Annotated in this window: 46 protein-coding genes and 2 pseudogenes (1 of these 48 cut by a window edge); 22 read left to right on the top strand and 26 right to left on the bottom strand. The window is 70.7% G+C overall.

Annotation, left to right across the window (positions count from 1 at the left end; translation table 11 throughout):
• The 4 genes in view from ACIREO_RS26865 to ACIREO_RS26850 are tightly spaced (at most 45 nt apart) and all read left to right on the top strand, a layout consistent with a single transcriptional unit that may run on beyond the window.
• Nucleotides 1-623, top strand: partial view of a carbohydrate ABC transporter permease gene (locus ACIREO_RS26865; RefSeq protein WP_404114651.1) — the 3' portion only. It extends 346 nt beyond the left edge of the window; the window shows 623 of its 969 coding nt (coding positions 347-969); its start codon lies off the left edge, out of view; it ends in the stop codon at nt 621-623.
• The gene (locus tag ACIREO_RS26860; protein WP_404114649.1) at nt 620-1,456 is read left to right on the top strand and encodes a carbohydrate ABC transporter permease; all 837 of its coding nucleotides are present in this window, start codon (nt 620-622) and stop codon (nt 1,454-1,456) included. The genes ACIREO_RS26865 and ACIREO_RS26860 overlap by 4 nt, the downstream gene beginning before the upstream one ends.
• A gap of 5 nt (nt 1,457-1,461) precedes the next feature.
• On the top strand, nt 1,462-2,079 hold the full coding sequence (locus tag ACIREO_RS26855) for a hypothetical protein (RefSeq protein WP_404114647.1): 618 nt from the start codon (nt 1,462-1,464) through the stop codon (nt 2,077-2,079).
• A gap of 45 nt (nt 2,080-2,124) precedes the next feature.
• Nucleotides 2,125-3,936, top strand: coding sequence for a glycoside hydrolase family 2 protein (locus tag ACIREO_RS26850; protein WP_404114645.1), 1,812 nt, complete (start codon nt 2,125-2,127; stop codon nt 3,934-3,936).
• 149 nt (nt 3,937-4,085) lie between these two features.
• Here the strand turns inward: ACIREO_RS26850 and ACIREO_RS26845 are convergent, their stop codons facing one another.
• Both ACIREO_RS26845 and ACIREO_RS26840 read right to left on the bottom strand, forming a co-directional pair.
• Entirely contained in the window at nt 4,086-5,354 is a 1,269-nt protein-coding gene (locus ACIREO_RS26845) for a M20 family metallopeptidase (protein ID WP_404115082.1), read from the bottom strand.
• Between the two features lie 258 nt (nt 5,355-5,612).
• Nucleotides 5,613-6,080 (bottom strand): annotated as a pseudogene (locus tag ACIREO_RS26840) (trimeric intracellular cation channel family protein); the annotation flags it as partial.
• Nucleotides 6,081-6,526: 446 nt separating this feature from the next.
• On the opposite strand from ACIREO_RS26840, the gene ACIREO_RS26835 reads away from it, so the two are divergent.
• Nucleotides 6,527-7,087, top strand: coding sequence for a transglycosylase SLT domain-containing protein (locus ACIREO_RS26835; RefSeq protein ID WP_404115080.1), 561 nt, complete (start codon nt 6,527-6,529; stop codon nt 7,085-7,087).
• A gap of 106 nt (nt 7,088-7,193) precedes the next feature.
• On the opposite strand, the gene ACIREO_RS26830 is transcribed toward ACIREO_RS26835, so the two are convergent.
• A complete protein-coding gene (locus tag ACIREO_RS26830) occupies nt 7,194-7,697 on the bottom strand; it encodes an ATP-binding protein (RefSeq protein WP_404114643.1) in 504 nt (167 codons plus the stop codon).
• 156 nt (nt 7,698-7,853) lie between these two features.
• Nucleotides 7,854-8,033 (bottom strand): helix-turn-helix domain-containing protein, encoded by a 180-nt coding sequence (locus ACIREO_RS26825; RefSeq protein WP_404114642.1) that lies wholly within the window; start codon nt 8,031-8,033, stop codon nt 7,854-7,856.
• Between the two features lie 404 nt (nt 8,034-8,437).
• On the opposite strand from ACIREO_RS26825, the gene ACIREO_RS26820 reads away from it, so the two are divergent.
• From ACIREO_RS26820 to ACIREO_RS26810, 3 genes are all read left to right on the top strand, one after another.
• Complete coding sequence (locus tag ACIREO_RS26820; protein ID WP_404114640.1) at nt 8,438-8,908, top strand: HIT family protein; 471 nt, start codon at nt 8,438-8,440, stop codon at nt 8,906-8,908.
• A gap of 54 nt (nt 8,909-8,962) precedes the next feature.
• Nucleotides 8,963-9,619, top strand: a complete 657-nt coding sequence (locus tag ACIREO_RS26815; protein ID WP_404114638.1) for a maleylpyruvate isomerase N-terminal domain-containing protein — start codon at nt 8,963-8,965, stop codon at nt 9,617-9,619.
• A gap of 230 nt (nt 9,620-9,849) precedes the next feature.
• Nucleotides 9,850-10,368 (top strand): hypothetical protein, encoded by a 519-nt coding sequence (locus ACIREO_RS26810; RefSeq protein WP_404114636.1) that lies wholly within the window; start codon nt 9,850-9,852, stop codon nt 10,366-10,368.
• 63 nt (nt 10,369-10,431) lie between these two features.
• Here ACIREO_RS26810 and ACIREO_RS26805 read toward each other — a convergent pair whose 3' ends face one another.
• From ACIREO_RS26805 to malX, 4 genes are all read right to left on the bottom strand, one after another.
• Nucleotides 10,432-13,200: an FUSC family protein gene (locus ACIREO_RS26805; RefSeq protein ID WP_404114634.1), complete on the bottom strand. Its 2,769-nt coding sequence runs from the start codon at nt 13,198-13,200 to the stop codon at nt 10,432-10,434.
• A complete protein-coding gene (locus ACIREO_RS26800; RefSeq protein ID WP_404114632.1) occupies nt 13,197-13,667 on the bottom strand; it encodes a MarR family winged helix-turn-helix transcriptional regulator in 471 nt (156 codons plus the stop codon). Before ACIREO_RS26800 ends, ACIREO_RS26805 begins: the two co-directional genes overlap by 4 nt.
• Before the next feature lie 94 nt (nt 13,668-13,761).
• Complete coding sequence (locus ACIREO_RS26795) at nt 13,762-15,000, bottom strand: MalY/PatB family protein (RefSeq protein WP_404114630.1); 1,239 nt, start codon at nt 14,998-15,000, stop codon at nt 13,762-13,764.
• Between the two features lie 2 nt (nt 15,001-15,002).
• Nucleotides 15,003-16,604 (bottom strand): maltose/glucose-specific PTS transporter subunit IIBC, encoded by a 1,602-nt coding sequence (gene malX / locus ACIREO_RS26790; RefSeq protein ID WP_404114628.1) that lies wholly within the window; start codon nt 16,602-16,604, stop codon nt 15,003-15,005.
• A gap of 404 nt (nt 16,605-17,008) precedes the next feature.
• Here malX and ACIREO_RS26785 point away from each other — a divergent pair, with 404 nt between their 5' ends.
• Nucleotides 17,009-17,086 carry a 50S ribosomal protein bL37 gene (locus tag ACIREO_RS26785; protein ID WP_371604899.1) on the top strand — a complete coding sequence of 26 codons (78 nt, stop codon included), beginning with the start codon at nt 17,009-17,011 and terminating at the stop codon, nt 17,084-17,086.
• Nucleotides 17,087-17,181: 95 nt separating this feature from the next.
• On the opposite strand, the gene ACIREO_RS26780 is transcribed toward ACIREO_RS26785, so the two are convergent.
• Nucleotides 17,182-17,889 (bottom strand): DUF2470 domain-containing protein, encoded by a 708-nt coding sequence (locus ACIREO_RS26780; RefSeq protein ID WP_404114627.1) that lies wholly within the window; start codon nt 17,887-17,889, stop codon nt 17,182-17,184.
• Nucleotides 17,890-18,488: 599 nt separating this feature from the next.
• On the opposite strand from ACIREO_RS26780, the gene ACIREO_RS26775 reads away from it, so the two are divergent.
• Nucleotides 18,489-19,172, top strand: a complete 684-nt coding sequence (locus ACIREO_RS26775; protein ID WP_404114625.1) for a class I SAM-dependent methyltransferase — start codon at nt 18,489-18,491, stop codon at nt 19,170-19,172.
• Nucleotides 19,173-19,329: 157 nt separating this feature from the next.
• Here the strand turns inward: ACIREO_RS26775 and ACIREO_RS26770 are convergent, their stop codons facing one another.
• Entirely contained in the window at nt 19,330-20,091 is a 762-nt protein-coding gene (locus ACIREO_RS26770; RefSeq protein WP_404114623.1) for a DeoR/GlpR family DNA-binding transcription regulator, read from the bottom strand.
• A 202-nt stretch (nt 20,092-20,293) separates the two neighbouring features.
• Between ACIREO_RS26770 and ACIREO_RS26765 the strand changes: the two genes are divergently transcribed.
• The 5 genes from ACIREO_RS26765 (at nt 20,294) to ACIREO_RS26745 (ending at nt 26,341) form a co-directional block, all read left to right on the top strand.
• Nucleotides 20,294-21,757: an arabinose isomerase gene (locus ACIREO_RS26765; protein WP_404114621.1), complete on the top strand. Its 1,464-nt coding sequence runs from the start codon at nt 20,294-20,296 to the stop codon at nt 21,755-21,757.
• A gap of 132 nt (nt 21,758-21,889) precedes the next feature.
• A complete protein-coding gene (locus ACIREO_RS26760; protein WP_404114619.1) occupies nt 21,890-23,341 on the top strand; it encodes an arabinose isomerase in 1,452 nt (483 codons plus the stop codon).
• Nucleotides 23,338-24,780: a sugar porter family MFS transporter gene (locus tag ACIREO_RS26755; RefSeq protein ID WP_404114618.1), complete on the top strand. Its 1,443-nt coding sequence runs from the start codon at nt 23,338-23,340 to the stop codon at nt 24,778-24,780. The genes ACIREO_RS26760 and ACIREO_RS26755 overlap by 4 nt, the downstream gene beginning before the upstream one ends.
• Nucleotides 24,781-24,844: 64 nt before the next feature.
• Nucleotides 24,845-25,933 carry an alcohol dehydrogenase catalytic domain-containing protein gene (locus ACIREO_RS26750; protein ID WP_404114616.1) on the top strand — a complete coding sequence of 363 codons (1,089 nt, stop codon included), beginning with the start codon at nt 24,845-24,847 and terminating at the stop codon, nt 25,931-25,933.
• Nucleotides 25,934-26,206: 273 nt separating this feature from the next.
• The gene (locus tag ACIREO_RS26745) at nt 26,207-26,341 is read left to right on the top strand and encodes a hypothetical protein (protein WP_404114614.1); all 135 of its coding nucleotides are present in this window, start codon (nt 26,207-26,209) and stop codon (nt 26,339-26,341) included.
• Between the two features lie 259 nt (nt 26,342-26,600).
• On the opposite strand, the gene ACIREO_RS26740 is transcribed toward ACIREO_RS26745, so the two are convergent.
• From ACIREO_RS26740 to ACIREO_RS26725, 4 genes are all read right to left on the bottom strand, one after another.
• Nucleotides 26,601-28,550 (bottom strand): glycogen debranching N-terminal domain-containing protein, encoded by a 1,950-nt coding sequence (locus ACIREO_RS26740; RefSeq protein ID WP_404114612.1) that lies wholly within the window; start codon nt 28,548-28,550, stop codon nt 26,601-26,603.
• A complete protein-coding gene (locus ACIREO_RS26735) occupies nt 28,547-29,932 on the bottom strand; it encodes an MGH1-like glycoside hydrolase domain-containing protein (RefSeq protein WP_404114611.1) in 1,386 nt (461 codons plus the stop codon). Before ACIREO_RS26735 ends, ACIREO_RS26740 begins: the two co-directional genes overlap by 4 nt.
• Nucleotides 29,929-30,729 (bottom strand): TIM barrel protein, encoded by an 801-nt coding sequence (locus ACIREO_RS26730; RefSeq protein ID WP_404114609.1) that lies wholly within the window; start codon nt 30,727-30,729, stop codon nt 29,929-29,931. The genes ACIREO_RS26735 and ACIREO_RS26730 overlap by 4 nt, the downstream gene beginning before the upstream one ends.
• A gap of 69 nt (nt 30,730-30,798) precedes the next feature.
• Complete coding sequence (locus ACIREO_RS26725) at nt 30,799-31,845, bottom strand: zinc-binding alcohol dehydrogenase (protein ID WP_404114607.1); 1,047 nt, start codon at nt 31,843-31,845, stop codon at nt 30,799-30,801.
• Nucleotides 31,846-31,980: 135 nt separating this feature from the next.
• On the opposite strand from ACIREO_RS26725, the gene ACIREO_RS26720 reads away from it, so the two are divergent.
• From ACIREO_RS26720 to ACIREO_RS26700, 5 genes are all read left to right on the top strand, one after another.
• On the top strand, nt 31,981-33,384 hold the full coding sequence (locus ACIREO_RS26720) for an ABC transporter substrate-binding protein (protein WP_404114605.1): 1,404 nt from the start codon (nt 31,981-31,983) through the stop codon (nt 33,382-33,384).
• Between the two features lie 33 nt (nt 33,385-33,417).
• Nucleotides 33,418-34,398 carry a carbohydrate ABC transporter permease gene (locus tag ACIREO_RS26715; protein WP_404114603.1) on the top strand — a complete coding sequence of 327 codons (981 nt, stop codon included), beginning with the start codon at nt 33,418-33,420 and terminating at the stop codon, nt 34,396-34,398.
• Nucleotides 34,399-34,478: 80 nt separating this feature from the next.
• Nucleotides 34,479-35,345: a carbohydrate ABC transporter permease gene (locus ACIREO_RS26710; RefSeq protein WP_404115078.1), complete on the top strand. Its 867-nt coding sequence runs from the start codon at nt 34,479-34,481 to the stop codon at nt 35,343-35,345.
• 94 nt (nt 35,346-35,439) lie between these two features.
• Nucleotides 35,440-36,648: an ROK family transcriptional regulator gene (locus tag ACIREO_RS26705; protein ID WP_404114601.1), complete on the top strand. Its 1,209-nt coding sequence runs from the start codon at nt 35,440-35,442 to the stop codon at nt 36,646-36,648.
• A gap of 35 nt (nt 36,649-36,683) precedes the next feature.
• Nucleotides 36,684-37,589 carry a Gfo/Idh/MocA family protein gene (locus ACIREO_RS26700; RefSeq protein WP_404114599.1) on the top strand — a complete coding sequence of 302 codons (906 nt, stop codon included), beginning with the start codon at nt 36,684-36,686 and terminating at the stop codon, nt 37,587-37,589.
• A gap of 25 nt (nt 37,590-37,614) precedes the next feature.
• On the opposite strand, the gene ACIREO_RS26695 is transcribed toward ACIREO_RS26700, so the two are convergent.
• The 5 genes from ACIREO_RS26695 to ACIREO_RS26675 all read right to left on the bottom strand — a co-directional run bounded on the left by ACIREO_RS26695 (nt 37,615) and on the right by ACIREO_RS26675 (nt 43,526).
• Nucleotides 37,615-38,718: a serine hydrolase domain-containing protein gene (locus tag ACIREO_RS26695; RefSeq protein WP_404114597.1), complete on the bottom strand. Its 1,104-nt coding sequence runs from the start codon at nt 38,716-38,718 to the stop codon at nt 37,615-37,617.
• A gap of 150 nt (nt 38,719-38,868) precedes the next feature.
• Nucleotides 38,869-40,692 carry a SpoIIE family protein phosphatase gene (locus ACIREO_RS26690; protein ID WP_404114595.1) on the bottom strand — a complete coding sequence of 608 codons (1,824 nt, stop codon included), beginning with the start codon at nt 40,690-40,692 and terminating at the stop codon, nt 38,869-38,871.
• A gap of 205 nt (nt 40,693-40,897) precedes the next feature.
• Nucleotides 40,898-42,112 carry a thiolase family protein gene (locus ACIREO_RS26685; RefSeq protein WP_404114594.1) on the bottom strand — a complete coding sequence of 405 codons (1,215 nt, stop codon included), beginning with the start codon at nt 42,110-42,112 and terminating at the stop codon, nt 40,898-40,900.
• Entirely contained in the window at nt 42,109-42,756 is a 648-nt protein-coding gene (locus ACIREO_RS26680; RefSeq protein WP_404114592.1) for a CoA transferase subunit B, read from the bottom strand. Before ACIREO_RS26680 ends, ACIREO_RS26685 begins: the two co-directional genes overlap by 4 nt.
• Nucleotides 42,756-43,526: a CoA transferase subunit A gene (locus tag ACIREO_RS26675; RefSeq protein WP_404114590.1), complete on the bottom strand. Its 771-nt coding sequence runs from the start codon at nt 43,524-43,526 to the stop codon at nt 42,756-42,758. Before ACIREO_RS26675 ends, ACIREO_RS26680 begins: the two co-directional genes overlap by 1 nt.
• Nucleotides 43,527-43,651: 125 nt before the next feature.
• Here ACIREO_RS26675 and ACIREO_RS26670 point away from each other — a divergent pair, with 125 nt between their 5' ends.
• The gene (locus ACIREO_RS26670) at nt 43,652-45,322 is read left to right on the top strand and encodes an IclR family transcriptional regulator C-terminal domain-containing protein (RefSeq protein ID WP_404114588.1); all 1,671 of its coding nucleotides are present in this window, start codon (nt 43,652-43,654) and stop codon (nt 45,320-45,322) included.
• A 67-nt stretch (nt 45,323-45,389) separates the two neighbouring features.
• Here ACIREO_RS26670 and ACIREO_RS26665 read toward each other — a convergent pair whose 3' ends face one another.
• The gene (locus ACIREO_RS26665) at nt 45,390-46,532 is read right to left on the bottom strand and encodes an FAD-dependent oxidoreductase (RefSeq protein WP_404114586.1); all 1,143 of its coding nucleotides are present in this window, start codon (nt 46,530-46,532) and stop codon (nt 45,390-45,392) included.
• A 49-nt stretch (nt 46,533-46,581) separates the two neighbouring features.
• Nucleotides 46,582-47,289, bottom strand: coding sequence for a TetR/AcrR family transcriptional regulator (locus tag ACIREO_RS26660; protein WP_404114584.1), 708 nt, complete (start codon nt 47,287-47,289; stop codon nt 46,582-46,584).
• A 206-nt stretch (nt 47,290-47,495) separates the two neighbouring features.
• Between ACIREO_RS26660 and tkt the strand changes: the two genes are divergently transcribed.
• The gene (gene tkt, locus ACIREO_RS26655; protein WP_404114582.1) at nt 47,496-49,676 is read left to right on the top strand and encodes a transketolase; all 2,181 of its coding nucleotides are present in this window, start codon (nt 47,496-47,498) and stop codon (nt 49,674-49,676) included.
• A 10-nt stretch (nt 49,677-49,686) separates the two neighbouring features.
• On the opposite strand, the gene ACIREO_RS26650 is transcribed toward tkt, so the two are convergent.
• From ACIREO_RS26650 to ACIREO_RS26630, 5 genes and pseudogenes are all read right to left on the bottom strand, one after another.
• Entirely contained in the window at nt 49,687-52,545 is a 2,859-nt protein-coding gene (locus tag ACIREO_RS26650) for an NHLP bacteriocin export ABC transporter permease/ATPase subunit (RefSeq protein ID WP_404114580.1), read from the bottom strand.
• Nucleotide 52,546: 1 nt separating this feature from the next.
• Nucleotides 52,547-54,820 carry an NHLP family bacteriocin export ABC transporter peptidase/permease/ATPase subunit gene (locus ACIREO_RS26645; protein WP_404114578.1) on the bottom strand — a complete coding sequence of 758 codons (2,274 nt, stop codon included), beginning with the start codon at nt 54,818-54,820 and terminating at the stop codon, nt 52,547-52,549.
• The gene (locus ACIREO_RS26640; RefSeq protein ID WP_404114576.1) at nt 54,817-55,623 is read right to left on the bottom strand and encodes an HlyD family efflux transporter periplasmic adaptor subunit; all 807 of its coding nucleotides are present in this window, start codon (nt 55,621-55,623) and stop codon (nt 54,817-54,819) included. Before ACIREO_RS26640 ends, ACIREO_RS26645 begins: the two co-directional genes overlap by 4 nt.
• A gap of 83 nt (nt 55,624-55,706) precedes the next feature.
• Nucleotides 55,707-55,934 carry a type A2 lantipeptide gene (locus ACIREO_RS26635; RefSeq protein WP_103515690.1) on the bottom strand — a complete coding sequence of 76 codons (228 nt, stop codon included), beginning with the start codon at nt 55,932-55,934 and terminating at the stop codon, nt 55,707-55,709.
• A gap of 746 nt (nt 55,935-56,680) precedes the next feature.
• A pseudogene (locus tag ACIREO_RS26630) lies at nt 56,681-56,965 on the bottom strand (coagulation factor 5/8 type domain-containing protein); the annotation flags it as partial.

Here is a 56,965-nt window from a genome sequence, read left to right as displayed (position 1 = left end):
TGCTGCTGAAGAACCTCGGCCGGGGCCGTGCCTTCTACCGCTCCGCGTTCTACGCGCCCTCCCTGCTCGGGGCGAGCATGTCCATCGCGCTGGTGTGGAAGGCCCTGTTCAACGACGGCGGCTCGGTCGACGGAGTCCTGAGCTCGATCGGCATCGACGCCGGCGGCTGGGTCGGCAACCCCGACCTGGCGGTCTTCGCCATCGTCCTGCTGACGGTGTGGCAGTTCGGCGCACCCATGGTGATCTTCCTGGCCGGTCTGCAGCAGATCTCGCCGGACCTCTACGAGGCGGCGGCCCTCGACGGCGCCGGCCGCCGGCGGCAGTTCGTCTCCATCACCGTGCCGATGCTGTCCCCGGTCGTCTTCTTCAACCTGGTGCTCGAGACCATCCAGTCCTTCCAGGTCTTCACCCCGGCCTTCGCCATCAGCGGCGGCGACGGCGGCCCCGCCGACTCCACCATGTTCTACACGCTGTACCTCTACGAGCGCGGCTTCACCGCCTCCCACATGGGCTACGCGTCGGCCATGGCCTGGATGCTGCTCATCGCGATCGGCCTGGTCACTCTGATCCTTTTCCGGACCTCCCGGTCCTGGGTCTTCTACGCGGACGAGGAGAGCCGATGAACATCGCCACGAAGCGGTGGCTGCCGCAGACGGCCGCGGCCGTGAGTCTTCTCGTCCTGCTGTACCCGCTGGCCTGGCTGCTCGCCACGTCACTCAAGCCGGCCGACGAGGTGGTGACCAGCCTCGACCTGTGGCCGAGCCACCTGGAGTGGTCGAACTACACGACCGCCCTCGAAGGTGTGTCCGGTGTCTCCGTCAGCAGGCTGCTCAGCAACACCCTGGTGATCTCGGGAGGCGCCGTCCTCGGCAACGTCCTGTCGTGCTCACTGGCCGCCTACGCCTTCGCCCGGATGCGCTTCCGTATGCGCAAGGGAATGTTCGCCTTCATGGTGGCGACGCTGATGCTGCCGCACCACGTCGTGCTGATCCCGCAGTACATCGTCTTCAACCAGCTCGGTCTGGTGGACAGCTACTGGCCGCTGATCCTGCCCAAGTTCCTGGCGACCGACGCGTTCTTCGTCTTCCTCATCGTGCAGTTCATGCGCGGGCTTCCCCGCGAACTGGAGGAGTCCGCCCGCATAGACGGGTGCGGCCCCTTCCGTACGTACTGGTCGATCACTCTGCCGCTGAGCCGGCCCGCGCTGATCACCACGGCCATCTTCACGTTCATCTGGACGTGGAACGACTTCTTCACACAGATGATCTATCTGTTCGCGCCGGAGAAGTTCACCATCACCCTGGCCCTGCGCAGCTTCGTCGACCAGTCCAGCACCTCCGCCTACGGGCCCATGTTCGCCATGTCGGTGATCTCCGTACTCCCGATCGTGCTGTTCTTCTTCGTGTTCCAGCGCTACCTGGTGCAGGGCATGGCCACCTCCGGGCTGAAGGGCTGACCACCATGTCCCACGCACCCACGGTGCCGCGCCGCGACCGCCGGGAGCCCGGCGAGGTCTTCGGATCCGGCTTCAGCCTCTTCGCCGACATGCTGCTCGTCGGCCTGCTCACCAGCGTCGCCTGCCTGCCGGTCGTCACGGCTCCGGCCGCGTTCGCCGCGGCGTCCGGGAGCCTCCACCGGACCGCGCACGACGGCCTGCCGGTCGGCGTCGGCGCGTATGCCCACCGGCTGCGGGCGCACCTGACCCTCCGCGCACTGGCGGCCGGACTGCTGGTGCCGGTCCTCGTCGTGGTGCTGCTGGTCGACTCCGCTCTGGTCCGCAGCGAGCTGCCCGGTGCGGCCGTCATGGCACCCGCCCTGGCCCTGCTCGCCCTCGCGGCCACGGTCGTGGGGCTGCGCGCCACCGCGCTCCAGGCCCCGCACCGGCTGTCCGTACGCGAGGGGCTCCTCCGCTCGGCCGCCGACCCCGGCGGGGCCCTCCTGCTGGCCGCCGCCGTGGTGCTCGCCGTGCTCATCACGTGGTCGATGCCCCTGCTGATCCCGCTGCTGCCCGGACCGCTGGCGTTCGCCGCCACCGTGGTGGACGTCCGCTCCACCACCGCCGCTCCGCACGAAGGCTGAACCGCCTTCCCCCGCGCACGTCCCCGACACCACCGGAGTTCTCGCATGCCCCACACCCACCTGGACGCCGCGGGCCACCCGAGGCCGCAGCTCATCCGCGACCCGAACTGGCGCGATCTGAGCGGCACGTGGGAATTCGCCTACGACGACGCGGACCGCGGCCGGTCCGAACGCTGGATGGCCCCGGACGTGTCCACCCCCTTCACGGGAACCATCACCGTGCCGTACCCGCCCGAGAGCAAGGCCTCGGGCATAGGGGACACCGGCTTCCACCCCGTGCTCTGGTACCGGCGCACCATCGAGGTGACCGTGCCGGACCCGGGCCGCCGTCTGCTTCTGCACTTCGGAGCGGTGGACCACCGTGCCGAAGTCTGGGTGAACGGCCACCTGGTGGGCCGTCACGAAGGCGGGCACACGGGCTTCACCTGCGATCTCACCGACGTCGTCGACCACGACGGGGAACAGGTCCTCGTGGTCAGGGCCGAGGACCAGCCGGCCGACGCGGCCCAGCCGCGCGGCAAGCAGGACTGGCGCCCGGACCCTCACGTCATCTGGTACCACCGCACGTCAGGGATCTGGCAGCCGGTGTGGCTGGAGGAGGTCCCGGACCAGCACGTGACTCTCCTGCACTGGACGCCCGACGTCGCCCACGCCCGCGTACGCTGCCAACTCCACCTCAGCCGGTGGCCGCGGCAGCCCCTGTACGTGACGGTCCGCCTCACCCAGGGCGACCGGGTACTCGCCGAGCAACGCACCCTGGCGGACGGCCAGGAGACCGACTTCGACATCGCCGTCCCCGCGCTGCGCAACGCCCAGGACCTCGATGACCTGCTCTGGAGCCCCGAGCACCCGCACCTCGTGGACGCCACGGTCACCATCGGCGACCCGGCGGGCGATGCCACCGTCGACCACATCACGTCCTACCTCGGCCTGCGCGACATCGGCTGGAGCGACGGAGTCTTCCTCCTCAATCACAAGCCGTACTTCCTGCGCCTGGCACTCCAGCAGGGCTACTGGCCCGACACACACCTTTCGGCGCCTGCCGACGGGCTGCGCCGCGACGCCGAACTCGCCAAGGAGATGGGTCTCGACGGACTGCGCGTCCACCAGAAGATCGAGGACCCCCGCTTTCTCTACTGGGCGGACCGGATCGGCCTGATGCTCTGGGAGGAGATGCCCTCCGCCTTCGCCTTCAGCACCCGGACCGTCCACCGCAAGATCAGCGAATGGACGGAAGCCGTCACCCGAGACCTCAGCCACCCCTCGATCGTGGCCTGGGTGCCCGTCAACGAGTCCTGGTCCGTCCCCAACCCCGCGCTCGTCCCAGCGCAACGTCACTTCATCGACACCCTCTACCACCTCACCAAGACCCTCGACCCCTCGCGCCCCACCGTCTCCAACGACGGCTGGGAGGTCTCGACCAGCGACATCTGGGGCGTCCACGACTACACCCAGCGCGCGGACGTACTCCGCCACCGCTACGGCCACTCCTCGCTCCGCAGCGGCCGCGTCGTCGACCTGTGGCCGGGCGCCAGGCGGCTCACCCTCCCGGGGGTCCAGCACCAGGGACAGCCCGTCGTCCTCAGCGAGTTCGGTGGCGCCACCCTCGCACCGGCCGGCACCGAGTCGTTCGGATACGACACCCTCACCACGCCGCAGGAGCTCGCCGACCGGCTCACCGCCCTCGTCGGCGCAGCCGTCGACTCGGGACTCGCCGGCTTCTGCTACACCCAGCTCACCGACACCGAACAGGAGACCAACGGTCTTCTCACGGCCGACCGGAAGCCGAAGATCCCGCTCTCCGACCTCCGGTCGATCCTGCGTCAACTGCCCTCGGCGTCCCAGCAGACGGTGTAGTTGTGCCCGTGGGCGTCGTGGAACGGGCACAGGCCGACGGCGGTGTCGGTGAAGGCGAGCGAACTGCTGCCGGTCCGTGTGATGGAGGCGGTGCCGAGTGACGGGAGAAAGCTCAGGGAGCTGTCTCCGTAATCGCGCGGGCCCCGTCATCATCCGGCCGCATCCGTGCCGAGCCAAGCGAGAGCGGCGACGGTGAGCGCGGTGATCCCGGTGTCCAGGGTGGGCTGGATGACAGGAGCGAACGCGGGGGAGTGGTTGACCGGGATGTCCTGCGCGACGGTGCCTCGCTCGTCGGCCGCCCGGTAGGTGCCGGGATCGATGCCCCCGATGCCCCAGTAGGCGAAGGGCGCGCCCAGCGTCTCGGGGATGCGGCTGAAGTCCTCGCTGGCCGTCTGGAGGTCGATGGTGTGGGCGTCGTCGCCGAAGTGCGTGCGGAAGGCGCGGTCGAGGCGGTCGGCGACGTCGGCGTCGTTGACGGTCGGGGGGAACGCGTTGAGCCGCTCGATGAGGGGATCCTTGGGTGCGTTCGACGCGGCCGCCTCGGCGTTGACGCAGCGCCGGACCGCGTCGAGGACCTGCTGGCGGGTGGCGTCGTCGTAGGTGCGGAGGTTGAGCTCGATGACGGCGGTGTCCGGGATGACGTTGGGGCTCGCACCCGCCTTGATGCTGCCGACGGTGACCACGGCGGGCGTGGTCGCGGCCAGTTCGCGCGAGACGATGGTCTGCAGGCGCACCACGCACATCGCAGCCATGACGACAGGGTCCACGGCGGCCTGTGGCATGGAGCCGTGCGCCCCGCGCCCGTACAGGGTGATGCGCAGACTGTCCGCAGCCGACAGGAAAGATCCCCGCCGCACTCCGACGTATCCGGCCGGGTAGGGGAGGACGTGCTGCGCGAGAGCGACGTCCGGCCTGGGAACACGATCGGCCAGACCGTCGTCCACCATGGCGTCCGCACCGTCGCCGTTCTCCTCCGAGGGCTGGAAGAGCGCGATGACGGTGCCCTGCCAGGCGTCCCTGCCCGAGGCCATGAGCTGTGCGAAGCCGAGCAGGCAGGTGACGTGCACGTCGTGGCCGCAGGCGTGCATGACCGGGTGCTCCTGCTCGTCGTCCCCGGTCACGGTGACGGTCGACGCGTACGGCAGCCCGGTTGTCTCGCGGACCGGCAGGGCGTCCATGTCCGCGCGCAGCAGTACCACCGGGCCGTCGCCGTTGGCCAGGACCCCGACGACGCCCGTGGTGCCGATGTTCTCCGTGACCTCGTAGCCCCAGCCCCGCAGGAGTTCCGCCGCACGCGAGGCGGTGCGGTGCTCGTCGTTGCCGAGTTCGGGGTGGGCGTGCAGGTCCTTGTAGAAGTCCTCGGCGGCCTGGCGGATGCCGGGGAGGCCGGCCAGGACGTGGTCGAGCGGCGCTGACATGGGATTGTTCCTTCCTCGTGGACGTCGATGGCCGGTAGCCGTTCCCCATGGGGTTCTGTCGCGCACCGCGTTCAAGGCGGTACGTGGTTCCAGCGAGAGCCCTACCGGCAGGTACCAGCCGCGCCGGTGGGCGAGCAGTCTGAAGGCAAGGGCCAGGAGTACACCGCAGACGATGCCGAGGGTGGGCCGGTTCAGGTCCGCGCAGAGCACGTAGACCCCGGCGACCGCGACGGCCACCGTGGCGTACAGGCCGTTGCCTCCGAAGACCTCCGGTACCCGCCGCAGCAGCAGGTCACGCACCGCGCCGCCGCCGACCGCCGTGATGGTGCCGAGAAGGACGGCGGGCAGCCAGCCGAGTCCGGCGGCGAGTGTCTTCTGCGCACCGGCCACGGACCAGAAGCCGATGACAGCGGCGTCCAGGGCGGTGAAAGCCCTGGCCCACTGGTCCTGGTCCAAGGAGAGGACGAAGGCGAGGAGAGCGCCCGCGAACGCGGTGGGCAGGTAGGCGGCGTCGGTGAGCGCCACGGGGGTGCCGTGCTGGAGCAGCGTGTCGCGGATCAGTCCGCCACCCAGCCCGGACACGGTGCCCACGACCAGGTATCCGAAGAGGTCGAGCCCTTCGTGCCTCGCGACGACACCGCCGAGCAGGGCGCAGATGAAGACACCGGCCAGATCCAGCCAGCGGGTCACCGTGTCGATCTGGTCCGGTGACAGCCAGTGGCCCATGTCGTCGTTCCCATCCCTGCGAGCGGCCGGTGGCCTCCGGCGCGCGGCGCGCGCCGCGGGGAAGGGGCCGTACACGAGCCCTTCCCCGAAAATCCGCACCCCCGTGGATCCGGGGACGACATCGCCCGAATGCCTGGCCGTCGCGAGCCGGTCTGTGAGTCGGCCCATAGGTCCCGGATCACATACGAGACGCGGTAGTAGGAGCCGGTTCCCAGGTCGCGGTGTTCGAGCGGACGCACCCCCGGCCCCGGTCTACGTAGGGGCTTAGTAGTGCAGGTCGTTGCCGCTGTCCTGGCGTGCCGCTAACCATGGTTCGAGTCCCGGGGAGCTGACGCTCAGGACCGGTCGAGCGCGGCACGTTCCGTACGAACGGACGAGCCGCGTGCTTCCGCCCTGTTGGCGCCGGCCCCGTGACGTCCCTGACAGCAGCGCAAGGAGAGTGTTTTATCCGTACGTCCGTTCAGTCCCTGGCCCCCGCCGCCCGTACCGCCCGGATCCGCAGGTTCTCGGTTTCCGCGCTGTGTGCAACCGGAGCCGCAGCAGCGGCTCTGACCCTCGCCCCGTCCCCCGCCCACGCTTCCGAGCCCGCCTCACACGGTGTGGCCACGTCGGCCGGGGTCTCCGCGGCCGGAGTCGCCGCACAGGCGGACGCGATCAGCGAGAAGGCCGGCAAGGCGGCTGCCGAGAAGGACAACCTGAACGACTGGATCCGCGAGTCCCTCAAGATCATGGAGGACGAGGGGATCCCGGGCAGCTACGAAGGCCTGCACAGCAACATCATGCGTGAGTCCGGCGGTGACCCCGAAGCATCCAACGACTGGGACGTCAACGCGCAGAACGGCACGCCTTCCAAGGGGCTGCTGCAGGTCATCCAGCCGACCTTCGACGCCTACCACGTCTCGGGCACCCCGAGTGACCTGACCGATCCCGTTGCCAACATCACCGCGGCGGCCAACTACGCGGCCGACAAGTACGGCTCGATCGACAACGTCGACTCCGCCTACTGAGCACCGGTGACACATGGCACGGCCGCAACCCACGTGGGTTGCGGCCGTGCCATGTGTCCTGGGCCGTGAGCGGCGCTCCGTAGGAGAGGCACGAAGATCAGCCGCGTCAGCCGGTCGATGGTCCGGTCAGGGCGGTCGGTCTGACCGGGCCATCGAACAGCCCGTCGCACAGCGAGATCTGCACGTGCACCCTCTTGCCCAAAGGCTCGCGGCGCACCTCGAAGCTCGTGCAGACCGCGAGAACGATCTCCAGGCCGTGATGCCCGGCACGTGCCGGGTCGCCCTGGTGGGCGCTGGGGAGCACGGAACCCGAGTCCCACATCGTGATGCCCAGCGTGCTGCCGTCCACTTCGAGATCCAGCAGGCACGGACCGGGCGCGTACTTGCAGACGTTCGTCGCCAGCTCGCTCACGACCAGCTGCGCTATCTCCAGTGCCCCCTCGGGGACGTCCACACCTCGCCGGCACCGCGCGTCGGACAGAAAGTCCCGGACGAAGCCCCGGGCACGGCAAATCTTTCCCGAGTCCATGTCGTACGCGGCACCAGCCGCCACGACGCCCGGCTCCGGCCCTTCCTGCCCGGACCCGCACCTCGTCTCCAGCCGTCCCATTTCGCTTCCCCCGTCGGTCGGCCGCACCACGCGGCTCGTACACCGCCCGCCTACCCGGCGGTACACATTTCAGACTCGGAGAGGACACGAAAAACAGGCCCGCTACACGCATCCCGCTCGGAATACCGCTTCCGAGCGCCGGCGGGCGGCCCGGTGTCAGTCGGTGAGGCCCAGCGCGCCGGCCGCCTGGATCGCCAGCCGGACCTCGGCCAGGGCGCCCTTCGGGGTCAGGTCACGATGCGAGAGGGCGCCGAAGCGGCGCAGCCGGCAGGCGAGGGTGTTCGGGTGGATGAGGAGCGCCGCCGCGGCCGTCTCCGTGCGGCGGTCGCCCTCCATCCAGGTGCGGGCGGAGACGGGCGGCTCATCCCGGCTGCCACGTCCGGCAGCTCACCGATGGCCCCCGCCAGGTCCGGCGCTCCCAGGACATAGCGGTCCTCGCCCCAGGTGAGCAGCAGGCGGGGTGATCCTCCAAGGAGTGCAGCAGGGCCTCGTCCGTGGTGCGGCGGACCACGAGCAGCACCGCGTCACCCCCGGTCGCATGCCGGGCGAGCCGGCGCCGTGCCGCCTCCGGATCGAGAATCTCCTGCAGCAGCTCGGCCAGGTCTCCGCGCCCCCGCTTCGAGGACTACACCCGGATCAAGCACGTCATGACCTGGCTCTGACGTCCGGGAGGCCCCGGCCGTGCCGCTGACAGCTCTCGCCGGGAGCTGTCAGCGGCACGGTGGTTCTACGATCCCGGCATGACGACTCCCGAGTGCTATGTCTGTGGCAAAGAAGCACAGTTCGCCGAACTCCCACCACGCGAGTGCGTCGCGTCCGACCAGTACTGGCGGGTGGCCCATGCCTTCGACACCGCGGTGCCCGGCTGGCTGGTGCTGCTGCCTCGGCGCCATGTCACGGCCGTCCACGACCTCAGCGACGCCGAGGCCGCGGCCCTGGGCACATGGCAGGTCAGGCTCTCCAGGGCTCTGCGGAGCGTGACCGGCTGCGCGAAGACCTACGTCGTCCAGTTCGCCGAGGCCGAAGGCTTCGCCCACGCGCACTTCCACATCGTGCCGCGCATGGTGGATCTGCCTCCCGGGCAACGAGGGCCGGGCATCTTCGGGTTGCTCGGCGCCCCGGAACCGGATCGGGTGACGGACGAGCAGGCCGACCACATCGCCCGCTCCCTCCGGGCCCGGCTGCGGGAGAGCCTGCCGGCCCCGCGCTGAGGCGGATCCGTATGTGCTTGTGGGCCCTTGCGGCACTGCACTAGCGTTGCCCGCGTGGATCTCTTCTCACGCTCGTGGACGGCGTTGCGCACGGCGGTCGCCGAACTCCAGGACGAGGACTTCTCGCGGCCGTCCGGCTGCGCCGGGTGGCTCGTACGGGACCTGGTGTGCCATCTGGTCATCGACGCCCAGGACGTCCTGATCACCCTCGCGACCCCCGCCGCGACGGAGCCGACCCGGGACGCGGTGACCTACTGGGAGGTCACCGGGGTCCCGCCGGGCGGCGACGACCCGCTCGACGCGCTGACGGTCCGGCTGGCCGCCGCGTACGAGGAGCCCTGGCTGCTGAAGTTCCACCTGGACGATGTGGGGTCCGCGGCCGGCCGGGCCGCCGGCCTAGCCGCCCCCGGTCTCCGGGTCGGCACCCGCGACGAGGTCATGACGGTGGAGGACTACCTCACCACGTACGTCATGGAGTGGACGCTGCACCACCTCGACCTGGTCGCCTACCTCCCCGATGCCCGCGAAGTGCCCGAGGAAGGGCTCGCCCGGTCCCGCCAGTTGCTGGAGGAGATCGCCGGGACCGCGTTCCCCGCCTCGCTCTCCGACAAGGACGCCTTGCTGGTCGGCACCGGACGGCGCCTCCCGACCGACGAGGAGACGGCCGGCCTGGGCCGGCTCGCCGCGAGACTCCCCTTCGTCCTCGGCTGACCGTCCTCGGCTGACCGTCCGGACGGGCTCCTCCGCCGCCCCGGTCGCCGACGGGGCAGCACAGGCGGTGCGCGGTGTGACACGGACGGCAGCAGCCCCGTGGTTCCGGGTTTCCTGCCGCCGGCAGGGCATGCTGATGGCCGGGTCCACGGCGCCGTCCATGGGCTTGCTGCGGTGCCGGACCAGGGACGCGCGACGTCCGCCGTCCCGTGACGTGCGAGGGAAACCGGATGGCGGACGACCGGCGGGCAGCACTGCCGCCCGAGCAGGCTGTGGGCGCGCAGGCGGACCGGCTCAAGGAGCGCATCTACGCGACGATCACGATGATCGCCGTGGTGGTCGGCCTGTCCCTGAGCGAAGCCGGGACCACAGGCGCCCTGGCCACGGTCCTGACGACCGCTCTGGGGCTGTGGCTCGCGGCGTTCGTCGCCGACCAGCAGGCGCACCGCACGGTGCACCGCCACCTCGCCACCGGCCACGACCTGCGCCGCATGCTGTACGTCAGCGCTCCGCTGCTGTCCTGCGCGGTGGGCCCGGCCGTGATGATCGCCCTCGCGGCGCTGGACGTCCTCTCCCTGTCCGCCGCGCTGATGACAGCGGCCGGCGTGGGCATCGCCTCCCTCTTCGCCTGGGGCTGTGCGGGAGGACTGCGTATGGGAGGCGGCGTTCTTCTCGCGGTGCTCGCCGGTGTGGCCGACGCGGTGATCGGTGTCGCCGTCGCGCTGGTGAAGACTGCCGCCGGGCACTGACACGGCGCCAGAGCCCGGCCGTCGGCGTACACGGTACGAGGACGGGCGGCGCCCCGCCTCCCGCTACAGCCGTATGTCGTGCCCGACCTGGCCCGCCTCCCGTGACTCCGGTACGTACAGGAACTCCGCGTGCGGGGCGTGGGAGGCCGCCGACACGATGAGCGTGTGGCTGCCCGGCCGGAGTCCGTCGACCCGATAACGGCCCGACCGCACGGGCCCTGCCGCGACCCGCTTCCCCCGTGCGTCGATCACGGTGACCCAGCCGGCACACCCCTCGGGATGTGCCGCGCACCCGACGGCGCCGGTGACGGTCACTCCGCAGCGCGCCACGGCCGAAGACTTCGCCACGGCAGACGCGGTCCCGGTCACCGGGGCCGTGTCCGTCCGGGGCGCGGCAGTGGCCGTCGCGGTGCGGGCCGCGTCACCGGGGGTGTCCTTGTCCCGGGGCACTGGCGGCAGGGCCCACTGCGCCACGAGCGCCTGGGTCCGGCGTTCCATCGGTGATCCCGTGGTGTCCTCGGCCGAGATGTCGTGCACGGTGAGCCCGCACCGCTCCGCGTACCCGGCGAGCGTCTCGTCGAGCGCGGCCAGCTCCCGCAGCGTCGTGCGGACACGCGAGGCCCGTGGTCCGGGCGGCGCCTTGTCCATGTCCGCCTTCAGCTCCCGTATCAGCGGGCTCACCCGCTGCCAGCCCTCCTCGGGCTCACCGGTGGTCAGCGAGCGGTCCAGGGCGCGCAGCGAACGGCTCAGCGTCGAGGTGATGACGGCAAACCGCTCCGCCGACCGGGGAGCCAGGTCGATGTCGATGTCGGCCGCTGCCGCCAGGGCGCGGGCGTGGCCTGTGGCCGTGGTGAGCAATGCGGTGCGGTTGTCCGCGTCACCTCCCCGCAGGCCGGGCATCCGGACCAGTGGACGTGCCAGGCTCACGACCTGGAAGAGGGAGGAGTCCACCGCGCGAGCGGCTCCGCGCAGCCGGACGGGGGCCTCGGGGTCCTCCCAGCGCAGGGCGAGCTGGGAGACGAGCGTGTCGACGGCGGACACGTAACCGCGCTCCGCCTCCCGCGTGATCCTGCGGCTGGACAGCGGGAAGATCAGTGCGGCACACGCGGTCGCGACGAGTATCCCGAGGCCGTTGTCCAGCAGACGCTCGCCGAGCAGGTGGTCCATGCCACCGTAGGGCGTCGTCAGTCCGTACAGCTGGACCAGTGCGACGACAAGTCCGACGACCCAGAGGGCGTACGCGCGCTGCATCCCCCAGGCGCCCAGGGTGAGCCCCGCCACGATGATCGCGAGCGTCCCGTAGACGTGGCCGTGGCCGAGGAGACGGAGCAGCGCGATGCCGAGCACCGCGCCGACCACGGTGCCGGCCATGCGGTGGCCGAGCTTGCGCAGCCGCTCGTGTGTCGTGTTCGTGCCGAAGAGGGTGATCATCACGCCGACGAGACCCCAGTAGAAGCGTTGCGGGTCGATCGCGTCGGTGATCGGGCAGACGATGGCGGCGGCGATCCCCGCGTGCAGGGGCGCGCGCACGAAGGGGATGGCGCGCCGCCAGCTCTTCTCCGTCCGCGCGGCGAGCACGCGCTGTGTCGCGGCAGCCGATCCGGCGGGCTGGTTGCGCTCCAGGGCCACGGTCGGCTGGAAGGGGACCTGTGCCGGTGAATCCGGGGTGTTCCAGCCCAGCGCAAGCCAGTGGGAGAGCGATCCGGCGAGGGAGTCGAGGAGGTGGGCCACGCGGTAGGCGAGTTCGACCGTCTCCGTCTGTCCGGCACCCGCACCGGGGTGGTCGAGTACAGCGTCGGCCTGCCGGCGGATGCGTTCGGCGGCAGGGCGCAGACCCTGGGCGCTGCCGAGGGGGGTGTCCCGTGCGATGACGAGGCCGACGGCCATCGCCTCGCGCAGGTGCGGCGGTACGTCGAGGCGGGTCAGGTCCTGCACGGCCCGGCCTATCCCGCGCAGGGCCAGTTCCGCGTCGAACAGGTGGCGGTGCAGCAGCTCGGCCATGTCGGGGTCGGCGGCGACCTCCGGCTGGGCGAGCCGGCCGTCGATGGTGACGGTCGTGACGTTGAGGTGGTGCAGCGCACGCGCCATCCGGCGCGCGGCCCGTTCCTGATCGGCGTCCGGGTCCAGCGCTTCGACGGCCGCGTCGGCCACCCGGCGTGCCTCCACCACGAAGGCGCGCTGGGTGCGCAGCAGGTCCTCGCGCGGCATCGGATAGCAGAGCAGCAACCGTGTCAGGAGAACCGCGACGGCGGACACCAGGGCGGCGGCGAAGGCCTTGCCCGTCATGTCCGGGGAGATGTTCGCCATCATGCCGACCATCAGGCCGTTGAAGAGCATCATGCCCGTGAGCAGCGGCAGTTGTCCGAACCGGGCAAGGAAGAAGGTCAGGGCCAGTGCCACGACCATCAGGCTGATTTCCAGCCCCCGGTCGTCGTGCAGCTCGGCGGCCAGCCACAGGATGGCGGCGAAGGGGAACGGCATCCACAGGATGGCGCGGCTGAGCCGCTGCCAGGTGTTCTCCGCGACGGCGAAGGCGCTCATCAGGCCCATCATCCCGCCGACCATCATGCCGATCATGGCCGGTATGTCCAGGGCCCGTGCCATGCCGTAGCCGACCGCGAGAGAGGTCACCATCGCGACGAGGGTGCGCCATCCCGCCTGGAGCTGTCCGAGGCCGGGATCGGCGGCGAGCACCCAGTCCCACCATCGTGGGGGTCCGCCCACCCGGCCCGGTGCGACGGCGCGCGCGGCGACTGCCGCAGGCGCGGAGGCGTTGGTGGGGGGTGCGAGTTCCGGCGTCGTGTCCGACGGCGCGGTACCTGGGCTGATCAACTGGTCTCCGAATCCATCGCTTCGAGCAGGGTGGTGAGGGCATCCCGGGCGGCGCCCACGGCGTGCTCGGAGTCGTCGACGCCCGCGTCGAGACCGCGCAGGAGCGCCGCGGCCATCCGGCGGCGCCCCTGGTCGAGCAGGCCCCGGCCGGCCGGGGTCAGGAAGGCTTCCACGACACGTCGGTCGGCGGCGCGGCGTTCGCGCGTGGCCAGGCCGCGCTCTTCGAGGCTCTGCAGGACCACGGTCACGCGGGGCTGGGCCATGCCCGTGTACGCGGCAAGGGCGGTCACCCGCCGGGGGCCTTCCTCCAGGGCGTCGAGTACCGCCACCTGGCTGCGGCTGAGTTCGAACTCGCCGGCGCGGAAGAGCGTCTGCGAGAGCCGCCCGATGCCTCTGAGCAGGCCCCTGGCAGCGCACTCGATGCGCTGCTCGTCGGTGGGACCTGCCAGGGGCGACGATTGATGCATATGGCAATTATATATATGTCAAGAGGTGGCGCGGAACCATGTGCGGGCAAAATGCCCGCCCTCGCCCGAAGTGCCACCCCGACCCGCCCGGACGTCAGGCCCCACCGTCCCGAAGGTCCGCCACCTGCCCCGCCCGTGTCAGCCGGCGCAGCGCGCGCACCAGCGCCTCGACACCCGCGACCGCCTTGGACCGGGGGCATCCGGCATTGAGCCGGACCCGGCCCGGGGAGCCGTACGCCGCCCCCGGCATGATGGCCACCTTCTCCACCTCGACGAGCTCGCGCTGCAGCGCGTCGTCGTCGACGCCGAGCGGCCGCAGGTCGATCCAGGCGAGATACCCCGCCTGGGGCGGCTCCCAGCCGAGCTGTGGGAACGCGCCGCGTAGACGGTCCGCGACCATCGCGAGATTGCCCTCGAGGTACGTACGCAAGGCGTCCAGCCAGGGCGCCCCCTCCCGGTACGCGGCGATGTGCGCGACCAGTGACAGCACGGCGGGGGAGGACAGGCCGTCGGCCTCCTTGAGCTGCCTCAGGTAGGCGTCGCGCGACGCAGGGTCACCGATGATGCCGTAACTGCCGGTCAGAGCGGGGATGTTGAACGACTTGGACGCCGAGGTGATGACGGCCCACCGGCCCTCGCCGCCGTGCAGGGACCAGGGGCGGTGGACGTGCGGAGGGTGTGCCAGGTCGGAATGGATCTCGTCACTGATGACGGCCACGCCGTACCGCGCGCACAGCCGCGCCATCCGGTCAAGCTCGTCCGCGGACCAGACACGGCCCGTCGGGTTGTGCGGCGAGCACAGCAGCAGCACCGTCGTGTCGGGCAGCGCCAGCAGCCGCTCCAGCTCCGCAAAGTCGTCGAGAGGGCACTCCCGGAGCCGGCGCCCGTGGGCCGCCACGGTCTTGGGGAACGCGTCGTACATGGGGGTGTGGGCGACCACACCGTCACCGGGACGCGACCACAGCCGGAGCAGCTGTGACAGCTGGTAGACGACGGATGGCGCGTAGACGACCGCCCCGGGATCGACGGCCGTCCCGTGCCGCGTCGCGTACCAGTGGACGACCGCGGAGAGGAAGTCGTCCTGCCGCCACCGCGAGTAGCCGAGCACGCCGTGGTCCAGCCGTCCGCGGAGCGCGTCCATGATCGCCGGGGCGGCCTCGAAGTCCATGTCGGAGATCGTGAACGGCAGCAGATCCGGAACGCCGAAGCGGTCCTCGACGTAGTCCCACTGCGTGCACCAGGTGCCGTGCCGGTCCACCGTGACGTCGAAGCCGTACGGATCCTGCGCGGTCCTGCGGGCCGGGGCCGAGGAGCCCGGGGGAGGGGAGACCATGATCAGCCCACCGGGATCATGGTGGCGATGGCGTCCTTCACCGACTGGACCTGCGGCCCGATGATGACCTGCACGGTGTGCCCGTCGAGCTTGATCACACCCACGGCGCCGAGCTTCTTCAGCCGTGCCTCGTCCACCTGCGCGGCGTCCTCCACCGTCATCCGCAGGCGGGTGATGCAGTTGTCCAGGGACCGGATGTTGCCGGCGCCGCCGATCGCGTCGAGGATCGCCACGGCGTCGTACTTCCCCGCGACCAGCTCACGCGCGGGCTCCCCGGCCGCGTCCTGGGCGGCGGACTCGCCGTCCGCGTCGTCCTGCTCCTCGTCGCGCCCAGGGGTCTTGAGGTCGAAGCGGGTGATCGCCCAGCGGAACAGGAAGTAGTACACGGCGAACCACACCGCCGCGATCACCGGCACCAGATACCACTTGGTCGTCGATCCCTGGAGGACGCCGAAGACCAGCCAGTCGATGACGTTGCCGTCGGTGTTCCCGATGAAGACGCCCAGCAGGGCCGCCGTGAGGAAGCCGAGCCCCACCAGGACCGCGTGGATGGCGTACAGCCACGGCGCGACGAAGAGGAACAGGAACTCCAGCGGCTCCGTGATCCCGCCGACCACACAGGCCACCACGCCGGAGATGAGCAGGGCCTTGATCTCCGGACGCATCTTCTTGTTCGCGCAGTGGTACATCGCGAGTGCGGCGCCCGGGAGACCGCCCAGGTAGGACGCCATCTTGCCCTGGGAGAGGAAGTGCGTGGCGTCGGTGACGGCGGCGTTCGGCGTGCCCGCGCAGTCCAGGTGCGCGTAGAACATGTTGAGCGCCCCGGAGACGTTGTCCCCGCAGACGGCTCCCGAGCCGCCGACATCGGTGAACCGGAACATGGCCACGAGGATGTGGTGCAGCCCGATCGGTCGCAGCAGCACCTCGCCCATGCCGAAGAAGAACGGCCCGAAGACACCGGTGTGCCCGATGCCGCGACCCACGGCGGTGATCCAGCCGTTGAAGGCCGGCCACACCAGGGGGATGAGCAGACCGAGCACGCTCAGGACGAGAGCGGAGATGATCGGGACGAAGCGCAGCCCGCCGAAGAAGGCCAGTGCGTCAGGCATCCGCTGTGCACGAAAGCGCTGGTGGAGAAGGCTGACAACGATGCCAACGACCACGGCTCCGAGGAGTCCCGTATCGATGGACTGCACGCCCAGCACGTCGGCTATGCCGTAGTGCTTGATCGCGGCCTCGTCCTCGAAGTCGACGCCCTTGGCGGTGAGGTAGAAGTTCACCGCGAGGTTCATGGCGGCGAAGCCGACGAAACCCGAGAACGCCGCCACACCCTTGTCCTCGCGGGCGAGACCGAGCGGAATCGCCATCGCGAAGAGGACGGGCAGGAAGGTGAAGGCGACCAGGCCCGTGTTGGCCATCCAGGTGAAGACGAGGTGGAAGCCCTCGGCCTTCAGGAACGGCAGGTTGTCGGTGACGGCCTCGCTGGAGAGGGAGGACCCGATGCCCAGCATGATGCCGCAGAACGCGAGCAGGGCGACGGGAAGCATGAACGTCTTGCCGAGTCCCTGGAGGAATTCCCAGAGTGCGGCTTTGGTCTTCTGCATGTGTACGGAACTTTCGAGCCTGGGGGGACGGACCCTGGCGCTCGCCGTGGCGATGCGGGGACCCACGGGTGATCGAGCGGCGGAAGAAACGACGAGGGGCCCGGCCGCCTTCGCGCGACACACCTGAGGATCGCCCGGTGAGCAGCGCCGGATCAGGCCGTTCCACCGCACGGATCACATCACAGCGGGTCGACGACTGTCCATGGAGACCGGCCCCGCCGGCCCACGCCGGCCGGGGAGGAGCCGACACGGAGTGAACCGCTTGTCGCACGCCGTGACGCATGCCACCTCTCCGCATCCGGGCCGGGTGTTTGGCGACGCGTCGGCGGGTAAGGGGCCCTGTGGTCACCGGAGACGACAATCCGGTTGATAGTGTGCGAAAAACTACTGACTCAGGAGGTTCGATGTCCTCGAAGCGACGTCGCAAGAAGAAGGCCCGCCGCAAGAACGGCGCGAACCACGGCAGCCGCCCGCAGACCTGAGGGACGCAGCCGACACGACCGGGGGATGGCATGTGCCGTCCCCTGGTCGTCTTCCTGGCGGTGCCGGCCGCAGTGCGCGGGGCGCGCCTCGGCGGTCAGGTGAGCAGCTGGTTCCGGTGGGACGCGCGACGGGCGGCTGCCAGCAGGGCGTGGATCTGAGGACCTGCCTGGTCGAGCCGGGCCACGGGCTTCGCGAACGGCAGGCGGACATCGCGGTGGGTGCTCGGGTACTCCAGACGCAGGGTCACGCCGTAGCGGTCCATCGCCAGCGGGAGGATTCGCGTCACGCCTTTCTCCGGCTGCGGTTGCACGAGGCGCAGGAGCAGGGGGACGAGTTCGCCGTGGTCGTCCACGAGGTGCGTCAGCATCGCCGCCTCGCTGGTGGCGATCGGATCGGGAGTGGTCTCCTGCAGCGTGTCCAGCGTGACGAACGTGCGGCCCCGGTGATCCTCGAGGACCGCCTGGCCGAACTCCATGCAGCTGCTCGCCGCCGCGTCCGTGCTGTACGGGGCCGCCAGCAGGCCTGTCACCGTGACGCGGGCGCGCATGCGGTCCCGTACGGACGTGGGTGCGATGTCGGTGAACTCCAGCCGGACGGGGACGCGTGGCCCGGGCTGGGGGGAGTCGGCATCGGAGGGTTCGTGCAGGTGGATGTGGCCCATCGCGGCCGTGCCGTCGAGGCGGTGTACCTCGACGGGGTCGAGCCCATCGCTCACCACCGTCATCGAGTGGGCGGCGGTCAGGATGGACAGCACGCGTTCGGCGGGGGTGGGCTGTGTGACGCGGGAGTTGAAAGGACGCATCCAAGTTCTCCAGAGGAGCGGGCGGGGAGACCTCATTACGGCTACTTAGGTATGCCTAACCTAACCCATAGGGTCATGGTCGGGTGCCGCCGCCCCCTGCCCGAGGGTTTTCGAACCGGTGGACGCACCGTCACCGGCCCTTTCCCGGAGGGGAACCGCCGTGGGCCGCTGGGGACCGGCCGGCGACGTACGACGCGAGGAGGATCCGGACACGAACAGCCGACCTGCGAAGCGGTCGCCGTCCGTTGCGGCACCAGCCGCGCCGTCCTCTACCGCCGCCGGCCGACGAAACGGGAACCCGTCCTGACTGCTCTGTGCCGCACAGCGCCGCCCGTACCGGAGAGTCGCGGTGAGATCGACCCGGCGGTTCCACTCCCGACCGGCTGGTCACGCTCCCGGTGGTCCTGGTCCTCCATGAACTCCTCATGGGCACACCCCTCCGAAGCCGGCCTGGAGGAAATCGTGGACCTGCTGTTCCTTCCCCTCGTCACGCTCCGGCGGAACCGGCACGCCTGACGGCGCCGCACGGGTGGGGTGGCGGCCGGCCCTTGTTCCAGGAACAGGGCGCGCACGCAGTCAGGGTTTGGTGGACTTGGTGCATGAAGGTTCTTTCGCCCCGCGCCCTGCGGGCTCTCGAGCGGTTCAATGCCACCTATCCCTGGGATCACAACGCCCATTACCACCGCTGGATCCTTCGGCAGCTGCCGAGACGCTTCGGCTGCGCCCTGGACGTCGGGTCCGGCAGCGGTGACCTCGCGAGGCTGCTGGCCGGACGTGCGGCAGCCGTGACGGCGATCGATTCCGATCCGGTGATCACCGCCCGGGCCCGGGAGCTGACTCCCACGGCGCTTCCGGTGACCTTCGCCGTAGCGGATGTACCGGCCGAGCTCCCTGCCGGCTCCTACGACGTCATCACGTGCGTCGCCGCGATCCACCATCTGCCGTTCACCGAAGCGCTCACCTGTTTCCGCCGCCATCTGGCGCCGGGAGGGACCCTGGTGGTCCTCGGTCTGTCCCGTGCCCGGGCCCCTGTGGACCACATGATCGGTGTCATCGCCGTTCCGGCCAACGCTGCCATGGGCTGGCTGAAGAACAGAGGCCGCCCCTCGAACCCGCCCGCCTCCATGACGGCTCGAACCCGCCCGGCGGACATGGCGTTCGACGACATCGTCGGTGAGGCCGGGAAGATTCTTCCCGGTGCGCGGCTGCGGCGCCGGCTGTTCTGGCGGTATTCGCTCGTATGGAATCAGTCCGACCGGCCTGGAGTGTCTTCGGTCGGCTGAACACCCGGGGGAGTGGCGCCGGTGTGGGGGCAGTTGGCAAATGCGCGGCCAGCTGGAAACCTGTCACCTCGGCATCGCAAAATGTTGACTGAATCACTCAAAATTCAAGGCGATGCGCGCGAGTTTCTCGGCAGGTGACCTGCTCTCCATCCTGTCATCATATGAGCTCGACGAGGCCCCGATAAGGTTCGAGCCGCTCGTCATCCGGGCTCAGGTCGGTCACCAGGATGTCGACCTCGTCCAGTGACAGACACTTTGCCACGGCGCGGCGGCCCAGCTTCGAGGAGTCGACGGCCAGCACGGTCCGTTGGGAGACGGCGGCCACAGCGCGTTTGACCGCTGCCTCGTCTGCCGTGAACTCGGTCGAGCCGATGGAGTCGTCCAGGTAGGTCGCGGACAGGAAGCAGGTGTGCAGGGCGAACTGCTGGAGCGTCATCTCGGCCAGCGGCCCTACCAGGCTGCCCGTGTGCAGATCCGCGGTGCCGCCGGTGGCATAGGCCCTGCATCCAGGGCTCCTGGACAACTCATGGAAGACCTCGAAGCCGGTCGTCACCGCCGTCAGGTCGTGGAGGGGCTGCTCCTTGAGGCGCCGCGCGAGGCTGTGGACGGTCGTCGATCCGTCGAAGCCGATTCCGCCGTTGTCCGGCACGAGAGGCAGGAGTTTCGCGGCGATCACGTCCTTGGCCGCGGTGGAGCGCCCGAGACGATGGCCGAACGTCCAGGCATCGACAGGCACGGCTCCGCCACGGACCCGGCGGATCTCGTTCCGTTGCTCCAGCGCCAGAAGGTCACGCCGGATGGTCATCGTGCTGACGCCGCAGGTGCGGGCCAGGTCGTCGACGCGGCGAACCCCCTCCCGGAGCGCCGTGATGATCGACGCCCTTCGGTGGTCTCCCTCGGCAGTGCTCTCCTCTGACATGGTCTGTTTTTACCACAGTGAACATGGCAGACCAGGAGTGCTCCGATGCTTGCCCGGTCGTCGTTGTCATCCGCTCATGTTCCCGGGGATCGTCCGTCGGGACGTCTCGCTCCCCACGCGATTGATACGTTTCAACCCCTTGTCGAAATGTGTCATCGATGTTTAATCTCTCAGCAATGGAACATCCAGGAAGGGATGCTTGATGACTGACGACGTCTCCTCCGTACTCGAAGGTGCGCTCGCCTCGGTGCGGCGGCGCCCCACGCGTGTCGGACTGGTATCCGGCGGGCTCGGTGCGTACTGGCCGCAGTTCCCCGGCCTCCTCGACCAGCTGCAGGATTCGGCGCTCCACGTGACCCGACGCTTCGAAGAGATGGGCTGCGAGGTGATCGACGCCGGCTTCATCTCGGACCCGCAGGAAGCCTCCAAGGCCGCAGAGGAGCTGCGCAAGGCCGACTGCGACGTCATCGTCACGTTCCTGACGACCTACCTGACCGCTTCGATGGTGCTGCCCATCGCCCAGCGCACCCACGCGCCCGTCCTGGTGATCGACCTCCAGCCGACCGAGGCGATGGACCACCCGAACACCGACACGGGCAAATGGCTGGCCTACTGCGGGCAGTGCCCCTTGCCCGAGGTCGCCAACGTCTTCAGGCGCAGCGGCATCTCGTTCCGTTCGGTCTCGGGGCATCTGCACGACGAGAACGCCTGGACCCGCATCGGCAGGTGGATCTCGGCGGCGGGCGTGCGCGGCGCGATGCGTCATGGCCGGCACGGTCTGATGGGCCACCTCTATCCCGGGATGCTGGACGTCTCCACGGACATGACTCTGGTGTCCAGCCAGTTCGGCGGGCATGTGGAGGTGCTCGAATTCGACGACCTGCGGGTCAGGGTCGCCGCGGTGACCGACGAGCAGGCCGCCGAACGCGTCGCCCTGGCCCGCAGGGTCTTCACCCTCGACGGCTCCGTGAAGGAGGAGGACCTCGACTGGGCGGCCAGGGTCTCCGTGGGCCTCGACCGCCTGGTGGAGGACTTCGATCTCGACAGTCTCGCGTACTACCACCGTGGGCTCGACGGCGAGATCCACGAGCGGCTCGGCGCGGGCATGATCCTCGGTGCCTCTCTGCTGACCGCCCGCGGGATCCCGGTCGCCGGCGAGTACGAACTGCGCACCAGCCTGGCCATGCTGATCGCCGACACGCTCGGCGCGGGCGGGTCGTTCACCGAGCTCCAGGCCCTGAACTTCCGGGACGGAGTGGTCGAGATGGGGCACGACGGACCGGCCCACCTCGCCATCTCGTCCAAGGACCCGCTCCTGCGCGGACTCGGCGTCTACCACGGCAAGCGTGGCTGGGGAGTCAGTGTCGAGTTCGATGTGAAACACGGACCTGTCACCACCTTCGGCATCGGCCAGGAGGCGGACGGTACCTTCAGCTTCATCGTCTCCGAGGGCGAAGTCGTTCCGGGGCCGCTGCTGGAGATCGGCAACACCACCTCGCGTGTCGACTTCGGCTTCGACCCCGGGGAATGGACGGACGCCTGGTCCTCGACCGGGATCGGCCACCACTGGACCGTCTGCACCGGCCACCGTGCCAAGGACTTCAAGGCCGCGGCCGACCTGCTCGGTATCCCCTTCCGTGCGGTCGACGGCCCCAACGATCTCTGAGTACTGCTCCCCTCTGCGCCTGCGCGCTGTGTGGGCCGGCCGGGTCCTTCCACCGGCGGCCCACACACACTCGGCCCCTTTCCCCGGGTGCCACCGCTGCCTCCCTGCATCTCACCTCAGGAGCTCCACCTCATGACGTTCCCCGCACCCGTCGTCCCACCGACTCCGCTGACACGTGTCCCCACCCACCACGCCCGGATCGGGCTTGTCACCGGTGGCCTGGGCAACTACTGGCCGCAGTTCCCCGGGCTTCTCCCCACCATCGAGGCGTCCGCGGCACGGATCCGGGATCACATCGCGGGTAGCGGCGCCTTCGTCGAGGACGCGGGAGTCGTCTCCGATCCAGTGGCAGGAGCGGCCGCGGCCGAGCGGCTCCGCCGGGCCGACTGCGACCTCATCGTCGTCTTCGTCGCCACCTACATGACGTCCGCGCAGGTGCTGCCCGTGTTCAAGTACGGCGGCGCCCCGATCCTGCTCGTCAGTCTCCAGCCCTCCTCGTCCATGGACCACGCCACCTTCGGCACGGGGGACTGGCTCGGCTACGCGGGCTTCGCAGGTCTCCCCGAGATCGGCGTCGCCCTGGAACGGCTCGGCATGCCGGTGCGAAGCGTCTCCGGCCACCTCGACGACCCCCGCGCCTGGGAGAAGATCGACCGCTGGGTGCGTACCGCGGGTGTCGTCCGTGCCCTGCGCAGGGCACGCCACGGGATGATGGGGCACCTGTACCCCGGCATGTTCGACATCGCCACCAACATCACGGCGATCACCGGCACCCTGGGCGGCCATGTGGAGGTTCTCGAGTTCGACGACCTGAAGCTTCGGTACGACAAGGTCACCGACGCCGAGACCGAGAAGGTGCTCGACGTCGTGGAGCAGGTCTTCGACATCGACCCGAGTGCGGACCGTGCCAACGTACGTTTCCAGGCCCGGGTCTCCGCGGCGCTGGACCACCTCGTCGACGACTACGCCCTCGACACGCTCGCGTACTTCTACTTCGGAGAGGAGGACACTCTTCTCCAGCGCCTCGGCGCGGGCTTCGCCATCGGCGCCACACTGCTCTCGTCGTGCGGTATACCCACCGTCACCGAGTACGAGGTGCGGGCGGCGACCGCCATGTACGTCCTCGATCAGTACGGAGCGGGCGGCACCCTGACGGAAGGCCAGGCGCTCAACTTCGACGACGGTGTGTGCGAGGTCGGCCACAACGACGCCGCGGACACGGCGATCACCGCGCGCAAGCCGCTGCTCCGCAGCCTGGACGTCTACCACGGAAAGTCCGGCGGGGGAGTGTCCGTCGAGGTCGACATCGCGCATGGGCCGGTGACGCAGTACTCCATCGGCGAACTCCACGACGGGCGCCTGAAGTTCATCGCCTCCGAGGGCACGGTCGTCGACGGTCCGCTGCTGAGGATCGGCAACACGACGTCCAGGGTCGACTTCGGATGCGATCCCGGCGACTGGGCCGACGCCTGGAGCCGTTCCGGTTCCACCCACCACTGGGCCATGGGTGTCGGCCACCGGGCCGCAGACATCGAGGCGCTGGCCGACCTGCTCGGCGCCGAGTACCTGCGGGTGCAGCCATGACGGCCGCCGGCCCCGGCCCGGGGGCCGTCGCGGACCCCGCCGCCGGAGGGAAGGGCGGCAACGGCTTCACGCTCATGATCGCCCTGAGCGCCAGCATCGGCGGCCTGCTGTACGGCTACGACACAGGCATCATCGGCAGCGCCCTGCTGTATCTCAAGGCCCCGATGGGTATAGCCGACGACACGTTCATGCAGTCCACCGTCACAGCGATCACGCTCCTCGGCGCGATCTTCGGGGCGCTGCTCACCGGTCCGGTCTCCGACCGGATCGGACGCCGCCCGACAACGATGCTGGTCGCCGTGCTCTTCGTGGCGTTCGCTGTCGGCTGTGGCCTCGCCCCGGACCTGACCACGCTGGTGGTCATGCGCTTCCTGCTCGGTCTGGCGGTCGGCGGCGCGTCGCAGATCGTCCCCGTGTACATCGCCGAACTCGCACCGCCCCACATGCGCGGTGCTCAGACCTCCCTCTTCCAGGTAATGATCTGCGTAGGCACCCTCCTCGCCTATCTCTCCGGCCACCTGCTCGGACCGTCCGAGGCCTGGCGCTGGATGCTGGCTCTGGCAGCTGTGCCTGCCGCCCTGTTCCTGGTGGCGATGGCCCGCCTGCCGGAGAGCCCGCGCTGGCTGCTCGCCCGGGGCCGGGAGGAGGAGGCGCGCGCCGTGCTGCGCAGGGTTCGTGCCTCCGAGGACGAGACCGAGGCGGAGATCGCGGAGATCCGTGCCACTCTCCAGCTCGAGGGCGCCACCTGGAAGGAACTGTTCCAGCCGTCGGTACGCCCCGCGGTGGTGGCCGGCGTCGGCGTCGCACTGTTCTCGCAGATCACCGGGATCAGCGCCATCATCTACTACGCGCCGTCGCTCCTCGAGCTCTCGGGCTTCGGAGCGTCGGCGGCGACTCTGGGCTCCGTCGGTGTCGGTGTGGTCCTGACCGTCTTCACGGTCCTGGGTATCTACCTGGTCGAGAAGTGGGGACGACGCAGGCTCGTTCTGCTCGGACTGCCCGGCGCCGTGATCGCTCTGGGCCTGATGGCGGCCATGCTCCCGTGGTCGAGCGGCTCCACGGCCTCCCTGGGAGGCGGCGGCCAGGCGGCTGTGATCATCTGCCTGCTGGCCTACTTCGCCTTCAACGGTGGCAGCCTGTCGGTGGTGGCCTGGCTGTACTTCGCCGAGATCTTCCCGCTGCGGCTGAGGGGCAAGGGAACCGGCCTCACCGCGCTGGTGCTGTGGATCACCAACTTCCTGGTGACGCTGCTGCTGTACTTCGCTGCCGACCGGCTCGGCGTGGGCCTGGTCTTCGGCGCCCTCGCGGTGATGAACATAGCGGCCTGGCTGTTCGCCCTGCGGCGCATGGCGGAGACGAAGGGCCGCACCCTGGAAGAGATCGAGGCGAGCCTGGACGCCGGCACGTTCGCTCCGCGCGCCGCCCGGCCCCGGGCCTGAATCCTGAGTTCCCGGGGCCCCGGCGGATGGCCCTGTATGAGAGACACGAGAGAGAAGAGCCGACATGAGCGAGACCCGTGAAACCCGGACGGACCGTGCCGCGGCCGATGCCGGCACTCCCGGGCGGCCCCTGCCCACGACGATGAAGGCACTGGTGCTGCACGGCAGGCAGGACCTGCGGCTGGAGCGGCGGCCCGTGCCGTCCCCCGGGCCCGGCGAGGTGCTGATCGCGGTCGGCTCGGTCGGTGTGTGCGGATCGGACAAGCACTTCTTCGCCGAGGGCCGGGCCAGCAGCGATGTCATGACCGAGCCTTTCGTCATGGGGCACGAGTTCGGCGGCCGGATCGTGGCGGTCGGCGAAGGCGTCGACGCGAACCGTTCCGGCCGACGGGTGGCCGTGGAGCCGCTGGTGCCGTGCGGCGAGTGCCGTCAATGTCGGCGTGGCGAGTACAACATCTGCCCGGACCAGCTCTTCCACGGCGTGCCAGGAGCGGAGGGAGCGCTCCAGGAGTACGTGGTCGTGCCGGCAGCCAACGCCTTCCCGATCCCTGATTCGGTCAGCGACGACGCCGCGGCGATGGTGGAGACGATCTCCGTCTCCTTGTGGGCCGGACAGCGTGGGGAAGTCACCATCGGTGACCATGTGTTGATCACCGGCGGTGGCCCCATCGGTCTCTTCGCCCTGCAGGTAGCCCGCAACCGGGGCGCGGAGCGGGTCGTCCTGGTCGAGCCGCAGGGCTCCCGGCGGGAGATCGCCGCCCGCCTCGGCGCCGAAGCCGTCACCTCGCTCGACGAGGTGAAGGACGAGTTCGACGTGCTCATGGAGTGCACCGGCGTCCAGACGGTCCGGCACACCGGCTGCACCTACGTACGCCCCGGGGGCAAGGCCGTGTTCATCGGGGTGGGTGCGCAGGATGCGAGCGTCCCGATGCCTTCGGTGCTCGAGCGCGAGGTCGAGATCCGGGGGGTGATGCGCTACCGCTTCACCTGGCCGACCGTCATCGCCGGGCTGGAGGCCGGACGGTTCCAGGCGGACGAGCTCGTCACCCGCACGCTGTCCCTGGAGGAGGCACATCGCGCCTGGACGGAGGGGACTGCGGGCGCGGACGTGAAGACGATCATCCGCGTGGGTGCCGCGCCCACACCGGCCTGACCGATGTGCGTCGGCAGGCCGTGTGCGCCCGACAAGGAGGTACGGCTCAGCCGTGTGGGTTCCCCGCCACGTCGGCCGCTCCGGAGCCTTCGCGACGCCATCCGCTCACTCCCAGGCGACGAGCGACCTGCACGCACTTGCGTTCGGTTTCGATGGGTGGGAGAAATTGGGGCAAGGAGGACCGGCGCGGCTCTTCGGAGCCGCCCCGGTCAGCCGGGCGGAAGGATCTGTCGTGCACGGGTCCGGCGGTATCGAGATCGTGAGGGTGATCTCATGGGCAAGATGTTTTCCACGCTCAAGCTGCTGCGAGGGCGGAAGATGGAAGCGGACGGCAAGGCTCTGCAGGACCAGCGGCTGCGGGATGAGGGCCGACGCCTGCAGGACCAGGGGCACGGGGTGCGGCAGTAACAGTCCCGCGTACGGGGACGGCTCTCAGGCCCCGGCCCCGTACACGCCCTGCTCCGGGAGCCCCGTCGACTCGAAGGTGTGGACCGAGAGCCCGCGCCCCGTCGTCCTGTGGCTGACGAGCCGCGGGCCGACCGGGGCGCCGCCGTCCGGGAACAGTCATCGCGCATCACTCTCTCCCGCTGACGTCACGGTCGCTACCGCCGCCGGTCCACGGGACATGACTGTGCACTCCTGGAGCGCCGCGGCAGGCGGCGACGCGTCAATCCTCCTCCCGCAGCGCCGTGAGAACGGCCAGGGGAGTAGCCGCCGCCCATGCCTGTGGTGAGCAGGAGTGGGGATACGGCACCGGGCGGGGATGCTGGGCGCGCGAGTAGCCCGCCATGACCTCGGGCAGCCGGTGACCGTGGTGGGCCGACGCCTCCAGCAGGCCTAGGGCGACCGTGCGCGCCTCGTCCTTCAGGCCGTACCGTGCGAGGCCGAGCAGGATGACCGCGTTGTCGTGCGGCCAGGACGTGCCCCGGTGGTACGAGAGCGGGTGGTATCCGGGCTGGCCGGACGCCAGCGTACGGATCGCCCAGCCCGAGAAGAAGTCGGGCTCCAGCAACCGCCGCCCCACGCGCTGCGCGTGCCGGGCGTCCAGGATGCCGGACCACAGCAGATGCCCGGCGTCCGAAGCCAGCGAGTCGACCTGCCTGCCCCGGCCGTCCAGGGCGAGCGCCGGGAAGTCGGGGCCCGGCATCCAGAAGTCCCTCAGGAACCGGGCCCGTAGACCGGTGGCGGCGCTGTCGAGCCGGTCGGCGTACGCGTCGTCGCCCCACACCGAGCGGGCCAGTCGCGCGGTGCGCACCAGCGCGTCGTAGGCGTATCCCTGTGCCTCGGCGACGGCGATCGGTCCTTCGGCCTGGGTGCCGTCGAGGAAGCAGATGGCGCCGTCGGAGTCCTTCCAGTTCTGGTTCACCAGCCCCTGCGGGTCGGGCGAGTAGATCAGGTAGCCGCTGTCGTCCAGGCCGCCGTCGCGGAACATCCAGTCCACGGCGGCCCGTGCGTGGTGTTCGAGGCGGATGGCGAGCGCGCGGTCGCCGGTTTCCTCGGTGAAGCTGTCCAGGAGCACCAGGAAGAGCGGGGTGGCGTCCACCGAGCCGTAGTAGCGGCCGTACGGCACCTGGCGGAAGTGGGCCAGTTCGCCGTGCCGGATCTCGTGGACGATGCGCCCCGGCTGCTCGCCCCGGCCGGTGTCGTACTCCGCGCCCTGGGTGGCCGCGAGGGCGCGCAGGGTGCCCTCCGCGAGCTCCGGCCGGTACGGCAGCGCGAAGAGCGAGGTGAACAGGGAGTCGCGTCCGAAGAGGGTGAGGAACCAGGGGATCCCCGCCGCGGGTACGCGGACGCGCTCGCCGTCAGGGCCGGTGGCGGGAACCCGCAGCGCTGCCAGGTCGCTCAGCCCACGGGCACAGGCGGCGGCCAGACCCGCGGGTGCGCCGGCCGGAACGGGCAGCGGCGCGTCCGTGAACGCCGACGTGTCCGCCGCGTGCTCCGCGACGGCCTCGGCCGGTGTGCCGACGAGGGCCGGCGCGGGCGCGCCGTGCGCGTACGCCCTGACGGTGAGCAGGAGTTCGGCCGTGCCGTGGGCGGGCAGTTCCAGGTGCCAGTCCAGCCGGTGGGCGGTGTCCTGCACGCCGACGGGCCGGACGGAGGCCGGGGCGGGCGTGGCGCACACCGTCGTACGGGACAGCCACGCGCCGCGCTCGTAGGTGAAGCCGACCCCCTCGGCGTGGGCGCTCGCCGTGCGCTGGGCACCGGCCTTCTCGTACCGGCGCTTGTCGGACCGCAGTTCGAACTGGTCGGCGAAGTCGGCGTCGGCGGTGAGGGAGAGGACCGCGGTGACGGGCGCGGGACGGTTGTTGACGAGTCGCAGACGCTCAGTCAGCACACCGCTTTCGACGGCCTGTTCACGGAAGACGGTGTAGGCCGCAGGTTCGTCCCGGGTGCCCGGGGGCGTGAGTACGCACCGGGCGGACGCCTCTCCGTCCGACGGCACCAGCACGGCCGGTTCGGTGCCGTCGACGGTCAGTGTCCACCGGCTCAGGTGCCGGGCGTCGCGATGGAACAGTCCGTCGGGGGAGGTGCCGCGACGGCCGCTCACCCCGCCGTCGGCCCCGAGGACGGCGAAGGTGCCCGCGCGGACCAGGGTGGTGTCCGCTGTGCCGTTCACGTGCGTACTCCGATCGACGCGTCAGTGGTGCCGTCGTCCGCCGGCCGGGACGCGGCCAGCAGGTCGAGGGTGAGGGCCGCCGTCCAGCCGAAGGCACGGGTGCCGCGTGCCTGCGCGGTGAACGGGTCCACGTACTCGGCGAAGGAACTGGCGCCGGCGGCGTCGAGCATGGCCGTGCGCAGCGCGTCCGCCTCGTGGACCCGCCCGTACCCGCGCAGACCGCGTTCCAGCATCCAGTTGGTGTTGAACCAGGCGGGACCGCGCCAGTATCGGGAGGGGTCGAAGGCGTGCCCGGTGATGTCGTACGACGGAGCCATCGGGACCTCGCCGAGGCGGAAACCGGTGCCCGTCGCCGTATCGAGCAGGGAGTCCACGATCTCCTGAGGGAGTCCGGGGACGATGAGCGGGACGAGCCCGGCGACGCTGCGCTCGGGGATCAGCTCGCCGCCGACCAGGTCACGGGAGAGGAACATGCCGTCGGCGGGCGACCAGAGCCGCTCCACCAGGGCCGCGGTGAGACGCGCCGCCCGCTCCTGGTGGGGGATGGGGTCCGCCCCCGTCTCGGCTGCGATCCGGGCGAGGGCGTGCTCCGAGACGATCAGCAACGCGTTGACGCAGGGGTCCTCGACCGCGAAGGCGTGTTCGCCCCGCACGTCCGCGTAGCCGTTGTCCCGGTAGTCGGCGGCGAGCCGCACATACCGTCCGTAGTCCAGGTCGGTGGGGCGTTCCGACGGCTGCCCGTGGTCGAGGTCGGCGCGCCGGTACGAACCGGGGGCGGCCGGCTCGACGCGCCGCAACGGGCCGTCCCAGCAAGGGCTGTTGTCCATGCCGGGCTCCCAGGGGTGCACCATGGCCGCCAGCCCGCCGCCGCCGAGGTCGCGGCGGCCCGTGAGGTAGTCGTGCCAGGCCACGAGCCGGCCGTACACCCGGGGCAGGAAGCCCCGGGTGTGCGAGGTTTCCGGGTCCGCCTGGTGGACGAGCCAGGCGGCGAGCGCGTGCACCGGGGGTTGCACGATGCCGGAGGTCTCGGTGCCGGCCGGGGCGCCCGCCGGGGCACCGTCCGTGGAGGAACGCCAGAAGTCGGGGCTGGGGAAGTAGGCGTCGAGGGGCACAGCGGGGCTGAACACGATGTGCGGGACACGTCCGTCGGCCCACTGCGCGCCCAGCAGGCTCTCCAGCTCGCGCTGGGCGCGGCGTACCGAGAGATGGCGAAGCCCGATCGCGATGAAGGCCGAGTCCCAGCTCCACTGGTGCGGATACAGACCACGCGACGGGACCGTGGAGGAGCCCGTCCAGTTGGTGAGGAGTACCCGTGCCGCGCCGCGCCGAAGGGTCAGGTGATCGGCGTCGGCGGGCACGGGGGTTTCGAGCAGCGACGTCACGCCCCGGACCTCCGGAGGAACGCGGGGACGGAGCGCACGGCCGCGATGGGGTCGCCGGTCAGCCGGCACTCGGCGGCGAGGTAGCCGTCGTAGCCGATGCTGTGCAGCGCGCCGATCCAGGCGGGCCAGTCGAGGTGGCCGGCCCCCGGCTGGAAGCGGTTCGAGTCGCTGACCTGGGCGTGACCGATGTAGGGGGCCGCCGCGAGGATCGAGGCCGAGGGGTCGGCCTCCTCGATGTTCATGTGGTAGCTGTCGATGCCGATGCGGACGGAGTCCAGGCCGACCGTACGGATCAGGTCGACGGCCTGCTCCAGCCGGTTGACCATGTGGTCCTCGTACCGGTTGAGCGGCTCCAGATAGAGGGTGACGCCCTCGCGGCGTGCGTGCTCGCCCAGCTCGGAGAGGCCGGACAGCAGGACCTCGCGGTCCTGCTCCTCGGTGCGCGGCGGCTCGAACGGGGGGAGCCTGCGCGAGAACATCCCGTAGGACGCGGGGGTCTGGACGCCCAGCGCTCCGATCCCGGCAGCGACGGAGAGCTGGGACTTCAGCTGATCGAGGGCGTCGCGGCGCAGGCCGTCGTCGAACGCGGCGAAGAAGTGCAGCATGTCGACGCAGACGGTCGGCATGACCACGCCGTCGGCCCGGGCCTGCTTGAGCTCGGGCAGACGGTCACGGAAGTGGAAGTCGCCCTTGGACCGCAGCTCCACGGCGTCGTAGCCGGCGTCCTGGGCGAAGGCCCATTTCTCCTGGAGCGTGTCGCCGGGGAGGAGCTGTTCCTGGCAGGCGGTTTTCAGCATGGGATGCCTTTCGGCGCCGTCGGAGGGCGCTCGGGAGTTCAGGTGGGTGATCGGGCCGGGCGGCCGGGCTCAGAACTCCAGGACGACCTGGAGGGCATCGGCGGGCGTCTCGTCGAGCAGCACATACGCGTCGGCGGCTTCCGCCACCGGGACGACATGGCTGACCAGGGACTTCACGTCGACCTGGCCTTCGGCGACCAGCGAGAGGAAGGTCTGCTGGAGGCGTTCGACGGTCCAGCGCCCCGCCAGCTGCGGGGGCACCCCGCCGATCTGGGAGCAGATCAGCTGCACCCGGTTGTGATGGAACTCGTCGCCGAGGCGCAGACCGGCGCCGTCGCCCTGGTAGAAGCCGGAGGCCACGACCCGGCCGCCGACGGTGACCGAGCGCACGGCCTCGTGCAGGGCCGGGTACACACCGCTGATCTCGATCGCGACATCGGCGCCCGCCCCGCCGGTGGCGGCACGGATGCTCTCGGCGACGGTGCCGGTACGGGCGTTGAGGGTGTGCCGTGCACCGTACTCACGGGCCGTCACGAGCCGGCCGTCGAGCGCGTCGACCGCCGTGACGCGCGCGCCGTTGAGCTGGGCGAGGCGGGTGGTGAGCAGCCCGATGACGCCCTGGCCGAAGACGGCCACGTCCTCGCCCAGGTGGATGTCGGCGGCGAGAATCGCGTTGTACGCGATGGCGCCGACCCGGGCGAAGGCCCCGGCGAGCGGTTCCAGACCTGCGGGAAGGGTGTGGCCGACCATGCGCTCGGCCGGGACGATGCCCTCGCTGCGGTGCCCCCAGATGCCCCAGACCAGATCGCCCGCCACCGGCATGCCGGGCGTGCCGACGAGCTCGGGCGAGACCTCGGTGACCTCGCCGACCTCGGAGTAGCCCCAGCCGGCCACCGGGTACTCGATCCCGGCCGCTCCGTCGCGGAAGATCCGGGCCTCGGCGTCCCAGGTGCGCGTCAGGTAGGGGTTCGTCCCCCGGTAGGCGGTGAGTTCTGTTCCTGCCGAAATGCCGGAGTAGCGGGTGCGTACCCGCAGATGCCCCGCGGGAAGCGGAGCGCTCTCGTGCTCGGCGACTTCGACCTGACGGGGGCCGGTGAACTGGACGACGCGTTCCACGGGAGCTCCGGTAGCGCTTGAAGGGGTGTTGCTCGCTGACTTCAGTCGAAGATATCTCAGAGTTATGTCTTGTCAATAAGCAAAAGTGATGCTGAGATGCGTCAGGACAGTGCGTAAGTGGCGTGAGGACACAGCATGGTGATGAAGACCCGACGGTCGAGGGTGACCCTGTTCGGGCTCGCCGCGACCCTGGCCGGGGGCCTCCTGGCCGGCTGCTCCGGCAGCTCCGGCGCAGAACAGCCCGACAACAGGATCACGGTGTGGTCGCAGGAGAACCTGCCGCCGCGGATGGCGGCGACCAGGAAGGTCATCAGCCGTTTCGAGAAGGAGAGCGGCGTCAAGGTCGATCTCGTCGGCGTGGACGAGGCGCAGCTCCCACAGCTGATCATGTCCGCCGCCGCAGCCGGCAAGCTCCCGGACGTGATCGGGGCGGTCCCGATGGGCCAGGTCTGGCAGATGTACGGCAACGGCCTGCTCAACACCGAGGTCGCGGACCGCATCGTGAAGGACCTGCGGCCGGACACGTTCAACAGCAACGCGCTCGAGCTCACCTCCGACAGCGGCACCAGGCTCGGCGTCCCCTCCGACGCCTGGCTCCAGATCCTCGTCTACCGCAAGGACCTGTTCGCGAAGGCCGGGCTCGACGCACCGGAGGACTACCCGAGCGCCCTGAAGGCCGCCGCCGCTCTCGACAAGGGCGGCAGGGACGGCATGTCGCTGGCCACCGACCCCTCGGACGTCTTCACCCAGCAGAGCTTCGAGGACCTCGCCCTGGCCAACGGCTGCCAGCTGGTCGACGAGGCGGGCGAGCCCGCTCTCGACTCACCGGCGTGCCGCAACGCCTTCGCGGCGTACGACGATCTCGCCCGCGAGCATGGAGCGCCCGGCACCCAGAGCGTCGACTCCACCCGCGCCACCTACTTCGCCGGGCAGTCGTCGATGATGGTCTGGTCGTCCTTCCTGCTGGACGAGCTCGCGGGCCTGCGTGCGGACGCGCTGCCCAGCTGCCCGGAGTGCAAGAAGGACCCGAAGTTCCTGGCCCGTAACACCGGCGTCGTCACCTCCCTGAAGGGCCCCGACGGCAAGGAACCCGCCCAGTTCGGCGAGATCACCTCCTGGGCCGTCACCCGGACCGCCGAGACCGGCGCCTCCCAGAAGTTCATCGAGTACATGATGGGCGAGGGCTACGCCGACTGGTTCGGCATGGCGCCCGAGGGCAAGATCCCCGTCCGGACCGGCACGGCGGAGAAGCCCGGCTCCTTCGAGCAGGCGTGGCGCGCCAGCGTCATGGGCGTCGACCGCCGCGAGTCCATGCAGAAGGCCTACCCCTCCGCGCTCCTCGACCGGCTCGTCACCGGCGTCGGCGGCATGAAGCGGTGGGGCCTGACCCAGGGGCAGGGCGCCCTCGTCGGCGCCACGAACGGCGAACTCCCCGTCGCCAAGGCCATCGGGGCGATGACCAGCGGCCAGCTCTCGCCCGACGAGGCCGCCAAGGAGGCCAACGACGAAGTGGCCGCCCTCCAGAAGTCCCTCCAGTAGCCGCCCGCCGCTCCCTCACGAGGTAACCGACCCATGAGCACAATCCAGAGCGGCGCGAAGAAGCGCCGCGTCCCACCGCAGAGTACGAGCAGGCGGGAGAACCGCGCGGGCCTCGCCTTCGTGACCCCCACCTTCCTGGTGGTCCTGGTCGTGGTGATCCTGCCGATCCTGTGGACCGTCCTGCTCGCCTTCCAGAACGCCAAGCTGGTCGACATCCAGGAGAACGGCCTCTTCGGCCGCTGGACCCTGGACAACTTCTCCCAGGTCTTCGGCTCACCCGGCTTCTGGAGCAGCCTCGGCACCACGCTGCTCTACACCGTCGGCGCCACCGCCGGTTCCGTCGTCCTCGGGCTGATCGCCGCCCTCGCCCTGCGCAGGCCCTTCCGAGGACGGGGCGCCCTGCGCGCCGCCATGCTCCTGCCGTACGTCGCCCCCGTGGTCGCGGTCTCCTTCGTCTGGGAGGTCGCACTCAGCCCGCAGTACGGCATCGTGAACGAATGGGGCCAGAAGCTCTTCGGATGGGACGACCCCATCGCCTTCCTGTCCACCCGGTCCTACGAAGTCGGCGTACTCGGGGTCCATTTCGACATCCCGCTGGCGCTGCTCACCGTCATCGCCTTCGAGACCTGGCGCTACTTCCCGTTCGCCTTCCTCTTCATGCTCGCCCGCCTCCAGGCGGTACCGGACGGTCTCGAGGAGGCCGCCGAGGTCGACGGTGCCACGCTGTCCCAGCGCTTCCGGCACATCCTGCTGCCGCAGCTGATGCCCGTCATCGCCCTGCTGTCCGTCCTGCGCTTCATCATGACGTTCAACAAGTTCGACGACATCTACCTGCTCACCGGCGGCGGTTCCGGCACGGACGTCGTGGCAGTCCGCGTCTACGACTTCCTCACCTCGCGCTTCGACGTCGGAGCCGCGTCCGCGCAGGCACTCGTCCTCGCCGTCGTGCTCATGGCCCTCCTGGGCGTCTACTTCAAGTTCTTCGGCAAGAAGATGCAGGAGGAGTCGGCATGACCCCCACCCCGACCATGACCCACGAGCCGGACGAGCGCACCGCCCGGCCGCTGCCCGCACCGCGGCGGCCACGGCCGCGGCTGACCCGCGCCCAGTTCGAGGAACGGTTCTTCGGAGTCCTGCGCTGGGTGGTGATCGCCTTCCTCGCGGCGATCACGATCGTGCCCTTCTACTACATGCTGATGCTGTCGGTGAAGCCCATCGACGCCCTGCTCCTCGACCCGGGCAACCTCTGGGTCTCCGCGAAGGACTTCACGCTCGACACGTACGAGAGCGTCCTCAAGTCCTCGGAGGACGGCGGCCAGGGTTTCCTCGGCATGCTGCTCAACTCGGCGATCGTCGCCGTCGCCACGGTCCTGCTCACGCTGGCCGCCGCGGTACCGGGCGCGTACGCCGTCAGCCGACTGAAGTTCTTCGGCAACCGCCAGGTCAGCGCGGTCTTCCTGGCCGTCTATCTCTTCCCGGCCACGCTGCTGGCCGTCCCGCTCTTCGTCATGTTCGCGAAGATGGGGCTGTCCGGGAGCCTCGTAGGGCTCGCCATCGTCTACATCGCGCAGACCGTCCCCGTCTCGATCTACATGCTGAAGAACTACTTCGTCACCATCCCGTTCAGCATCGAGGAGGCGGCGGCGATCGACGGCGCGTCACGGCTGCAGACCGTACGCAAGATCATCCTGCCGCTCGCCCTGCCGACCCTCATGGCCACCGGGCTGTATGTCTTCATGATCGCCTGGAACGAGTTCCTGTTCGCGCTCCTCTTCCTGGCGGCCGACCCCGAACGGTGGACGGTCTCCCTGGGTCTGCAGCAACTGGCCAACGGCATCGAGGTGTCCAAGACGGTGCTGATGGCCGGGTCGGTCGTCCTCACCATCCCTGTGGTACTCCTGTTCTTCTCCGCCGAACGGCTCCTCACCGAGGGCCTGACCAGCGGAGCGGACAAGGGCTGACGCCGGGAGCCGGGAGCCGGGGGCCCGGCGGGGAGAGAACCGACAGCCCCTCGGGGCAGGCACGGACGCGACAGACAGGGCGAGGACGGCGGGGATGGCAGGAAACCAGGCCAGTGCGGGGCATCTGCTGCAGCTCATTCGCAGCGGCGAAGCCACCACGCGCGGCGAGCTCCAGCAGGCGACCGGCCTGTCCCGCTCCACGGTGGGCCACCGGCTCGACCAGCTCTTCGGAGCGGGCTGGCTGCGCGGTGCCACCGGCACCTCGACCGGCGGACGCCCCTCCGCCCGGCTGGAGTTCGACCCCGCCCATGCCGTGGTGCTCGTCGCGGACCTGGAGACCCGGCACGCCCGCGCCGCCGTGCTCGACCTCTCCGGAACCGTCCTCGCCGAGCACACCGGTGACCTCGTCATCGCCGACGGCCCCGACCACGCCCTGGACCAACTGGCGCGCTGGTTCGGCCCGCTGCTCACCGAGGCCGGGGTGGGGGCCGAGCGCGTCTGCGGCATCGGGCTCTCCGTGCCGGGGCCGGTGGACTGGGAGTCGGCCCGGATCGTGCAGCCGCCGATCATGCCCGGCTGGGACCGCTTCCCCGTACGCGAACGGCTGCGCGAGGCCTGGGCCGAGCACGTCGGTCCGGTGCCGGCCGCCGGGCCTCTGCCCGTGTTCGTCGACAACGACGCCAATCTGATGGCGCTGGCCGAGCAGCGGGCCGGTCACCCGGACTGCAGCGCCTTCGTACTGATCAAGGCGTCCACCGGGATCGGCGCCGGTGTCGTCGTCGGAGGCGAGGTCTACCGGGGCATCGACGGCGGAGCGGGCGACATCGGCCACATCCGCCTGCACGACCGCCCCGACGCCCTGTGCATGTGCGGGTCCTACGGATGCCTCGCCGCCGTCGCCAGCGGCCGGTCGATCGCCGGTCAGCTCACCGCGGCCGGTGTGCCCACCGCGTCCGGATCCGACGTACGCGAGCATCTCGCCGCGGGCCAGCCGGATGCCGTCAGGCTCGCCCGTGAGGCGGGGCAGCGCGTCGGCGAGGTCCTGGTCACGGTCGTCACCCTGCTCAACCCCGGGGTGCTGATGCTCAGCGGCGACCTCGCCGGCACCCCGTTCCTCACCGGAGTCCGCGAACTCATCTACCAGCGCGCCATGCCACGTACCACCGCACACCTCCAGGTCGTCACCTCCGAACTGGGCGACCGGGCGGCCCTCGTCGGGGCCGCCCGCATGGTCGTCGACCACCTGTACGCCCCCGAACGCGCCGACGCCCGCCTCGCGGCACTCGCCCGTACCGGCGCCTGAGCACACCGCCCCGCAGCAGAACGACGGAGAGCACCATGTCCACCGCCCCCCTCTCTGACAGCCGGACCCACGAACCGGTCCGCGTCGGCCTCGTGGGCGCCGGCCCCTGGGCCCGCACCATGCACGCCCGCATGCTCGCGGCAGGGCCCGAGACCTCACTGGCGGCGGTCTGGGCGCGCCGCCCCGAGGCCGCGGCCGAGGTCGCCGAGCCCTACGGGGCCCCGGTCGCGGCCTCCTTCGAGGAACTCCTCGACCGGTGCGAGGCAGTGGCGTTCGCGGTGCCGCCGGCCGTGCAGGCCGCCCTCGCACCCCGTGCCGCGGCCGCGGGCCGCGCCCTCCTGCTGGAGAAGCCGCTCGGCGCCGACCTCGACGCGGCGCGCGCAGTGGCGGACGCCGTCCGCGAGCACGGGGTGGTCTCCCAGCTCGTCCTCACGAAGCGGTACCACCCCGCCACCCGCGCTTTCCTCGCCGAGGCGGCGACGCGCGAGGTCACGGGAGCACGCTCCTGCTATCTGCACGGGGCCTTCCTCGGCGGGGAGTTCGCCACGTCCTGGCGGCTGGAACACGGAGCGCTGCTCGACCTCGGCCCCCACCTCCTGGACCTCCTCGACACCGCGGTCGCGCCCATCGTCTCCGTACGGGCCACCGGGGACCCGCGCCGCTGGGTCGAGCTGACCTGTGAGCACGAGAACGGTGCCGTCAGTCAGGCGTCCCTCTCGGGCTGCGTACGGCTCCCGCAGGCCAGGACCCGGGTCGAACTGTTCGGCACGGGTGAGGAGTTGGTCTACGACACGGCCGGCATCGACCACGAGGAATGCTGGCCGGTGCTCCGGCGCGAGTTCGCCACCGCCGTCAGGACCGGCCGCGGCACCGGCATCGACGCCGCCCACGGCCTGCGCATACAGGAGCTGCTCGACATGGCCGCGCGCACGGCTGGCTGAGCCCGCGGTGGCACCGGGGGACGGTTCACCCTCGGCCCCTGGCGCACAGCGCGGCGTCCACCGCGCCCTGGAGGTGCCCCAGGCTGTCGCCCTCGGCCGCCCAGGTCGTGGTGTAGACGGTCACGGTGCCCCGGCCGCCCGTGGCCCGGCCACCGCCCACCGAGCCCCCGGGCAGGTCGCCGCCGTGGCCCCAGTAGACGCCACCGCAGCTGAGCGGGACCGAGGCGACGCCGTAGCCGTAGCGGCTGCCCGCGGGATAGATGTCCCTGCCCCCGATGTCGGTGGTGTCCCGGGTCATCAGGCGCAGCGCCCAGCCGGGCAGGAGCCGGCCGCCGAACAGGCCGTCCCAGAAGGCGTTGAGGTCCTCGGGCGTGGAGACGAGCCCGCCGGACGCGCCGAACTCGTACCCGGGAAGCTCGGTCACGTCCACGACGCCGGCCTCCGGGGACGCGGGGTGCACGCCGTAGTTGCGGGCGTGCGGTCCGCGCAGGGCCATTTCGCCGGGCGCGGGCCAGTAGGTGTCGCCCAGGTGCAGCGGACGCAGGATCGCACGCTCCACGTAGGTGCGGAAGCCGACGCCCGAGGCCTCGTCGATGACCATGCCGAGCACCAGGTAGTTGGTGTTGGAGTAGCCCCAGTCCGCCCCGGGCTCGAAGTCGGGCTCCGCGTCGAGCGCCAGCGCCAGATACTCCTCCGGCGTGCCCGCCTCGGTCCAGCTGACCAGTGCGGAGTACTCGGGAAGCCCGCTGGTCTGCTTCAGCAACTGGCGTACGGTGATGGCGCTTCCCGCCAGCTGGGGCACATACGTCCCGGCGCGGTCGTCGAGGCGGAGCCGCCCGTCCGCGACCAGCCGCATGACGGCGGTCGCGGTGAACGCCTTGGTGTCGCTGGCCAGCCGGAACCGGCCTTCGGAGCCAGGCATGGGGCGGCCGGACACCAGATCCGCGACCCCCGCCGTCCGGGTGGCCCTGCCGTCGTACGCGAGGGCGCCGGGAACACCGTCCTTGCCCACGAGCAGATCGAGCTGTCGCTGCACCGGGTCCGAAGGACGGGCCGCCGCCACGGGAGCGAGTGCCCCGGTCAGTGTGGCGGCGAGCAGGACTGCTGCGGCGAGGTGCTTGCGGTGCATGGGTCTTCCCCCTGATTCGTGGCCCGGATCCCGTGGGCCTGTCGTCTGCTCACCGACGACACTGCCAGGATCCCGACGTGAGATCAGTGGCCTCCGGACCCGAATCGGAGGTGTCGTCAACCCCCCTTGTCAGAAGGCCCGTCGTATGCGTCAGGCAGGATCCGAGGTGTCCCTGACGGGCGAGTCCTCGACACGGGAGCCGGGCGCTCCGCGATTGGCGGCGGCCGGGCTGTGCGCGTGCTGCGCCGGTGCCTCGTCGTCTCCGGCGCCGACGCCCGCCGCCGGGGTACGCAGGGCCAGGAGGGCGACGTCGTCGCCGCTGGGGTCGATGCGGACGAGGAGTTCGTCGAGGAAGTCCTCGACGTCGCGGCGGGCGAGGGCCGCGGCATGAGTGCGCAGCGTGGCGAGACCGGCTTCGATGTCACGGGTGCGGCTCTCGACGAGCCCGTCGGTGTACAGCAGCAGGGTCGACCGGGGTGGGAGGTCCACGTGGGCATCGGGCCAGCCCAGCCCCATGTGCAGGGCGGAGCTGAGACCGAGAAGAGGGCCGTGACCGGCTTCGAGGAACCGGGTGTGTCCGTCGGCGGTGATCAGGAGGGGCGGCGGGTGGCCGGCGTTCACCCAGTGGAGCTGCCAGGGCCCGCCCTCCGCGCCTTCGATGCGGGCGAAGACACAGGTGGCCATGGGGGCGTCGCTCGTGTGGGTCATGGCCTCGTCCAGACGGCGCATGATCAGGCTGGGGGGTTCCGTCCGGTCCCAGGCCAGGGCGCGCAGCATGTTGCGGACCTCGGCCATGTGCGCGGCGGCCTGGAGATCGTGGCCCACGACGTCCCCGATGACCATCGTCAGGACGCCGTCGCTGAGGAGGAAGGAGTCGTACCAGTCCCCGCCGATCTCGGCGACGCTCTCGGCGGGCCGGTAGCGGGCCGCCATCGTGAGGTGGTCGACCTGAGGCAGGGGGGTGAGGAGCTGGCGCTGCATGGTCTCGGCGACATGGCGCTGCTGCTCGAAGAGCTCGGCGGCTTCCATGACCAGGCCGGCGCGGCGCGCGATGTCGGCGAGTACGAAGACCTCGGCCTCGGTGTAGGAGGAGTCGGGGCCGACCCGCGCCACGGTCAGCGCGCCGAAGACCTGTCGCCGGGTGTGCAGGGGCACCACGACGGCGCAGCTGCCTCCCAGCCGGTCGAACAGCTCCCGGTGGGCGAGGGCGAGCGGGCTGTCCGGCTGTTCAGCGAGGGCTTGCGCGTCCAGGACGACGGGCTCGGCGTTCCGTAGTGCCTGGACCACGGCTGAACGGGTGAATTCGGGCAGAGGCGGCAGCGGACCCTTGAGCGCCTCAGCCGTCCGGTGGTCACGAGGGGCCCGGACGGCGACACGCTGCATCTCGCCGGCCTGCCTCGTCGTATGGATGTCGGCCGCCGCCCAGTCACCCATGTCCGGCACGAGCAGTGCGGTCAGCCTGCTCAGCATCTCCGGCGTCTCCAGGGCGGAGATCAGGACCGTCGACACCTCCGAGACCATCGTGAGCCGGGCGGTGAGGCCTTCCAGCGCCGCGAGGTAGGCCGCGGTCTGCTCGGCCGCGTCATGGTGCAGGCTGAAATCGTGGAAGACGATCACCAGGCCTTCCGCGCGCCCCTCGTGCCGCAACGGAGTGGCCGCCCAGATGACCGGCACCAGGGTGCCGTCCCCGCGCAGGAGGAGTTCCTCGCTGCCCTCGGCCGGCTGGCCGCTCTTCAGGACGGCCAGCATGACGCACTCGTCCCGTGGGACCGTGGCACCGTCCGGTCCGCGGTGCAGGAGATCGTGCATGTCGCGACCGAGCATCTGCTCCTGCGGACGGCCGAGCATCTGCTGCGCACGTGGATTGCACGCGGTGAGCCGGCCGGTGGTGTCGGTGACGAAGACTCCAGTCCCCAGACTGTCGAACACCGTGCGCATGAACCCGAGCTCCAGCAGCCCGTCCGTGGACCTCATCGATCGGCCCTCGCCGTCCTCGGACGGACCCCCGTGCCCGTGCTCACGTCATCACGTCTTCCGGACCGCGCGGCGACAGCCGCACGGGTGGCATCGTGTCCACCGCCGGAATCACGGTCTGAAAGGTCATGGCGTCCATCATTCATCCGGCGCGCCCGTTCCGCCGCTCGGGAGGGCCCTCCCCTGCTGTGCCGCGGCCGGGGGGCTACCTCTCCAGCACCAGTGCGGAGCCCTGGCCCACGCCGATGCACAGCGCCGCCACGCCGGTCCCGGACCCGGCGGCCTTGAGCTGGTGCGCGACGGACCCGGCAAGGCGGGCTCCCGAGGCGCCCAGCGGGTGACCGATCGCGATCGCTCCACCACGAGGGTTGAGGACGGACGGGTCGAGGTCGGGCCACTCGGCGACGCAGCCCAGGACCTGGGCGGCGAAAGCCTCGTTGAGTTCGAGAGCTGCCAGGTCGGCGAAACTCCTGCCCGCCCGGTCCAGCGCCCTGTTCACGGCCTCGACGGGGGCGAGCCCGAAGTAGTGCGGTTCGTTGGCCGACACCGCGGAGGCGGTGATCCGGGCGAGCGGCTCCCGCCCGGTGGCCCGGAGCCCTTCCTCGTCGGCGAGCAGCAGGGCCGCCGCGCCGTCGTTCAGAGGGGAGGAGTTGCCGGCGGTGACGGTTCCTCCTTCCGTACGGAAGGACGGGCGGAGCTTGGCCATGGCCTCCAGCGAGGCGTCGTCCCGGATGCACTCGTCCCGGTCGACGACGAGCGGTTCCCCCTTCCGGCGCGGGATGGACAGGGGTGCGATCTCCCCGTCGAACAGTCCCGCCGCCCGTGCGGCCGAAGCCTTCCGGTGGGAGGAGAGCGCGAACTCGTCCTGCTGTTCCCGGCTGATGGCGTGCTTGTCGGCGATCAGCTCGGCGCTCTCGCCGAGCGGCACCGTCCACTGCGGGTCCATCCGGGGGTTGACCATGCGCCAGCCGAGGGTGGTCGAGTACATCTCGGGGTGCCCGGCGGGGAAGGCGCGGTCGCTCTTGGGCAGGACGTACGGGGCGCGGGTCATCGACTCGACGCCGCCGGCCACGACGAGCGAGTAGTCCCCGAGCGCCACCGCGCGGGCCGCGTGCACGACCGCTTCCAGACCGGATGCGCAGAGCCGGTTGACGGTCACACCGGGGACGGAGACCGGCAGTCCCGCGAGGAGCGCGGCCATCCTGCCGACGTTGCGGTTCTCCTCACCCGCGCCGTTGGCGTTGCCGAGCACCACGTCACCGATGCGCGACGGGTCGAGCTCCGGGGTGCGGCCGAGCAGCGTGCGGATGGTGTGGGCGGCGAGGTCGTCGGGGCGTACCTGCGCCAGTGCCCCGTTGTACCTGCCGATCGGGGTGCGGACGGCGTCGACGACGTACACGTCGCGGGGGCGGAAGCTCATGACACGGCCCTTTCGGCTGTACGGACCGGAGCGGCCGTCCGCTCCAGGACCTCGGCGGCGGTCACCCCGGGAGCGGTCTCCACCAGGACCAGGCCGTCGTCGGTCACGTCGAGCACGGCGAGATCCGTGATGATGCGGTGGACGCACGCCTTGCCGGTCAGCGGCAGGGTGCATTCCTCGACGATCTTCGGGCTGCCGTCCTTGGCGGTGTGCGTCATGGTCACGATGACGCGACGGGCCCCGTGCACGAGATCCATGGCTCCGCCAATGCCGGTCACCATCTTCCCCGGCACCGCCCAGTTGGCGAGGTCGCCCCGGGCCGAGACCTCCATGGCCCCGAGGACGGCGGCGTCGATGTGACCGCCGCGGATCATGCCGAAGGAGAGCGCCGAGTCGAAGAACGAGGCGCCGGGCCGCACGGTCACCGTCTCCTTGCCCGCGTTGATCAGATCGGGGTCGACGTCCTCGTCGTACGGGAAGGCGCCGGTGCCCAGGATGCCGTTCTCGGACTCCAGGACCACGTGCACACCCTCGGGCAGGTGGTTCGGGATCAGTGTCGGCAGTCCGATGCCGAGGTTGACGTACTCGCCGTCGCGCAGCTCCGCGGCCGCCCTGGCGGCCATCTCGTTCCGGTTCCAGGCCATCAGTTCCGTGCCTCCCGCTCCGTGATCGTGCGCTTCTCGACCTTCTTGTCCACGGCCTGCCCGGGTGTCAGCGCGACCACCCGCTGCACGAAGATGCCGGGCAGGTGCACGTGGTCCGGGTCGATCTCGCCCGGCTCGACCAGCTCCTCGACCTCCGCGACGGTGACGCGGCCGGCCATGGCTGCGAGCGGGTTGAAGTTGCGTGCGGACTTGTTGAAGACGAGATTGCCGTGCCGGTCGCCCTTCGCCGCCCTGACGAGGGCGAAGTCGGTGCGGATGCTGCGCTCCAGGACGTACCCGGTGCCGTCGAAGTCGCGTACTTCCTTGGCGGGGGAGGCCACGGCGACCCCGCCCTCGCCGTCGTAACGCCAGGGGAGCCCGCCGTCGGCGACCTGGGTTCCCACACCGGCGGGGGTGTAGAACGCGGGTATCCCCGCCCCGCCGGCCCGAAGGCGCTCGGCGAGGGTGCCCTGGGGGATCAGCTCGAGCTCCGGCTCACCCCCGAGGTACTGCCGGGCGAACTCCTTGTTCCCTCCGATGTACGAGCCGGTCACCCGGGCGATCCGGCCGGCGGAGAGCAGCACCGCGAGCCCCGAGTCCATGGCTCCGCAGTTGTTGGACACGACACCGAGCCCGCTGACACCGCTTGCGTACAGGGCATCGATCAACACGTTCGGCACACCGCTGAGACCGAAGCCTCCCACCGCCACCGAAGCGCCGTCCGGCACGTCGGCGACGGCCAGCGCCGCTGACGCGACCACCTTGTCCATGGGACCGTCCATCCACTAGTGTTCGCATAGTGAAGTTTCCTTCACTAGGATGAGTTGAGTCTGCCGCCGGGCCGGAGCTCTGTCAACGGTCCCGGCCCCTGCCGCCCCCACCCGACGGAGGACAGATGGCACCGACCAGCACGCCGCGACAGGGCGCGGACGTACCCGCGGAGGCCGTGGCCCCGTTGATGCGCGGCATAGCCGTCCTGCGCCGGCTGACCGACGCCGACGGCTCCCTCGGCCTCAGCGATCTGGAGCGTGCCACCGGGCTGGCCCGCTCGACCGTCGACCGGATCACGCTCACGCTCGCCCGCACGGGGTACGTCCGCCTCGACGGCAAGGTCGTCACCCTCGCGCCGCGTCTGATGGAGCTGGGCAACGCCTACCTCTCCTCGGTCCGCCTTCCCGGTCTCCTCGGCGCCCGGGTGGACGCCCTCGCGGAGGAACTCGACGAGTCCGTCTCCCTCGCCGTCCCCGACGGCGGCGGCGTCCGCTTCGTGCACCAGACCACCCGTCGGCGCGCGATGTCCCTGCGCTTCCGTATCGGCGACCTGCTGCCCGCCGAACGCACCGCCCCGGGCACACTGTTCGCCACCCGTTGGGGAGCGGAGGAGTGGCAGGCCTGGCGGGAGCGGCGCGCTTCAGGCCCGGACGGAGCGGGCTTCCCGTCCCTGCCTCCGGGGCCCCGCCCGGCGGACGACCTGTTCGAGGAGCGGGTGGAAGCGGCGCGGGCGGCCGGCTGGGTGGTGGACGATCAGCTGATCGAGCCCGGCCTCCTCGCCCTCGCGGTGCCCGTGCGCGATCGCGCCGGAGACTTCGCGTGCGTGCTCAGCGTGGTCAGTCACACCAGCAGGCACACCGTGCGGGGCCTCCGCGAGGACCTCCTTCCCCGGCTGCTCGACGCCGCCTCGTCGATGGAGCGCCGACTGCGCGACGAGCCCCCCGCGAGCCCCGCCCCGGCCCCGGCCCCGGGGGCCCTCGCCTCCTGGACCGCGGCCTCGAAGCAGGAAGCCGGCCGGGAGTTCATCGAGTCCCTCGCCCGGGGCCTGACGGTCATCACCGCCTTCGGTGAGAACGGCGCCGCCCTGACGCTCAGCGCCGTCGCCCGCGCGACCGGTCTCTCGCGCGCCTCCGCCCGCCGCGCCCTGATCACCCTCGAACACCTCGGATACGTCACGGCCGACGGCCGTGACCACCGGCTGACACCACGCGTCCTGGCCCTCGGCTACGCCCCGCTCTCCCGCACGACCCTGGCGCGGATCGCGGATCCGCACCTCGCCGCGCTGGCGGGACGGATCCAGGATTCCGCCTCCCTCGCCGTCCTCGTCGGCGACTCCGTGCAGTACGTGGCGCGCGCCGCCACCCACCGCATCATGAACGTCGACATCACCGTCGGCACACGCTTCCCCGCCTATGCCACCTCTCTGGGCCGCGCCCTGCTGGCCGGTCTGCCCGCGGATGAGCTCGGGCCGCTCCTCGACCACGCGGAGCTGCGCCCCCTGGCACCCCACACCCTCACCCACCGCACCGGACTCGAAGCCGCGCTGGAGCGCGTGAGCACCGAGGGGTACGCCCTGGTCGACGAGGAACTGGAGGCGGGCCTGCGTTCGATCGCCGTACCCGTACGGGACCGGGCAGGCGCAGCGGTCGCGTCCATCAACGTCGCCATGCACAGCAGCAGCCGGACGATCGACGAGTGCCTGGAGCAGGTGCTGCCCGAACTGCGCCGCACCGCGGGGGCCATCGAGTCCGAACTGCACACCGCGGCCCGCTTCACGGACGTGGCGGTGATGTGAGCCGGTGCCGTGGCCGGCCCTCGCGCGGGCGTAGCCGGTGGACCGTGAAGTCGCCGTACCCGCGAGCCTATGCCCCGTGAGAGGTGAACATGTCGATGAGCGGTTGCGGTGCCCGGTCGTCGAACAGAGTCTCCTGGCCCCGGGCGGACTCCAGGGCGGTCTGCTCGCTCCGCGGGAACAGGATCGCCTCGTAGGCGGACAGCGCGGCCTCGGTGTCCCCTTGGTGCGCGGCGATGGCCCGACCCAGGTCGGCGCCGTCGATCATGGCGAGGTTGGCGCCCTCACCCGCGAACGGGGACATCAGGTGCGCGGCGTCGCCGAGCAGGGTGACACCGGGAACGCGCTGCCAGCGGTGCCCGGCGGGCAGCGCGTGGATGAGCCGGGGGGTCAGCGGGCCGTCCGCCTCGGTGATCAGCCTGCGGAGGCCGGGCGACCAGGTGGTGAAGTGCGTCAGCAGCGTGGCCTTCGCGGCCGCGATGTCGGTGAAGTCGACGGTGGACAGCCAGTCCTCGGCTGCGCGCAGCGCGACGTATACGTGCAGACTTCCGTCCGTCTCGCGGTGGGCGAGGAACCCCTTGTTCTCGCCGAGGCCGAAGAACATCCCGCCCCCGATCAGCTCGGCGCACTCGGGGTGGCGGACATCGGCGTCGTGGAGGTCGAGCTCGACGAAGGAGATGCCGGTGTACGCGGGCCGGTCCCCGGAAAGCAGCGGCCGTATCCTCGACCAGGCGCCGTCCGCCCCGATGAGCAGGCCGGTGGTGACTGTCGTGCCGTCGGCGAGCTTCACCGCGTGGCTCCCGTCACCGAGCGGCTCGGCGCCCATGACCTTGGCGCCCCAGCGGACGGTGTCCCCGGGGAGCGAGTCGAGCAGAAGATCACGCAGATCGCCCCGGTCGATCTCGGGCCGGTCACCGTCGCCGTCGTCCTTGTGGTCCAGCATCACGCGGCCCTGCTTGTCGACCACGCGCGCGGCTTGGCCACCGGGATGCACCCGGGCCCGGAACTCCTCGTGCAGTCCGGCGGCGTGCAGCGCCGCCTGGCCGGTCTCCCCGTGGATGTCGAGCATGCCGCCCTGGGTGCGGGCGTGCCGGTCGGCGTCCAGGTCGAAGACGGCGGCCTCGACGCCGTGCACGTGAAGAACCCTGGCGAGGACCAGGCCGCCGATGCCGGCGCCGACGATGGTCACGGGGAGGTGTGGGGTGGTGTTCATGGTCGTGCCTTCGCTTTCCTTCGTACGGGTACGGGAGCGCCTGGCGGGCTCAGCGGGGTGTGGTGGCCGCGCCGTTGACGACCGCACGGAAGATCCACGCCAGCCGCTGCTGCGGGGTGCCGGAGGCGAGGTCGCCGCCGAGTGCGGCGATACGTGGATGCGTCCGGGAGGATGCCTGCCGCAGTGCCTCGACGAGGCGGTTGTGCTCGTCCTCGGCATCCTGATCTCCCGCGCGCCCTGACTGCTCGGCCGCGGTGGCGGTCGCCACCTGAAGGAGTACGTCCACTCCCCATGCGGCCTGCCCGTCGGGTACGCCGCCCTGGTGCAGGAGCGCGAGGACCGTCTCGACGAGCGCCAGGTAGTGCGGTCCGGCGGGCCGGGCGAGCAGCGCGGAATGGGCGAGGCCGGGGTGGTCGAACAGGACGCGGGTGTACGAGAGGAGCACCTGCGCCAGCCGGTCACGCCAGTCGCTGTCGCCGTGGCCCTCGCTGTCGCCGTCGCCGTCGGCCGGAGTGAGGTCGACCTCGCCGAGAAGCTCCTCGAGGATCGCGGCGTGCAGTTCCGCCGTGCCGGCGACGTACACGTACAGCGACGCGGGCCCGGTGTCGAGCTCCTGGGCCAGTCGGCGCATGGTCACGCGCCGCAGTCCTTCGGCGGCCATGAGCCGGACGGCGGCAGCGACGATGGTTTCGTGGGTGAGGGCGGGCTTGGCCGGCCGCTCGCGGCGGCTTCGGGGCTCCGGGGCTCGGGGGGTCACTCCTCCACGGTAACGAACATGTTCGTCACGAACAAGTTCGGCGTGCCTGTCGGGAGCCGCAGAGGGTAGGCGACCGGTCGGCGGGGCCTGTTCCCGCCGCCACTCCGGGTGCGGAGGGCGGCGAGAAAACGGAGGATGCGAAAGGTGGCGAGCCGCACCGGCCGGCCCCGTCGTACCGAGAAGCGACGTCCGAGGGAGACAACACCATGGCGCCCGAGCGATCCTCTTCCGGCCTCACGGCATCACGAGACCCCGGCCTTGCCCGGCCACTGGCCGAGCGGACGGGGTGGAGCGACGTGGACCTGCGCGCGGTGGACACCGTACGGGTGCTCGCCGCCGACGCCGTCCAGAAGAAGGGCAACGGCCATCCAGGGACGGCGATGAGCCTGGCCCCGCTCGCCTACCTGCTGTTCCAGCAGGTCATGCGGCACGACCCCGCCGACGACCAGTGGCTGGGCAGGGACCGCTTCGTCCTCTCGTGCGGCCACACCAGCCTCACGCTGTACATCCAGCTCTACCTGGCCGGCTACGGCCTGGAGATGGACGATCTGAAGGCACTGCGGACCTGGGGATCGGCGACCCCCGGCCACCCGGAGTACCGGCACACCCGCGGTGTCGAGATCACCACGGGGCCGCTGGGCCAGGGCATGGGCGCCTCCGTCGGGATGGCGATGGCGGGCCGCCGGGAGAGGGGTCTCCTCGACCCGGACGCCGCACCGGGCACCAGCCCGTTCGACCACCACGTCTACGTGCTGGCGTCCGACGGCGACATGATGGAGGGCGTGTCGTCCGAGGCCGCGTCGCTCGCCGGCCACCAGCAGCTCGGCAACCTCATCACCTTCTACGACTCCAACCAGATCTCCATCGAGGACGACACCGACATCTCGTTCAGCGAGGACGTCCCGGCCCGCTTCGCCGCGTACGGCTGGCACGTGCAGACCGTGGACTGGACTCGCACGGGCGACTACGTCGAGGACGTCGACGCCCTGCTCGCCGCGATCGAGGCGGCGAAGGCGGAGCGGTCCCGGCCCTCACTGATCATGCTGCGCACGATCATCGGATGGCCCGCCCCGACGAAGAAGAACACCGGCAAGGCGCACGGCGCGGCGCTGGGGGACGACGAGGTCGCCGGCACCAAGCGGCTCCTCGGCTTCGACCCCGACACGTACTTCCCCATCGAGGACGAGGTCCTCGCCCACACCCGCGCCGTGGGGGAGCGGGGCGGGGACGCCAGGAAGCGCTGGGAGCGGGCCTACGAGGACTGGCGGACCGCCGGCCCGGAGCGGGCAGCCCTGCTGGACCGGCTGCGGAAACAGGAGCTCCCGGACGGCTGGACCGATGCCCTGCCGGAATTCCCGGCCGACGCCAAGGGCATGGCCACCCGCAAGGCCTCCGGCGAGGTGCTCAACGCCCTCGCACCCGTCCTGCCCGAACTGTGGGGCGGCTCCGCGGACCTCGCGGGCAGCAACAACACCACCATGGACGGCGAACCCTCCTTCGTCCCGGCCGACCGGCAGACGGCAGAGTTCGCAGGAGGCCCGTACGGGCGCACCCTGCACTTCGGTATCCGTGAGCACGCCATGGGCGCGGTGCTCAACGGCATCGCGCTGCAGAGCCTGACCCGACCCTACGGCGGCACGTTCCTCACGTTCAGCGACTACATGCGTCCCGCGGTCCGCCTCGGCGCCCTGATGAAGCTCCCCGCCACCTATGTGTGGACCCACGACTCCATCGGGCTGGGCGAGGACGGACCCACCCATCAGCCCGTCGAGCACCTGGCCGCGCTGCGCGCGATCCCCGGACTCGACGTCGTACGCCCCGGGGACGCCAACGAGACCACCGTCTGCTGGCGGACGATCCTGGAACACACCGACCGCCCCGCCGGTTTCGTACTGACCCGGCAGAACCTTCCGGTGCTCGACCGGGCCGACGGTGTCCACGCCCCCGCCGAGGGCGCCGCGCGCGGCGCCTACATCCTCGTGGAGGCCTCCGGAACCGCCCTCGACGTCATCCTCGTGGCGACGGGATCGGAGGTCCAGATCGCTCTCGACGCCCGCAAAATGCTGGTCGACGAAGGACTGGCCGTCCGCGTGGTCTCGATGCCCTGCCGCGAATGGTTCGCCGAGCAGCCGCCCACCTACCAGGACGAGGTGCTGCCGCCCGACGTGCGTGCCCGCGTCAGCGTCGAGGCCGCCGTCGGCCAGGGCTGGCGGGAGGTGGTCGGCGACGCCGGCCGGATCGTCAGCCTGGAGCACTACGGCGCGTCCGCCGACTACGAGACGCTCTATGAGGAGTTCGGCATCACCCCCGAAGCCGTCGCCGCGGCGGCCCGCGCCAGCATCCGCGATGCGCTGGAGCCCCCGAGGCCGGGCGGGCGCCGGTCGTAGAGGATGCCCGTCAGCTCATCTGACGCCGCACCAGTTCATGGAGCTGCCCGCCCGTGTCCGCGAGGAGCTCGGCGGGCGGCCCCTCCTGGACGACGCGGCCGTCCGCCATGACGATTACGCGGTCCGCGTCCATGACGGTGGACAGCCGGTGCGCGATCACGACCCGGGTGGCCCGCAGGGATTTGGTGCTCTCGATCACGGTGCGCTGGGTCTCGTTGTCCAGTGCGCTGGTGGCCTCGTCGAAGAACAGGATGCGGGGGCGCCGGACGAGCGCCTGGGCGATCATCAGCCGCTGGCGCTGGCCCCCGGAGATCGACCCGCCGCCGGAGATCATCGTGTGCAGCCCCATCGGCATCCGCTTGATGTCCTCGGCCAGCCCTGCCATCGCGGCTGCCTCCCACGCCTCCTCCTGGGTGAAGACCTCGGCGCCGCAGATGCAGTCCAGGATCGATCCGGACAGCGGCTGCGCGTTCTGCAGGACGACCCCGCACTGACGGCGCACGGCTGCCTGGTCGAGCGACGTCAGGTCCTGACCGTCGTACAGGACGCTGCCCGAGACCGGCTTGTCGAAGCCGATGAGCAACCTCAGCAGGGTCGACTTGCCGCACCCGCTGGGGCCCACGACCGCGACGAACTCGCCGGGCCGCACGGTCAGCGACACATCGTCCAGGACGACGGGGCCGTCGTCGGTGTAGCGGAAGGACACACCCCTGGCCTCGATCTCCCCGGACAGCGCGCCCGGCTGGGTGCTGGCGCCGCGAACCTCCGGCGCCTCGTCGAGTACCGGCTTGATCTGCTCGAACATCGGCAGCACGGCGGCCGCCGACACGAACGCCCCCGTGAGCTGCGTGACGGCCGTCAGCAGCATCGTCACGGAGGTGTTGAAGGTCAGGAACTCACTGGCCGTGAGGGAGCCGCGCGCCGGGCCCGCCAGCAGCATGAAGATGACCAGCGAACACAGCGGCAGATACACCGCGTTGAGGACCGTCGTCAGATTCTTGATCCGGCCCGCCCGCTTCTGCAGCTCGCGGCTGCGGGCGAACTCCCCGGCCCACGCCCCGTACGCGAAGCTCTCCGCCGCCGCGACCCGCAGCTTCGGCAGCCCCCGCAGCGTCTGGAACGCCTGGTTGTTCAGCTTGTTGCCCAGCACGACCAGACGGCGCTGCCAGCGGAGCTCCCACATACCCATGGTGAGGAAGACCCCGGCGATGACCACCAGCATCGCGACGGCGGTGAGTGCCAGCGGCACACTGAACCAGAGCAGCAGACCCAGGTTCATCGCCCCGAGCGTGCCCGCCTGCACCACGACGGGACCGGTGCCGGACAGCACCCTGCGGATGGAGCTCACCCCCATCGCCGCACTCGCCAGTTCCCCTGTGGAACGCCCGGTGAAGAACTTCGTCGGCAGCCGCAGCAGCCGGTCCCAGACCGCCGGCTGAAGGGTGCTCTCGATCCGGCCCTCCATCCGCAGGATCGTGAGGTTCTGCAGCAGCATGAAAGCCGCCGAGACGATCCCGGAGATGATGACGGCCAGTGACACCTGCACGATGAGGGCGTTCTGGGCATTGGGCACATACACACCGAGCACCTTGCCGGTCGCGACCGGCACCAGCGCACCCAGCGCCACCGTGACCAGCCCGGCCAGCACCAGTTTCCGCAAATCGCCCCGGGTGCCGAACAAGCCGAAGCGCAACAGCTGCCGCTTGTTCAACGGCTGCTCCGGAAGCGGCCGGTAGAACATCACTGCCCGCTCGTCGAACTCCGGCGCGCTGGAGCTGTCGACACGGCTGCGCCGCCCGGTCAGCGGGTTGACCGCCTCGTAGCGGCCACGGCGCCAGAGCAGCGCGACCGGTGCTCCGGACGCCGCACGGTTGCCCACCAGCGGCCCGGAGTTCTCCCGCCACCAGCGTCCGTCGAGCCGCACCGCGCGGGTGCGGACGCGCGAGGCGACCGCGACTCGCTCGACCGGGTCGATCCGCTCGCTCACCGCCCCGCCCGTCGCGGGCTCCGAGAGGACGATCCCGGAATCCCGGGCCACCAGACGGCACGCCGCGTACACCGCGTCGTCCGATCCACCGGCCGCGGGCGAAGAGCCCCTGCGGGTCCGGCCGATCGAGGTCAGCAGTGCCTGGTCCGCCTCCTTGCGGACGGCCTCGCCCGCCTTCATGCCGGCCGCGGTCCGGTCCTCGTGAGCGCGCTCCAGCTGTTCGATCCAGCGGTCCAGCGCCGACAGCAGGCGGTACTGCTGATTGACCATCCCCTGCCACATCGCAGGGTCGACGAGCAGATCACCCGCCGCCTCGGTGCTGAACGCGGCGCCGTACTGCACACTGCCGGGCGACACCGGAAGCCAGAGGATGTCGTCGTCGCCCACCGTTTCGTCGAAGGTGGTCCGCCCGTCCAGCGGCGCCTCGAACAGCACCCGCTGGCTCCGGCCCACGCCGAGCGAGAAGGCGTGCTCCAGCAGGCTCAGCGTGGCGTCCCCGCTGTCGTAACGGCTGCTGTACTGCCCCTCGTACGTCACCTGGCCGGCGTACTCCGGCCGGTACAGCTCACGCAGCGGGATCCGGCGCAGCACACACTCCTGGAGGGGGCGCCCGACCAGGGTGTGCTGCGGGCCCTCGACCGGTCCCAGCACGAGGGTTCCCGCTTCGAGCCGGCCCAGGAAGTGCCAGTGTCCCTGCTCCACCGCGTCCACCGCGAACAGGTCCAGGGCGCCGCTCACGACGAGCCACAGCACCTGCGGGCCCTCCAGCGACAGACTGCGCAGCCCGGTGCAGTCGACCGGCTCACCGAGAGCTCCCAGCGCGCCGATGACCGGGTCCTGCCCGGGAGCCTCCGTGCCCGCGAGGGAATGTACGGATGCCACGTCAGTGCTCCCTGACCAGATCGGCGTAGGGCCCCCCGGCGGCCACCAGACTCTCGTGGCGGCCGCGTTCCACGACCGTCCCGTGGTCCAGGACCACGATCTCGTCGCTGTCGCGCACGGTGCTCAGCCGGTGCGCGATCACGACACAGGCACAGCCGCGCCGGCGCAGGTTGTCGATGATGATCCGCTCGGTCTCGGCGTCCAGCGCGCTGGTGACCTCGTCCAGGACCAGGATGCTGGGGCGGCGCACGAGGGCGCGGGCGATCTCCAGACGCTGACGCTGCCCGCCCGAGAAGTTGCGGCCGTCCTGCTCCACCCGGCTGTGGATGCCACGGGGCCGGCGGGCGACGACGTCGTACAGGGCGGCGTCCCGCAGGGCCTCGGCCACGGCCTCGTCCGGCACCGAGGGGTCCCACAGCGCCACGTTGTCACGGACCGTCCCCTCGAAGAGGAAGACGTCCTGGTCGACGAAGGACACGGAGGCGGCCAGGGCGCCCCGGGGTATGTCCTCCAGACGCTGCCCGTCGATGCGGATCGTGCCCTCCCACGGGCTGTAGAGCCCCGAGATGAGCCGCGAGACCGTCGACTTGCCGCTGCCCGAACCGCCGACGAGCGCCACCTGCTGCCCCGGACCCACGGACAGCGAGAAGCCGGTGAGCAGCGGTTTGTCGAGCGGGCTGTAGCCGAAGGTGATGTCCTCCAGCGTCACATGGCCCGTCAGGCGGCGGGTGCTCGCGGCCGGCTCACGCCGGGAGTAGAGCGGGTCGACAGGGAAGTTCTCGACGTCCTTGAGACGGGCCACGTCGGCCGCGAAGTCCTGCACCCGGCCCGCCACCCCGTTGAGCCGGGTGAGCGGCGCGGTGAAGCGGGTCACCAGCGCCTGGAAGGCGACGAGCAGACCGATCGAGATGTGCCCCTCGACGGCCCGCAGCCCGCCGATCCACAGGATCAGCGCGCTGTTGAGCGTCGCGAGTGCCGGAGCGACGATACCCAGCCAGGCGCTCGGCACCCCGAGGCGCTGCTGCTCCTCCAGCGTGGCGGCGTGCTGCCCGGCCCACCGGCGGAAGTACCCGTTCTCGCCGCCTGTGGCCTTCATCGTCTCGATCAGCTGGAGACCGATGTACGAGGTGTTCGTCAGCCGCGCACTGTCGGCCCGCAGCTTCTGCGTGCCGACAGCCCGCATCCGTACGACGACGCGCATCGCGACCACGTTGAGCAGCGCGATCCCCACCCCGATGACGGTCAGCTGCGGATCGTACGTCCACAGCAGGAACGCGTAGAGGAGGACGACGATGCCGTCCACACCGGCGGCGGTGAGATCCCGGGCGAGGGTCTCGGCCACGGCGTCGTTGGACTGGAGGCGCTGGACCAGATCGGCGGGGCTGCGCTGCGAGAAGAAGGTGACGGGCAGCCGGAGCAGATGCCGGAAGAAGCGCGCGCTGCCGAGCGTGGACGAGATGATGCGCCCGCGCAGCAGATTCGCCTGCTGCAGCCAGGTCAGTACGACGGTGAGCGCGACCATGGCGCCCATCGCGGCGAACAGCACGCCCAGCAGCGAGGTCTGTTCACCAATCATGAACATGTCGATATAGGTGCGGCTCAGGGCCGGGAGGGTCGCCCCGACGGCCACCAGCAGCAGACTGGCGAGCAGGGCGACCAGCATCGTGCCTGTGGTGCCCCGCAGCCTGGCCGGCAGCGCGGCCATGACTCCGGGCTTCCTGCCGCCGCGCTCGAAGTCCTCGCCGGGTTCGAGGACGAGGACGACGCCGGTGAAGCTGGTGTCGAAATCCTCGGCCGGCACGAACCGGCGTCCCTTGTCGGGGTCGTTGATGTGCACGCCCCGACGTCCGAGTCGGCGTCCGACGCCGTCGTACACGACGTAGTGGTTGAACTCCCAGAACAGGATCGCGGGGGCCTGGACATCCGAGAGGGCCGCGGGCTCCATCTGCATGCCCTTGGCCTGGAGCCCGTAACTGCGGGCCGCCTTGAGCACGTTGCTGGCGCGTGAGCCGTCACGTGAGACCCCGCACGCGATCCGCAGTTCCTCCAGCGGCACATGGCGGCCGTAATGGCCGAGCACCATCGCCAGCGAGGCCGCACCGCACTCCAGGGCCTCCATCTGGAGCACGGTGGGGGTGTGCACGGTCTTCGTCCGCCCGGGCTTCGGCGCCGGACGCGACCGCCGCCTGTTCGCCGGGGCTCCTTCCGGGCGGTGCCTTCCGCGGCCGGGCGGCGGCAGCTGCTGGGCCGCGGGGGAGGGGTGCGGTGCGGTCACGGGAGCAGCCAATCGATCGGGCGCTGGTCGGCGAGACGGACGGAGCCGGTGGCCAGGGTCATGGAGCCGATCGCGTACGGGGGGCCGTCGGCCGAGGACCACCGGTAGCCGGACTTCGTGGAGTCCGACCGCTGGATCCTCACCAGGACCGCCAACGGCCGTCCGTGCCGGGAGAACTGCTCGCCGAGCTGGGCGTCGCCGAGGAAGCGGGTGATCTGCTGCTGGGTCTGCGCCGCCCTGCCGACCGCGGACACCTTGCCGCGCAGCACTCCGTACTGCTGGGCGGGCACGGACTGGACGGTGAGGTCGACGGAGGCACCCACGGGGACCGACGCGGCACTGCTGCCCGACACGTACAGCAGGACGACCAGCGGGTCGTCGGCGCCGTCGACCCGCTCGACGGCGGCAACGTCCGCGCCGGTGGTGACCACCGCGCCGATCGTCGCCGTGACCGAGGTGAGCCGGCCCGCGTCGATCGTACGGACGACGCGTTCGCCCTGCTCCGTACGGACCTTGAGCAGGGGGGAGTTCTTGGGCAGGGTCGCGCCCTCGTCGGCGAGTACCTCGGTGATCTGCCCGGCGACGGGGCTCTGCAGGATGTAACTGCCACGTGAGTGCGTGAGGATGCCGGGGGCGTCGAGCGTGCTGGCGACGGAGCCGGTCACCGCCCAGAAACAGGCGCCCGCCATCACGGCCAGCGTGACGCAGAGGACGAGCAGGCCCTGCGGGCGGGCGAAGCGCACCGGAAGATCGAGCTGTTCGGGCGACTGCAGCTTGGAAAGCGCCTGTTGGCGGAACTGCACGAAACTCTTCCCTCACCTGTCAGCGGTCGGCACCGAGCCCCGGAACCGACGGGTTCCGGGGCTCGGCGGGGTGCTGCCGTGTCTCAGAGACCGGCGGTGAGGCCGGTGGCCAGGCCGGTGACCGCGCCGGTGTTCACGCCGGTGGCACCCTCGACGAGACCGGTGACCGAGCCGACGACGCCGGCGACCGGGACGATGCCCTCAACGGTGCCCGTGACGTTGCCGAGCACGCCGCCGACGAGGCCGCCCGAGACGTTGTCGAGGTCGCTGTCGGAGATCTCGGCGGTCTCGACCTGGGGGGTGTAGTTCATGATGAGAGCTGCCCTTCGTGTGGAAATTGCCTATATACGGAAACCCGTGGTGCGGCCTCCGTATGGGCCAGGATCAAAGCACGCCTGCGCCTCGTACAGCCAATCGAACTGCGGCGGATCTGTGGTTATCGGGCCGCTGGAATCGACTTACGTGCAGAAGTGTTCATTTCATGGCGGCGAATCCTTCACGAGCTTCACCGGATGAATTCCGCGGAGTCGCAACCTCACGCCCCCCAAGTGGGGCACTCCCGCCCCAATCGCCCTCTGCCCCAGTCTGGACCTGGCATTCCGTGCCGAGCCGCGTGATCAGGGTGCGCACGCCGTGTGCAGGTTTCTACGATCCCGCTCCTCCTGTAATTCCGAGTGCCCATGGCGGGGGCTGACATGGGAAGTTCGGAGGGTATCGATATTCACGGGATTGTAAAAGATGAACATGGCTCTTTTTCTACGCGCCCCGCCTGCGCCCCGCCTGCGAATGAACGGCGCATTTATGAAGCGTTTCCCGAGGGTGCGTGTTCACCGCGTCACGTGGTCTCCGGATATGTGGAGAAGGTGTGCCGCCATTGCCTTTCGCCGGTGGGTGGTGCGGGGGTCCGTTCGGCCGGGGGTCCAGGTCGGCGAGGCCGGCACCGTCGGCTGACGCGCGTATCCGGATATGTCCTCCGGACATGACGCGGGGCCCGGCAGGGAGTGTCCGCCGGGCCCCGCGCCGTCCGATGAGCCGACTCCGCTCATCTCATCCCCGCTCAGGGGAAGGAGACCACCTGGGAGGGGATGGTCGATGTGCCGGATGTGGGGGATCCGGTGTTGTTGATGACGTGGTCGTACTGACCCTGGCCGCCCAGGGAGACGACGAGCAGGTCGTGGAACTTCACCCCGGGCTTCACCGGGGCCTGGAATCCGTGCTGCTGGCGGATGGTGGGGTCGACGTTGAAATAGCAGTAGCTGCCCATGCCCCAGCCCTCGTGGGTGGTGACACTGTCGGCGACCTTGTAGGCGGCGTAGCCCTTGATGTCGCCGTTCTGGATGGC

This window comes from Streptomyces sp. NPDC102441 (assembly GCF_044765585.1).
GTDB lineage: Bacteria > Actinomycetota > Actinomycetes > Streptomycetales > Streptomycetaceae > Streptomyces.
The sequence above is the reverse complement of the archived record's forward strand: the minus strand, read 5'-3'. Positions and strand labels throughout refer to the sequence as shown.

Excerpts from the sequence above, each read along its gene's own strand:
- ACIREO_RS26775 (WP_404114625.1), top strand. The coding sequence starts at position 18,489 with ATGAAGGTTCTTTCGCCCCGCGCCCTGCGGGCTCTCGAGCGGTTCAAT.
- ACIREO_RS26785 (WP_371604899.1), top strand. The coding sequence starts at position 17,009 with ATGTCCTCGAAGCGACGTCGCAAGAAGAAGGCCCGCCGCAAGAACGGC.
- ACIREO_RS26750 (WP_404114616.1), top strand. The coding sequence starts at position 24,845 with ATGAGCGAGACCCGTGAAACCCGGACGGACCGTGCCGCGGCCGATGCC.
- ACIREO_RS26760 (WP_404114619.1), top strand. The coding sequence starts at position 21,890 with ATGACGTTCCCCGCACCCGTCGTCCCACCGACTCCGCTGACACGTGTC.
- ACIREO_RS26830 (WP_404114643.1), bottom strand. The coding sequence starts at position 7,697 with ATGGGACGGCTGGAGACGAGGTGCGGGTCCGGGCAGGAAGGGCCGGAG.
- ACIREO_RS26745 (WP_404114614.1), top strand. The coding sequence starts at position 26,207 with ATGGGCAAGATGTTTTCCACGCTCAAGCTGCTGCGAGGGCGGAAGATG.
- ACIREO_RS26715 (WP_404114603.1), top strand. The coding sequence starts at position 33,418 with ATGAGCACAATCCAGAGCGGCGCGAAGAAGCGCCGCGTCCCACCGCAG.
- ACIREO_RS26820 (WP_404114640.1), top strand. The coding sequence starts at position 8,438 with ATGACGACTCCCGAGTGCTATGTCTGTGGCAAAGAAGCACAGTTCGCC.
- ACIREO_RS26705 (WP_404114601.1), top strand. The coding sequence starts at position 35,440 with ATGGCAGGAAACCAGGCCAGTGCGGGGCATCTGCTGCAGCTCATTCGC.
- ACIREO_RS26765 (WP_404114621.1), top strand. The coding sequence starts at position 20,294 with ATGACTGACGACGTCTCCTCCGTACTCGAAGGTGCGCTCGCCTCGGTG.
- ACIREO_RS26700 (WP_404114599.1), top strand. The coding sequence starts at position 36,684 with ATGTCCACCGCCCCCCTCTCTGACAGCCGGACCCACGAACCGGTCCGC.
- ACIREO_RS26850 (WP_404114645.1), top strand. The coding sequence starts at position 2,125 with ATGCCCCACACCCACCTGGACGCCGCGGGCCACCCGAGGCCGCAGCTC.
- ACIREO_RS26755 (WP_404114618.1), top strand. The coding sequence starts at position 23,338 with ATGACGGCCGCCGGCCCCGGCCCGGGGGCCGTCGCGGACCCCGCCGCC.
- ACIREO_RS26695 (WP_404114597.1), bottom strand. The coding sequence starts at position 38,718 with ATGCACCGCAAGCACCTCGCCGCAGCAGTCCTGCTCGCCGCCACACTG.
- ACIREO_RS26845 (WP_404115082.1), bottom strand. The coding sequence starts at position 5,354 with ATGTCAGCGCCGCTCGACCACGTCCTGGCCGGCCTCCCCGGCATCCGC.
- ACIREO_RS26855 (WP_404114647.1), top strand. The coding sequence starts at position 1,462 with ATGTCCCACGCACCCACGGTGCCGCGCCGCGACCGCCGGGAGCCCGGC.
- ACIREO_RS26720 (WP_404114605.1), top strand. The coding sequence starts at position 31,981 with ATGGTGATGAAGACCCGACGGTCGAGGGTGACCCTGTTCGGGCTCGCC.
- malX (WP_404114628.1), bottom strand. The coding sequence starts at position 16,604 with ATGCAGAAGACCAAAGCCGCACTCTGGGAATTCCTCCAGGGACTCGGC.
- ACIREO_RS26680 (WP_404114592.1), bottom strand. The coding sequence starts at position 42,756 with ATGGCCTGGAACCGGAACGAGATGGCCGCCAGGGCGGCCGCGGAGCTG.
- ACIREO_RS26780 (WP_404114627.1), bottom strand. The coding sequence starts at position 17,889 with ATGCGTCCTTTCAACTCCCGCGTCACACAGCCCACCCCCGCCGAACGC.
- ACIREO_RS26860 (WP_404114649.1), top strand. The coding sequence starts at position 620 with ATGAACATCGCCACGAAGCGGTGGCTGCCGCAGACGGCCGCGGCCGTG.
- ACIREO_RS26685 (WP_404114594.1), bottom strand. The coding sequence starts at position 42,112 with ATGAGCTTCCGCCCCCGCGACGTGTACGTCGTCGACGCCGTCCGCACC.
- ACIREO_RS26675 (WP_404114590.1), bottom strand. The coding sequence starts at position 43,526 with ATGGACAAGGTGGTCGCGTCAGCGGCGCTGGCCGTCGCCGACGTGCCG.
- tkt (WP_404114582.1), top strand. The coding sequence starts at position 47,496 with ATGGCGCCCGAGCGATCCTCTTCCGGCCTCACGGCATCACGAGACCCC.
- ACIREO_RS26795 (WP_404114630.1), bottom strand. The coding sequence starts at position 15,000 with ATGGTCTCCCCTCCCCCGGGCTCCTCGGCCCCGGCCCGCAGGACCGCG.
- ACIREO_RS26770 (WP_404114623.1), bottom strand. The coding sequence starts at position 20,091 with ATGTCAGAGGAGAGCACTGCCGAGGGAGACCACCGAAGGGCGTCGATC.
- ACIREO_RS26635 (WP_103515690.1), bottom strand. The coding sequence starts at position 55,934 with ATGAACTACACCCCCCAGGTCGAGACCGCCGAGATCTCCGACAGCGAC.
- ACIREO_RS26730 (WP_404114609.1), bottom strand. The coding sequence starts at position 30,729 with ATGCTGAAAACCGCCTGCCAGGAACAGCTCCTCCCCGGCGACACGCTC.
- ACIREO_RS26665 (WP_404114586.1), bottom strand. The coding sequence starts at position 46,532 with ATGAACACCACCCCACACCTCCCCGTGACCATCGTCGGCGCCGGCATC.
- ACIREO_RS26690 (WP_404114595.1), bottom strand. The coding sequence starts at position 40,692 with ATGAGGTCCACGGACGGGCTGCTGGAGCTCGGGTTCATGCGCACGGTG.
- ACIREO_RS26800 (WP_404114632.1), bottom strand. The coding sequence starts at position 13,667 with ATGCATCAATCGTCGCCCCTGGCAGGTCCCACCGACGAGCAGCGCATC.
- ACIREO_RS26670 (WP_404114588.1), top strand. The coding sequence starts at position 43,652 with ATGGCACCGACCAGCACGCCGCGACAGGGCGCGGACGTACCCGCGGAG.
- ACIREO_RS26825 (WP_404114642.1), bottom strand. The coding sequence starts at position 8,033 with ATGGAGGGCGACCGCCGCACGGAGACGGCCGCGGCGGCGCTCCTCATC.
- ACIREO_RS26810 (WP_404114636.1), top strand. The coding sequence starts at position 9,850 with ATGGCGGACGACCGGCGGGCAGCACTGCCGCCCGAGCAGGCTGTGGGC.